The organism is Arthrobacter sp. SRS-W-1-2016, assembly GCF_002009585.1.
Taxonomy (GTDB): domain Bacteria; phylum Actinomycetota; class Actinomycetes; order Actinomycetales; family Micrococcaceae; genus Arthrobacter; species Arthrobacter bambusae_A.
In genome coordinates this window covers 55,562-112,072 of the sequence record NZ_MTPV01000028.1, presented here as the reverse complement: position 1 = coordinate 112,072, position 56,511 = coordinate 55,562, and the positions used below count along the sequence as shown (strand labels likewise).

At 64.5% G+C, this 56,511-nt stretch carries 55 protein-coding genes (1 of these 55 running past the window's edge); 37 read left to right on the top strand and 18 right to left on the bottom strand.

The window, feature by feature from the left end; all coding sequences use genetic code 11:
- The 7 genes from BMF89_RS07280 to BMF89_RS07250 all read left to right on the top strand — a co-directional run.
- Positions 1 to 335 carry the 3' end of a DeoR/GlpR family DNA-binding transcription regulator gene (locus BMF89_RS07280; protein WP_171983425.1) on the top strand. It extends 460 nt beyond the left edge of the window, so only the last 335 of its 795 coding nucleotides appear in the window; its start codon lies off the left edge, out of view; it ends in the stop codon at positions 333 to 335.
- Between the two features lie 546 nt (positions 336 to 881).
- Positions 882 to 2,417 (top strand): amino acid permease, encoded by a 1,536-nt coding sequence (locus BMF89_RS07275; RefSeq protein WP_078106404.1) that lies wholly within the window; start codon positions 882 to 884, stop codon positions 2,415 to 2,417.
- A complete protein-coding gene (locus tag BMF89_RS07270) occupies positions 2,414 to 3,829 on the top strand; it encodes an FGGY family carbohydrate kinase (protein WP_078106403.1) in 1,416 nt (471 codons plus the stop codon). The genes BMF89_RS07275 and BMF89_RS07270 overlap by 4 nt, the downstream gene beginning before the upstream one ends.
- 17 nt (positions 3,830 to 3,846) lie before the next feature.
- The gene (locus tag BMF89_RS07265) at positions 3,847 to 5,295 is read left to right on the top strand and encodes an NAD(P)/FAD-dependent oxidoreductase (protein ID WP_078106402.1); all 1,449 of its coding nucleotides are present in this window, start codon (positions 3,847 to 3,849) and stop codon (positions 5,293 to 5,295) included.
- Complete coding sequence (locus BMF89_RS07260) at positions 5,292 to 6,548, top strand: FAD-dependent oxidoreductase (protein ID WP_078106401.1); 1,257 nt, start codon at positions 5,292 to 5,294, stop codon at positions 6,546 to 6,548. The genes BMF89_RS07265 and BMF89_RS07260 overlap by 4 nt, the downstream gene beginning before the upstream one ends.
- Positions 6,549 to 6,637: 89 nt before the next feature.
- On the top strand, positions 6,638 to 7,024 hold the full coding sequence (locus BMF89_RS07255; protein ID WP_078106400.1) for a RidA family protein: 387 nt from the start codon (positions 6,638 to 6,640) through the stop codon (positions 7,022 to 7,024).
- A gap of 22 nt (positions 7,025 to 7,046) precedes the next feature.
- Complete coding sequence (locus tag BMF89_RS07250; protein ID WP_078106399.1) at positions 7,047 to 7,694, top strand: HAD family hydrolase; 648 nt, start codon at positions 7,047 to 7,049, stop codon at positions 7,692 to 7,694.
- 632 nt (positions 7,695 to 8,326) lie between these two features.
- Here the strand turns inward: BMF89_RS07250 and BMF89_RS07245 are convergent.
- From BMF89_RS07245 to BMF89_RS07235, 3 genes are all read right to left on the bottom strand, one after another.
- Positions 8,327 to 9,649, bottom strand: a complete 1,323-nt coding sequence (locus tag BMF89_RS07245) for an alpha/beta hydrolase (RefSeq protein ID WP_078106398.1) — start codon at positions 9,647 to 9,649, stop codon at positions 8,327 to 8,329.
- A gap of 326 nt (positions 9,650 to 9,975) precedes the next feature.
- Positions 9,976 to 10,296 carry a carboxymuconolactone decarboxylase family protein gene (locus tag BMF89_RS07240; RefSeq protein ID WP_078106397.1) on the bottom strand — a complete coding sequence of 107 codons (321 nt, stop codon included), beginning with the start codon at positions 10,294 to 10,296 and terminating at the stop codon, positions 9,976 to 9,978.
- Between the two features lie 54 nt (positions 10,297 to 10,350).
- On the bottom strand, positions 10,351 to 10,956 hold the full coding sequence (locus BMF89_RS07235) for a flavodoxin (RefSeq protein WP_253190740.1): 606 nt from the start codon (positions 10,954 to 10,956) through the stop codon (positions 10,351 to 10,353).
- On the opposite strand from BMF89_RS07235, the gene BMF89_RS22385 reads away from it, so the two are divergent.
- On the top strand, positions 10,955 to 11,170 hold the full coding sequence (locus tag BMF89_RS22385) for a hypothetical protein (protein WP_253190739.1): 216 nt from the start codon (positions 10,955 to 10,957) through the stop codon (positions 11,168 to 11,170). The two genes, BMF89_RS07235 and BMF89_RS22385, sit on opposite strands and share 2 nt — an antisense overlap.
- 16 nt (positions 11,171 to 11,186) lie before the next feature.
- Here the strand turns inward: BMF89_RS22385 and BMF89_RS07230 are convergent, their stop codons facing one another.
- From BMF89_RS07230 to BMF89_RS07220, 3 genes are read right to left on the bottom strand one after another with little or no spacing between them, the layout of a single operon-like run.
- Positions 11,187 to 12,044: an aldo/keto reductase gene (locus BMF89_RS07230; protein WP_078106395.1), complete on the bottom strand. Its 858-nt coding sequence runs from the start codon at positions 12,042 to 12,044 to the stop codon at positions 11,187 to 11,189.
- A 24-nt stretch (positions 12,045 to 12,068) separates the two neighbouring features.
- Complete coding sequence (locus tag BMF89_RS07225; protein WP_078106394.1) at positions 12,069 to 12,479, bottom strand: cupin domain-containing protein; 411 nt, start codon at positions 12,477 to 12,479, stop codon at positions 12,069 to 12,071.
- A 15-nt stretch (positions 12,480 to 12,494) separates the two neighbouring features.
- Positions 12,495 to 13,868 (bottom strand): MFS transporter, encoded by a 1,374-nt coding sequence (locus BMF89_RS07220; RefSeq protein WP_078106393.1) that lies wholly within the window; start codon positions 13,866 to 13,868, stop codon positions 12,495 to 12,497.
- 131 nt (positions 13,869 to 13,999) lie between these two features.
- Between BMF89_RS07220 and BMF89_RS07215 the strand changes: the two genes are divergently transcribed.
- From BMF89_RS07215 to BMF89_RS07185, 7 genes are all read left to right on the top strand, one after another.
- On the top strand, positions 14,000 to 14,920 hold the full coding sequence (locus tag BMF89_RS07215) for a helix-turn-helix transcriptional regulator (protein ID WP_078106392.1): 921 nt from the start codon (positions 14,000 to 14,002) through the stop codon (positions 14,918 to 14,920).
- A 556-nt stretch (positions 14,921 to 15,476) separates the two neighbouring features.
- Positions 15,477 to 16,361, top strand: a complete 885-nt coding sequence (locus BMF89_RS07210) for an SDR family oxidoreductase (RefSeq protein WP_078106391.1) — start codon at positions 15,477 to 15,479, stop codon at positions 16,359 to 16,361.
- A 93-nt stretch (positions 16,362 to 16,454) separates the two neighbouring features.
- A complete protein-coding gene (locus tag BMF89_RS07205; RefSeq protein ID WP_078106390.1) occupies positions 16,455 to 16,913 on the top strand; it encodes a MarR family transcriptional regulator in 459 nt (152 codons plus the stop codon).
- Positions 16,910 to 18,202: an MFS transporter gene (locus BMF89_RS07200; protein ID WP_078106389.1), complete on the top strand. Its 1,293-nt coding sequence runs from the start codon at positions 16,910 to 16,912 to the stop codon at positions 18,200 to 18,202. The genes BMF89_RS07205 and BMF89_RS07200 overlap by 4 nt, the downstream gene beginning before the upstream one ends.
- Before the next feature lie 85 nt (positions 18,203 to 18,287).
- On the top strand, positions 18,288 to 19,340 hold the full coding sequence (locus tag BMF89_RS07195; RefSeq protein WP_078106388.1) for a 3-oxoacyl-ACP synthase III: 1,053 nt from the start codon (positions 18,288 to 18,290) through the stop codon (positions 19,338 to 19,340).
- Positions 19,334 to 22,030, top strand: a complete 2,697-nt coding sequence (locus BMF89_RS07190; RefSeq protein WP_078106387.1) for an alpha/beta fold hydrolase — start codon at positions 19,334 to 19,336, stop codon at positions 22,028 to 22,030. Before BMF89_RS07195 ends, BMF89_RS07190 begins: the two co-directional genes overlap by 7 nt.
- Positions 22,027 to 23,004, top strand: coding sequence for an NAD-dependent epimerase/dehydratase family protein (locus BMF89_RS07185; RefSeq protein ID WP_078106386.1), 978 nt, complete (start codon positions 22,027 to 22,029; stop codon positions 23,002 to 23,004). Before BMF89_RS07190 ends, BMF89_RS07185 begins: the two co-directional genes overlap by 4 nt.
- On the opposite strand, the gene BMF89_RS07180 is transcribed toward BMF89_RS07185, so the two are convergent.
- Complete coding sequence (locus BMF89_RS07180) at positions 23,001 to 25,055, bottom strand: phosphocholine-specific phospholipase C (protein WP_078106385.1); 2,055 nt, start codon at positions 25,053 to 25,055, stop codon at positions 23,001 to 23,003. The two genes, BMF89_RS07185 and BMF89_RS07180, sit on opposite strands and share 4 nt — an antisense overlap.
- 161 nt (positions 25,056 to 25,216) lie before the next feature.
- Here BMF89_RS07180 and BMF89_RS07175 point away from each other — a divergent pair, with 161 nt between their 5' ends.
- Together BMF89_RS07175 and BMF89_RS07170 are read left to right on the top strand one after the other, a co-directional pair.
- Positions 25,217 to 25,393, top strand: coding sequence for a DUF1059 domain-containing protein (locus tag BMF89_RS07175; RefSeq protein ID WP_078106384.1), 177 nt, complete (start codon positions 25,217 to 25,219; stop codon positions 25,391 to 25,393).
- On the top strand, positions 25,390 to 26,565 hold the full coding sequence (locus BMF89_RS07170; protein ID WP_078106383.1) for an EAL domain-containing protein: 1,176 nt from the start codon (positions 25,390 to 25,392) through the stop codon (positions 26,563 to 26,565). Before BMF89_RS07175 ends, BMF89_RS07170 begins: the two co-directional genes overlap by 4 nt.
- Before the next feature lie 36 nt (positions 26,566 to 26,601).
- Here the strand turns inward: BMF89_RS07170 and BMF89_RS07165 are convergent, their stop codons facing one another.
- Positions 26,602 to 27,459 (bottom strand): phosphatase PAP2 family protein, encoded by an 858-nt coding sequence (locus BMF89_RS07165; protein WP_078106382.1) that lies wholly within the window; start codon positions 27,457 to 27,459, stop codon positions 26,602 to 26,604.
- A gap of 110 nt (positions 27,460 to 27,569) precedes the next feature.
- On the opposite strand from BMF89_RS07165, the gene BMF89_RS07160 reads away from it, so the two are divergent.
- Entirely contained in the window at positions 27,570 to 29,177 is a 1,608-nt protein-coding gene (locus BMF89_RS07160; protein ID WP_171983424.1) for a phospholipase D-like domain-containing protein, read from the top strand.
- A gap of 381 nt (positions 29,178 to 29,558) precedes the next feature.
- Here the strand turns inward: BMF89_RS07160 and BMF89_RS07155 are convergent, their stop codons facing one another.
- Positions 29,559 to 30,782, bottom strand: a complete 1,224-nt coding sequence (locus BMF89_RS07155; protein ID WP_078106380.1) for an amidohydrolase — start codon at positions 30,780 to 30,782, stop codon at positions 29,559 to 29,561.
- Between the two features lie 105 nt (positions 30,783 to 30,887).
- Here BMF89_RS07155 and BMF89_RS07150 point away from each other — a divergent pair, with 105 nt between their 5' ends.
- Positions 30,888 to 31,361: a GNAT family N-acetyltransferase gene (locus BMF89_RS07150; protein ID WP_078106379.1), complete on the top strand. Its 474-nt coding sequence runs from the start codon at positions 30,888 to 30,890 to the stop codon at positions 31,359 to 31,361.
- A gap of 76 nt (positions 31,362 to 31,437) precedes the next feature.
- Here the strand turns inward: BMF89_RS07150 and BMF89_RS07145 are convergent, their stop codons facing one another.
- On the bottom strand, positions 31,438 to 32,061 hold the full coding sequence (locus BMF89_RS07145; RefSeq protein WP_078106378.1) for a PadR family transcriptional regulator: 624 nt from the start codon (positions 32,059 to 32,061) through the stop codon (positions 31,438 to 31,440).
- Positions 32,062 to 32,323: 262 nt separating this feature from the next.
- Here BMF89_RS07145 and BMF89_RS07140 point away from each other — a divergent pair, with 262 nt between their 5' ends.
- From BMF89_RS07140 to BMF89_RS07130, 3 genes are read left to right on the top strand one after another with little or no spacing between them, the layout of a single operon-like run.
- Positions 32,324 to 33,949, top strand: a complete 1,626-nt coding sequence (locus BMF89_RS07140) for a bifunctional diguanylate cyclase/phosphodiesterase (protein ID WP_139359581.1) — start codon at positions 32,324 to 32,326, stop codon at positions 33,947 to 33,949.
- Positions 33,949 to 34,413, top strand: coding sequence for an SRPBCC domain-containing protein (locus tag BMF89_RS07135; protein WP_078106376.1), 465 nt, complete (start codon positions 33,949 to 33,951; stop codon positions 34,411 to 34,413). The genes BMF89_RS07140 and BMF89_RS07135 overlap by 1 nt, the downstream gene beginning before the upstream one ends.
- A gap of 8 nt (positions 34,414 to 34,421) precedes the next feature.
- The gene (locus BMF89_RS07130; RefSeq protein WP_078106375.1) at positions 34,422 to 34,709 is read left to right on the top strand and encodes a YciI family protein; all 288 of its coding nucleotides are present in this window, start codon (positions 34,422 to 34,424) and stop codon (positions 34,707 to 34,709) included.
- Between the two features lie 545 nt (positions 34,710 to 35,254).
- Here BMF89_RS07130 and BMF89_RS07120 read toward each other — a convergent pair.
- Together BMF89_RS07120 and BMF89_RS07115 are read right to left on the bottom strand one after the other, a co-directional pair.
- Positions 35,255 to 35,629: a PepSY domain-containing protein gene (locus BMF89_RS07120; RefSeq protein ID WP_078106373.1), complete on the bottom strand. Its 375-nt coding sequence runs from the start codon at positions 35,627 to 35,629 to the stop codon at positions 35,255 to 35,257.
- A gap of 153 nt (positions 35,630 to 35,782) precedes the next feature.
- On the bottom strand, positions 35,783 to 36,781 hold the full coding sequence (locus BMF89_RS07115; RefSeq protein ID WP_078106372.1) for an aldo/keto reductase: 999 nt from the start codon (positions 36,779 to 36,781) through the stop codon (positions 35,783 to 35,785).
- A gap of 255 nt (positions 36,782 to 37,036) precedes the next feature.
- On the opposite strand from BMF89_RS07115, the gene BMF89_RS07110 reads away from it, so the two are divergent.
- From BMF89_RS07110 to BMF89_RS07090, 5 genes are all read left to right on the top strand, one after another.
- On the top strand, positions 37,037 to 38,665 hold the full coding sequence (locus tag BMF89_RS07110; RefSeq protein WP_078106371.1) for a sensor histidine kinase: 1,629 nt from the start codon (positions 37,037 to 37,039) through the stop codon (positions 38,663 to 38,665).
- On the top strand, positions 38,662 to 39,333 hold the full coding sequence (locus BMF89_RS07105; RefSeq protein WP_078106370.1) for a response regulator: 672 nt from the start codon (positions 38,662 to 38,664) through the stop codon (positions 39,331 to 39,333). The genes BMF89_RS07110 and BMF89_RS07105 overlap by 4 nt, the downstream gene beginning before the upstream one ends.
- An 85-nt stretch (positions 39,334 to 39,418) precedes the next feature.
- Positions 39,419 to 40,600, top strand: a complete 1,182-nt coding sequence (locus BMF89_RS07100; protein ID WP_139359580.1) for a hypothetical protein — start codon at positions 39,419 to 39,421, stop codon at positions 40,598 to 40,600.
- Positions 40,601 to 40,666: 66 nt separating this feature from the next.
- Positions 40,667 to 41,149 (top strand): SRPBCC family protein, encoded by a 483-nt coding sequence (locus BMF89_RS07095; RefSeq protein WP_078106368.1) that lies wholly within the window; start codon positions 40,667 to 40,669, stop codon positions 41,147 to 41,149.
- Complete coding sequence (locus BMF89_RS07090; protein WP_078106367.1) at positions 41,146 to 41,463, top strand: metalloregulator ArsR/SmtB family transcription factor; 318 nt, start codon at positions 41,146 to 41,148, stop codon at positions 41,461 to 41,463. Before BMF89_RS07095 ends, BMF89_RS07090 begins: the two co-directional genes overlap by 4 nt.
- Positions 41,464 to 41,482: 19 nt before the next feature.
- Here the strand turns inward: BMF89_RS07090 and BMF89_RS07085 are convergent, their stop codons facing one another.
- Positions 41,483 to 41,797, bottom strand: a complete 315-nt coding sequence (locus BMF89_RS07085) for a hypothetical protein (RefSeq protein WP_078106366.1) — start codon at positions 41,795 to 41,797, stop codon at positions 41,483 to 41,485.
- Between the two features lie 116 nt (positions 41,798 to 41,913).
- Here BMF89_RS07085 and BMF89_RS07080 point away from each other — a divergent pair, with 116 nt between their 5' ends.
- The 10 genes from BMF89_RS07080 to BMF89_RS07040 all read left to right on the top strand — a co-directional run bounded on the left by BMF89_RS07080 (position 41,914) and on the right by BMF89_RS07040 (position 50,935).
- Complete coding sequence (locus tag BMF89_RS07080; protein WP_253190738.1) at positions 41,914 to 42,732, top strand: hypothetical protein; 819 nt, start codon at positions 41,914 to 41,916, stop codon at positions 42,730 to 42,732.
- A 164-nt stretch (positions 42,733 to 42,896) separates the two neighbouring features.
- Positions 42,897 to 44,057, top strand: coding sequence for an extracellular solute-binding protein (locus BMF89_RS07075; RefSeq protein ID WP_078106365.1), 1,161 nt, complete (start codon positions 42,897 to 42,899; stop codon positions 44,055 to 44,057).
- Positions 44,054 to 45,016 (top strand): sugar ABC transporter permease, encoded by a 963-nt coding sequence (locus BMF89_RS07070; RefSeq protein WP_253190737.1) that lies wholly within the window; start codon positions 44,054 to 44,056, stop codon positions 45,014 to 45,016. The genes BMF89_RS07075 and BMF89_RS07070 overlap by 4 nt, the downstream gene beginning before the upstream one ends.
- A complete protein-coding gene (locus BMF89_RS07065; protein WP_078106364.1) occupies positions 45,016 to 45,879 on the top strand; it encodes an ABC transporter permease subunit in 864 nt (287 codons plus the stop codon). Before BMF89_RS07070 ends, BMF89_RS07065 begins: the two co-directional genes overlap by 1 nt.
- A gap of 35 nt (positions 45,880 to 45,914) precedes the next feature.
- Positions 45,915 to 46,994 (top strand): ABC transporter ATP-binding protein, encoded by a 1,080-nt coding sequence (locus tag BMF89_RS07060; protein WP_078106363.1) that lies wholly within the window; start codon positions 45,915 to 45,917, stop codon positions 46,992 to 46,994.
- The gene (locus BMF89_RS07055; protein ID WP_078106362.1) at positions 46,991 to 48,538 is read left to right on the top strand and encodes an inositol monophosphatase family protein; all 1,548 of its coding nucleotides are present in this window, start codon (positions 46,991 to 46,993) and stop codon (positions 48,536 to 48,538) included. The genes BMF89_RS07060 and BMF89_RS07055 overlap by 4 nt, the downstream gene beginning before the upstream one ends.
- The gene (locus tag BMF89_RS07050; protein WP_078106361.1) at positions 48,519 to 49,358 is read left to right on the top strand and encodes a DUF6454 family protein; all 840 of its coding nucleotides are present in this window, start codon (positions 48,519 to 48,521) and stop codon (positions 49,356 to 49,358) included. The genes BMF89_RS07055 and BMF89_RS07050 overlap by 20 nt, the downstream gene beginning before the upstream one ends.
- 56 nt (positions 49,359 to 49,414) lie before the next feature.
- Positions 49,415 to 49,591, top strand: a complete 177-nt coding sequence (locus BMF89_RS21905) for a hypothetical protein (RefSeq protein WP_171983423.1) — start codon at positions 49,415 to 49,417, stop codon at positions 49,589 to 49,591.
- A 143-nt stretch (positions 49,592 to 49,734) separates the two neighbouring features.
- On the top strand, positions 49,735 to 50,037 hold the full coding sequence (locus BMF89_RS07045) for a DUF4193 domain-containing protein (protein ID WP_078106360.1): 303 nt from the start codon (positions 49,735 to 49,737) through the stop codon (positions 50,035 to 50,037).
- Between the two features lie 352 nt (positions 50,038 to 50,389).
- Positions 50,390 to 50,935, top strand: coding sequence for a hypothetical protein (locus BMF89_RS07040; RefSeq protein ID WP_078106359.1), 546 nt, complete (start codon positions 50,390 to 50,392; stop codon positions 50,933 to 50,935).
- Between the two features lie 64 nt (positions 50,936 to 50,999).
- On the opposite strand, the gene BMF89_RS07035 is transcribed toward BMF89_RS07040, so the two are convergent.
- The 5 genes from BMF89_RS07035 to BMF89_RS07015 form a co-directional block, all read right to left on the bottom strand.
- The gene (locus tag BMF89_RS07035; RefSeq protein ID WP_078106358.1) at positions 51,000 to 52,565 is read right to left on the bottom strand and encodes an APC family permease; all 1,566 of its coding nucleotides are present in this window, start codon (positions 52,563 to 52,565) and stop codon (positions 51,000 to 51,002) included.
- A 529-nt stretch (positions 52,566 to 53,094) separates the two neighbouring features.
- The gene (locus tag BMF89_RS07030) at positions 53,095 to 53,481 is read right to left on the bottom strand and encodes a flagellar assembly protein FliW (RefSeq protein ID WP_078106357.1); all 387 of its coding nucleotides are present in this window, start codon (positions 53,479 to 53,481) and stop codon (positions 53,095 to 53,097) included.
- Positions 53,478 to 54,365, bottom strand: a complete 888-nt coding sequence (locus tag BMF89_RS07025) for a flagellin (protein ID WP_078106356.1) — start codon at positions 54,363 to 54,365, stop codon at positions 53,478 to 53,480. Before BMF89_RS07025 ends, BMF89_RS07030 begins: the two co-directional genes overlap by 4 nt.
- A gap of 3 nt (positions 54,366 to 54,368) precedes the next feature.
- A complete protein-coding gene (gene flgK / locus BMF89_RS07020; protein WP_078106355.1) occupies positions 54,369 to 55,790 on the bottom strand; it encodes a flagellar hook-associated protein FlgK in 1,422 nt (473 codons plus the stop codon).
- Positions 55,791 to 55,865: 75 nt separating this feature from the next.
- Positions 55,866 to 56,366, bottom strand: coding sequence for a flagellar protein FlgN (locus BMF89_RS07015; RefSeq protein WP_078106354.1), 501 nt, complete (start codon positions 56,364 to 56,366; stop codon positions 55,866 to 55,868).
- Between the last annotated feature and the right edge of the window lie 145 nt (positions 56,367 to 56,511).

Here is a 56,511-nt window from a genome sequence, read left to right as displayed (position 1 = left end):
CAACATACGGTCCGGACGCCCTTGCCCAGGTCCGAAGCTTCAACGCTAACTGGGCTTTCCTTGGCGCTGGAGGAGTGGATATCCGGGCCGGTCTGACCGACTATTCATCTGAGGATGTGGCAATCAAGCAGCTGATGATTGAAAAGTCTGCAAAGACCTACGTTCTGGCGGTCGGCGACAAGCTGGGACGCATTGCTGTCCGCCACGTCTGCGACCTGGACGAGATCAAAGGAATAATCACCGACAGCACGGCCAGCAGCACCCGAATCAAGTCTCTGAAAGACGCCGGTCTTGAGGTATTCCAGGGCGGCGCCCCCAGTGAGGCGTCCCGTTAGTTTCCCGCCCGACACGGCATCGACTCTAAACCAGTCCAATCCGGCCAGGTCCGGGCCCGCTCTGATTGCACTGTGAAGATACCCCCGCGCGATAGTGCGGGGGTATCTGTCCTTAAACGACCCAACGCCCTGCGCCTTGGGGGGGATCGAAGGCGCTCGTGGGCCTTTGATGAGGTCGCCGGCAGTCGCGGCCTCCATGGTTGACCGTGGAATTATGTGGACAACGGCGTGGCTGATTTGAATGATGAGGCCAGTGGCTACAAGGAAAAACTCGCTGATTGTGACGATCACAACAATTTCCTCTTGACGCCAGACCCTCGCGGATCCATACTTTTCCTTATGAATCCTCATAAATCCACACAAAACGTGGATGCGATTCCAACGCACGTGGCTTCCAGCGCCTCGTAGGCCTCATCCGGCCGCTGTCATGTCGCCATGAACATGAGGCACCACGGAACAACCAATTCCAATGACCCAACACCCCGCGCCCGGCCTAACCCAGCAACGACGCTTTGACGGGCCCCCATCGAAGGACATTCGCTCCAAATGACACACAACCCCCCACCGGCAGGCAGTTTCGTGCCAGGCACGGACACCGACGTTGAAGAGTACGGCTACAAGCAGGAAATGAAGCGCGGCACGGGCAGATTTGCCTCTTTTGCCGTCGCTTTCGCGTTCGTTTCCATCGCCACAGGCATCTTCACCACCTATGGCGCAGTTCTCAACAGCTCCGGTCCTGCGGGCATTTGGACCTGGCCGATCGTCACGGTCGGGCAACTCATGGTCGCGCTCATTTTCGGCTCGTTGGCGGCCCGTATCCCGGTGACCGGCTACTCCTACCAGTGGATGTCGCGCCTGGCCAACCCGGTACTAGGTTGGATCATGGGCTGGATCTCCTTCACGTTCCTCGCAATTGTCGTGGTCGCGGTCGACTACACCATCGCATCAACGGTCCTGCCTGTTCTCCTCGGCTACGAGGGAACCCCTGCGAACGCATGGCTGATCACCAGCATTGTGCTGGCCTTGCAAGCACTGTTGGTTGCGTTTTCCACGCGCTGGACAGAGCGGGTGAACAACTTCGCCGTCTCCGCCGAACTCATCGGCATGATCCTGCTCGTCGTGCTGCTCATCGTCGTCGGCGCGGTCGCGAAGGAACTGAACGTGGACAATCTGTTCTCCACCGGGGCCCTCCCTGCGCAGGATTACTTCAGCGTCGGGTCCTTGCTCCACGTGGGGCCTTGGATGATGGGGACTTTGCTGGGCGCGTTCACGATCGTTGGATTCGAATCCGCCGCCAACCTCGCCGAAGAAACCAAGGAACCAGCCCGGGTGGTGCCCCGCGCCATGTGGCAAGCCGTGCTCGCTTCGGGCATCCTGGGCTTCTTCTTCCTCCTGGCCATCACCATGCTGGCTGGCGATCCCGCGACCCTGGCCGCGTCCGGAACTCCCGTTGCCGACGTCATCAACCGTGTTCTTGGCCCGGTCGTAGGCACTGCGCTGCTGGTGATGGTCGTCATCGCAATCTTTGCCTGCGGCATGGTGATTCTCATGACCGGAGTCCGGCTCGTGTGGGCAATGTCCCGCGACGACCGCTTCCCGGGCCACGCCGTGTGGCGCAAAGTGTCCCCGCGCTTCGGAACCCCCACCGCGGCAACCGGACTCATGTTCGTCCTTGGGGAACTGATCCTCGGCCTCTTCGCCTTCCAGACCGACGCGCTCTTTAGCCTCTTCGGTGCCGCTACCCTGCTGCCCGCAGTCATCTACGCGGCTACGGTCCTTCTGTATATCGTCAAGCGCAAGAGCCTTCCCCCGAGCAAGGGATTCACCTTGGGCAAGTTCGAGCTGCCAGTCATCATCCTCGCAGCCGTGTGGCTGATCTTCATGCTCTCTGTTTTCAGGGATGCATCCTTCATCAACTCTTGGTTGTACGTTGCCATCATGGTGGCAATCGGCGCTGTCTACCTGGTCTTCCTGCTGATCCGACGCGGCGGTCCGTCCGGACTCGCCATGCCCGATCTGCACTCGATCGATGCCGAGTTGGACGCCGACGCCAAACATTCCGAAAGGGCGCAGGGCAAGTGACCACCGTTCTATCCATCGACCAGGGCACGTCCGGAACCAAAGCCGTCGTCGTCGACGGCAGCGGGAAAATACTGGGGGTGGCCGAACAAACCGTCCGGCCGCATTACCTACCCGGCAGCGGCGTCGAACAGGACCCGCAGGAACTGCTCGACTCCGTCCTTCAAACCGGTAAGGCCGCCGTCGCCCAGTCCGGTGCCTTGATCGATATCGTCACCATCGCCAACCAAGGAGAAACCGTCCTGGCCTGGGACCCGGCGACCGGCAAGCCTTTATCCAACATGATCGTGTGGCAGGACCGGCGCGCCGAAAGCATCTGCGCAGGCCTCGCAGACCATCGGGTGGAATTCGCAAGCCGCACCGGGCTCGTCCTCGACCCGTATTTCTCCGCCCCCAAACAGGCGTGGATCAGGAAGAACGTCACCCGGGACGGTGTGGTGACCACCTCGGACAGCTGGCTCATCCACCATCTGACCGGGGAATTCGTCACGGACGTCAGCACAGCCAGCCGGTCGCTGACGACCAGTCTGGACAGCACGGAATGGGACCACGAACTCCTGGATTTGTTCGAACTCGGCGACGAAAAGCTCCCAAAGATTCTGCCGTCCGACGCGATCGCGGGTTCAACCAGTGCCTTCGGAGGCCTCATGGCCGTCGGCGGCCTCATTGTGGATCAGCAGGCGGCGCTCCTGGCCGAGAATTGCCTCGACGCCGGCGAAGCGAAGTGCACCTTCGGCACGGGGGCGTTCTTGCTGGCGAACACCGGAACGTCGGCAATACGCTCGACGGCCGGGCTCGCCGCGTCGGTCGCCTGGACTGTCAAAGACAAACCCACCTATTGCTTTGACGGGCAGGTGTACACGGCAGCTTCCGCCGTCAGGTGGCTCCAAGGAATGGGCTTCATCAAGTCAGCTTCAGAGCTCGACGTCGTAGCCGCCGCAGACTCGGGCGGCGTGCTCAGCGTCCCTGCTTTTGCGGGCCTGGCCGCACCCTGGTGGAGTCCGGAAGCCAAAGCCTCCCTCACAGGAATGACCCTGTCCACCGGCCCGGAACACATCGTGCTCGCCGTCCTGCAGGGTATCGCCGCGCAGGTCGCAGAGCTGGGCTTACTTGTCGCTTCGGACATCGGCCATCCACTCCAGCGGCTGCGGGCCGACGGCGGGCTGACGCAAAGCCGTGTTCTAATGCAGGCCGTCGCCGATCTCATGCAGATTGAAATCGACGTGTACCCCTCCCAGCACGCTACGCCCTTGGGCGCGGCAGCCCTGGCCAGAGTGGCCCTTGAACCATCCCTCCCACTCCGGGACGCCGTCGTTCCCTGGAGCCCCAGCACTGTCTATGAACCGAAGTGGTCGGCAGACCAAGCAGCCGAGTTCCGCGCGCGATGGGCAACCGCCGTCGAGGCAACCCGGTGACGAAGGAGAACACCCGAATGAGCAACACCCAGAACAAAACCTACGATGTCGCCGTGATCGGCGCCGGCATTGTGGGCTCAGCCATCGCACGGAAACTGGCCGGGTACCGGCTCAGCGTCGCGCTCCTCGACGCGCGCGAAGACGTAGGGGACGGGACGAGTAAAGCCAACACCGCGATCCTGCACACAGGATTCGACGCGAAGCCCGGAACCCTTGAGTCGAAGATGGTGCACGAGGGGTACCACTTGCTCTCCGAATACGCCAAGCAGACGGGAATCCCGGTCGAACACACCGGCGCCATCCTTGTGGCATGGGATGACGAGCAGCGCGACGCCCTGCCCGGCCTCAAGGTCAAGGCCGAGCAAAACGGATACGACAAGACCGAAATCATCGACGCGGCGGAAATCTACCGGCTCCTGCCGCACCTGGGGGACGGCGCCCTGGCAGGACTCTCCGTCCCGGACGAGTCCATCATCTGCACCTGGACTACCAACCTTGCCCTCGCCACTGAAGCTGTGCAGCGGGGGACGGAACTCCTGCTCCGACGCCGTGTCGCCAGCATCGAGAGGGTCGACGGCGTCACGCACCTTTACACAAGCATCGACCGGATCAGCGCCCGCTGGGTGATCAACGCCGCCGGGCTGGGCGGGGACACGATCGACCAGCTCTTCGGCTATGACCGGATCCACCTGACCCCCCGACGCGGTGAGCTGTTGGTGTACGACAAGCAGGCACGGCCCCTTGTGGACAAAATCGTTCTGCCGGTGCCAACGGCATTGGGCAAAGGCGTGCTGGTCAGCCCCACCATTTACGGCAACGTGATGCTGGGCCCCACCGCCGAAGACCTCACCGACCGCACCGACACGGGAACGTCCGAGAGCGGCTTCGCCTTCCTGAGGGGCAAGGGCGAGAAGATCATGCCCAAACTCCTGGAAGAAGAGGTAACGGCCACTTATGCCGGGCTACGCGCAGCCAGCGATTACCCCGACTACCTCATCGAGGTCGACACCGAGCAGCAATACGCGATCGCCGGCGGCATCCGCTCCACCGGCCTGACCTCCGGCATCGCCGTGGCCGAGTACGTCGACGAACTCCTCAGGGCATCGGGCGCCATCGAACTCGTGAAGCGCGACAACCTGCCCGAACCACCACACATGCCCAACATCGGCGAAGCTTTCCTCCGCCCTTACCAAGACGCAGCAAGGATCGCGGAAGATCCTGCATACGGGAAGATCGTGTGCTTCTGCGAACGTGTCACCGCCGGGGAAATCCGCGACACCTTCAGTTCCCCGATCCCGCCGTGCACTCTGGACGGGCTGCGCCGCCGGACCCGTGCCCAGAACGGCCGGTGCCAGGGATTCTTCTGCGGCGCGGAAGTAAGCCAGCTTCTCGAATCCCGCGGTCAGACCGCCAACACCCCAGTTAGTCCGAAAGCAAAAGTTGCCAGCGTGGAGGCCACCAAGTGAGCACCAACGGCACGGTCCTGACTCCGACCGTCCTGATCATCGGCGCAGGGCCGTCCGGCTTGCGCGCCGCAGCCGAATTGGCTCCCCGCGTGAGCGGCGAAGTCCTCGTCCTCGAACGCGAAAGTGTCGCTGGCGGCATCCCGCGACACAGCGACCATCCCGGCTACGGAATCCGTGACATGGGCAACTTCATCGACGGGCCTAAATACGCCCGTATTCTGCGTGAGCAGGCCACCGCTGCCGGCGCGAGGATCCTCACCAACGCCATGGTCACCGACTGGGCCGGAGAGCGTTCCGTCAACGTCACAATGCCCGAAGGGCGGGTGCGCGTCGATGCGAAGGTGATCATTCTCGCCACCGGAGCCAGGGAGCGGCCCCGTCCCGCCCGCCTGATCCCTGGCGATCGTGGCAAAGGCGTTTACACCACGGGACACCTGCAGAACATCGTTCACCTCAAGCACGGCAAGGTCGGCAAACGGGCCGTCATTGTCGGGGCCGAGCTGGTCAGCTGGTCGGCAGCGATGACCCTGAAACACGTCAAATGCAAGACGGTACTGATGACCACCGAATACCCGAAAGCGGATGCATACCGGCTATTCAGCGGACCCGGAAAACTGTTCTTCGGCACCAAAGTGGCCACACGCACAAGGGTCACCCGGATCATCGGAAAGCCGAACGTACAAGGTGTGGAGATCGAGAACATCGACACCGGTCAACGAAGGATCGTCGACTGCGACACCGTCATCCTCACCGGCGACTGGATCCCGGACAACGAACTCGCCCGGGCGGCCGACGTCGACATTGACCCGGTCAGCAAGTCACCACTGGTGGACGCCGCCCTGCGGACAAACAAGGCCGGCATTTTCGCCATCGGCAACATGCTGCATCCCGTGGATACCGCCGACGTGGCGGCCCTCGACGGCGCCGCCGTAGCCGAGCACGTTGTCAACTACCTCCGGGGCGATCGGCCGGGAGGAGCTCCGCTAAGTCTGACGGCCGACGCTCCGTTCAGGTGGGTAGCGCCAGCCTTGCTGCGCCAACACGATCCGGCGCCGCCCCGCCGTCGGCTTCTGCTCTGGAGCGATACCTACGTCCCGTTCCCCGAAGTAGTCCTGCGCCAAAACGGCGAGGTCATCGCCCGAAAGCGGCTTTGGTGGCCCGCAGCACCGGGCCGCGTCTTCCGTGTCCCGTCCAGCATGCTCAGCCAGATCAACTGGAACGCCGGCGCCGTCACCATCGGCCTCGCCAACTAGCCACCGGCTCCCGCCGGCCGCGACCCTGTTGGGGCGCGGCCGGACCATGCCCTGCACCAGCCGGGCAAAACCTACAATCAGGAGAACCCATGAACCAGCGCCAGAACATCACATCCGGGTCCGCCCGCGAACCGATCCTCGGCTACTCCCGCGCGGTCCGCGTCGGAAACCAGATCGTCGTAGCAGGAACCACCGCCGGCTCCAGCAGCGGCGCAGTCGGCGGAAACGACGCCGCCGCCCAGGCCCGCGAAATCTTCAACCGAATCGAGACCGCCCTCATCCAGGCAGGCGGATCATTCTCGGACGTCATACGCACCAGGGTCTACCTCACCAACATTGCAGACTTCGACGCCGTCGGCGCCGTCCACGGTCAAATCTTCGGCGACATCCGTCCCGTCACAGCAGTCGTCGAGGTCGGCGCCCTGGCAGCCGACGACCTTCTGGTCGAAATCGAAGCCGACGCCATCCTGCAATAGACGAATCAGTGACGGAAGAGTGATGGCTGAAATCACCCTCTTCGACCTTGACGGCGTGCTGACCAGGGGAGACACCATGGTTTCCCTCGTCAGCCGCCGTCTGGCACGGCACCCGGTGCGCCTCTTCAGTGCTGCACCGTTGTTCCTTCTTTCCCTCGCCGCCCACCCGCAAAGCCGTCTGAGGGCAACTACGAACCGCAGGCTCGTCGCTCTGGCTCTGAACGGGCTCACGGATGGTGAATACACGGAACTGGCCATCCGGACGGGGCGGCAGCTCGCCGCCAGACGAGGATTCGCCGTGGGCCAAACGATCACGTTGTGCAGACACGCCGCTTCCCGGCATCGGACGATCATCGTGACCGCCTCGGAGCGACGGTTGGCTCGAGCTTTCCTGGACTCGGTCGGCCTGCCGGACATCGAGCTTCTGGCTTCCGAGATCGCGTTCCATGACCGCGCGGTCACATGGGCGACTCACAATGTGGGGCCCGCCAAATTGCGCGGCCTGAAATCAGTGGGTGTCCCATTTAGCTGCGCGACCTTCTATACGGACTCGGCGAGCGACCTATCCCTGGCGGCTGCCGCCCGGACAACCTTCCTCGTGAACCCGGATGCACGCTCCCGGCGAAAGATGATAGCCGTGATTCCAAACCTGCAGGTCGTCCGCTGGTGAATATACGCCCTCAAAGCGCGAGCAGACGCAGACACACATGATTTTAATGCCAAGAGGAGCAAGCCCATGCAGCCGCAACGTGTAAGCCCAGAAAAGCAACTGCACCCAGCCGCGGACTGGCATCGGATGGTGGGGCTGAAGGTGGAACTGCGTCGTCCAGAAGGAGACGTCCGTAGCGGAATAGTTGATGCAGTCATGCCAGACGGCTCGGGGCTCTGGCTCGCCGCGGACGGCGCCAATCTCCGCACTTACATACACAATGACGGGGATCTCGGAGTATGGGGGAACGTGCCATCGAACGTGGGGATCAAGGCTCCTTCACCACGCGGATAGGTCGCAGCGTTTGATCCAATTTCCACGTTCCGGCAACGCGACATCTGATGAATTGCCCCGGAGGTTGGAGCGTTATCTCCAGCCTAGGCTCTGTTGCTTCAGAACCTACCGAATGGGACGGTCCGTTCACCTGCGGTCTCGGCTTCTCATGTAGCGTGCTTGAAAGGCGCCCGTGCCTGGGAAACCTTGGTCGCAATCATCTTGAACTTCGGGCCGCCCTTGCGTCCGCGTGCGAGGACACCGGAGGCATGATCAACGGCAACTCTACTTCAGAGAGCGTGTGCGCCGGCGAGACCTGGCTAGACCAGCGTTGCGGAGCGTAGGAGTTTCTCAGTGCGAGTTGAGGCAAGTTTGCCACCGTATTTCCCGAAGAGATCGATGACCGTTTGAGCCGACGCGCCAAGATCTCGGGCAGGGCGGGGACTGGCGTTGAACACGTGATCGAGCCACTGGAAGATCACGACGTGGGCGTAGGTCAGGCCACCCATCTGGCAATGGCTGGATGCGCCCTGGGTTCGCGGGAAGACGTGGACGTATTTCTCGCACGGCAGCGACGCGATGAATTCGGGGATGCCGGCGACGATCGCGGCCGACGAGGCAGCGGCGTCTTTGATGTCGTCCTCTCCGAACAGGAACAGCATGGGGTTTTTGAAGTTCCGCTCGAGGCCCCGGAGGGTGAAGGGCTGGTAGAAGTCGATCCAGTCATGCGGCTCGGCGATGCCAAGGGACCATTGCGCGTGCTGGAATGCCCACCGTGCTGGCGGGCTGACTCGCTGGAGCAGTCCGAACAGGGCGTCGATCACTTTCGGGTTGTTGAGTCCTTTGAGACCCGCTCGGGCGGATTCGCCGCAGTCAACGACCAAGGTGTTGGCGATGCAAGCCTTGATCCTTGGCTCGCCGGCGGAAGCTCTGGGTGCGAAGTAGCCGCCTGCGGAGTAGCCGATCAGTGCAATCCTGTCGCGGTCGATGTCGTCGCGGGAGTACAGGTAATCGACCACAGCGGCCACCGGCTTCTCGTAGTCGGGTCGGAACACGAGCCCCGGGTTCGCCATCAGGGCGCCCCATTGGCCCGGCCCCTCGAACACCAGACAGTTATATCCGTGCTCAGCCGCCACGGCCCCGATCCAGCAGTAGACCTCCTCCATCGTCGAGTCGAACCCGCCAAGCGCGATCAGAGTGGGGCCGTGTTCCTGTGGTGCAGGGACGTAGTAGGCGGGAAGTTTGCTGCCTTCGAAGTCGATCTCGACGTAGTCAATGGCCTTGGTACCCAGTTTCGTCATCTGACGGAAGTGGTCTCGGCTGCTCTGCCACAGCTTAAGGTGTCTGGGATCGGTATGGGCGAGGTAGAACGCCGCCATGCGGTAGTAGTTGCTGGCCCGCAGATGGGCGCGGGCGGCAGCCTGTCGTTCCCCGGCCGTGGCTATGCTGTCGGCGTATCCTGCGACGGCGTCGGCCGTTGCCGTCCACTCGACCGTCCAGCTCTCGAAGTCGCCGTTCTTGATGCGATGCAAGGTCTCGGTGCACTCTCCGAACTCAGCAGCCCCGACATTTTGAGTGGAGATTCCACGGGCGAACTCGTAGTTGAACCCCCCGATGGTCTTATCTGCGAAGTCGACCTTCATCGAGACCTACCTTCCGATAGATCGTTGTCCGCTGACAGCAGCGGGACCCAGTGTTCGCGACCGGCGGTATCGGGGGAAGACGAGCAGGCGACGTGAAACCTCGAGCACCACGTCGATTAGGCCTGCCTGGCGTCCATCACAGCTCCATCTACCCGTTTTGCTGCCCCAATGCTCCACCCAGGAGCCTCGGAGGGCAAGGGCGAATCGGCGTGTGTCCGGTAAGCGATCGGTTTCCGGACATTCGGAGGCGCCGTTTAGCGCTGCGAATCACACGCAGATTCCTTCGATCCACCAAGGCGACCTGATTGGCGCAGCATTGTGCGACTTCAGGAAGCGAAGATTTCCTTGGCTACCGTGATTGCGGACATCGCCTTGGGCCAGCCGGCGTAGAAGGCCAGATGGATGATGGCTTCTTTGAGTTCGTTCTCCGTGAGGCCGTTGGTCCTGGCGCGTGCGAGGTGTCCGCGGAGTTGTTCGGTGCTGCCGCTGGTGACCAGGCTGGCGACCGTGACTAGGCTACGGTCCCGCGGGGAGAGCTCATTCCGTTCCCAGATGTCGTCGAAGAGCACGTTGTCGGTGAGTTCCACGAGTTTGGGTGCGAAGTCGCCGATGAGTTGCTGGGCGCGGGTTTGGTTTGAGTCGCTCATGATGGGTTCCTTTCGGGGTGTTCGTGAAGCAGGTTGTGATTGGACGCGGAGTGATCATCCGGTCTGGCGTGACTGGGTCTGCAGGAGCCGGGTGCGGCGCAGCCAGGCCTCGATAGCCGGTCCGGCGTCCTTGACTTCCTCGCCGAGCACCGCGAGCCCTTCGCCGAGGGCCGCCCCGTGGCAGGAGCGGGCGTAGTCCCGTTCGGTGGTGCCGAGTCCGCTCATGGCGTGGGTGGTGACGGGGTGGATGGTTTTGCCGGTGAAGTCGTAGCTTTCGCAGAACGTGCTCATGATCAATGGGGCCCGGACGTTCCAGATGCCGCTGGCCAGCAGCACGGTGTCGTACTCGTCGACGTAGGGCAGCGGGTTGGCGATGCGCGGGCGGGCGTCAGCGTTCTGTTCGCGGACATTGCGGGCGACAGTCGCGTCGTAGTCGTCGGGGTAGGGGTCGGCGGCCTCAATGCGGTGTACATCGCACGCTATGAGGCTGCTGATCATGCCGGCCAGCACCTCGGTGTTTCCGACGTCGAGGTTGGTGCGGCCCCCGTAGTAGTAGTTTTCCCCGGCACGGGAGAAGTAGGCAAGAAGGACCCGTCGGCCGTCCGCGGGCGCCGGCGTGTCCTGGGTGGAGGGGGACGTGGCTGTTTCTTGTGGGCGCATGGGTGCGTTCCGTTCTCCCGGGGTGCAACCCGAGGTTCCGGCGGCGATCAAGGCAACGCCCAAACTGCTGACGGCCGAACGTAAGACGGAGCGCCGGCTGGTTTCCACGCTCGTGATCATCACGGGTCTTTTCGGTTTGATTGCTTTGGGCGGCGATAGCGATCGGGGTGACGAAGAGACCTGTCCGTTAGGGTTACCGGGTTCGTCACCCTAACGGACGGTTGACCGGATCAGTTGTATCGGCGTCCGCCCAACCAGCTGACCATGGCGGGGTCGCGGTGATCGAAGAAGAGGCTGGCGCCGGTGTCCAGGGTGGCGATCTTGCCCATCTGCTCGTCGGTGAGTTCGAAATTGAAGACGTCGAGGTTCTGGGCCATGCGTTCCGGCCTGACGGACTTGGGGATGACGACGACCTCGCGCTGGATGAGCCAGCGGAGCACGACCTGGGCGACCGATTTGCCGTGGGCCTCGGCGATGGCGCTGAGGACCGGGTCGGTGAACAGGTCGTTCTTTCCTTCGGCGAAGGGGCCCCAGGACTCGATCTGGACACCGCGTTCGCGCATCAGCGCCTGATCGGCGGCGCGCTGGTGGAAGGGGTGGGTCTCGATCTGGTTGACGGCCGGGACGATCTCGTTGTGGTCGATGAGGTCCACCAGCCGGTCGGGGTGGAAGTTCGACACCCCGATCGCACGGGCCAGGCCTTCCTTGTTGATGTCCTGCATGGCCCGCCACTCGCTGTAGTAGTCCCCGAGCGGCTGGTGGATCAGGTACAAGTCGGCGTAGTCCAGCCCGAGGCGCTGGAGGGAGTTTTCGAACGCGCGCCTGGTGTCGTCCTGGACGTTGCCGGTAGGGGCGTGCTGGATCCAGAGCTTGGTGGTGATGAACAGTTCCTCGCGGGCGATGCCGCTGGCCTTGATCGCGGCGCCGACGGCTTGCTCGTTGCCGTAGGAGGCTGCGGTGTCCAGATGGCGGTACCCCGCTGTGAGGGCGGCTTCGACGGCGGCCTGGGTTTCGTCGTCGGGGATCTGGAAGACGCCGAAGCCGAGGATCGGCATCTGGACGCCATTATTGAGGGTCACGTTATTCATGGAATTTCCTTTTGGTTCGTGTGGTTATCGGCGGGTTTGGGTGTGGGCGGTTTCATAGTCCTGGTCCGTGACGGGTTCGAGCCAGGTGGCGCTCTCCCCGTTGTCGTGTTCGACCAGGGCAAGGTGGCACATCATGCTGTCCCGGGTGCCGCCGTGCCAGTGCTCCTCGCCGGGAGGGGTGTGGACCGTGTCCCCAGGGCGCATGACGATGACTGTGCCGTCCCGGGTGGCGACGATCCCGGTCCCGTCGGTGCAGTGCAGGGTCTGGCCCAGCGGGTGGGAGTGCCAGTTCGTGCGGGCGCCGGGGGTGAAGCGGACCATTGCTGCCACGAGTCTGGAGGGAGCCTGGCCGTTGTGGAGCGTGTTGAGGTAGACGTCGCCGGTGAACCGCTCCCTCGGGGCTTTAGCCGTGGGGGTGGTGGGTATGAGTTTCATGGTGTCTTTCTTTGACTATTGCCGTGACTGTTTTGCGAGCCGCAGTGGCAGGGTCGCTGCGATAAGGATGAGGAGGACGACGGCGGTGGTGCCGAAGCCGAGGCGGAGTCCGGTCGTGAAGTCGTGTCCGGCGAGCAGGGCGCCATAAATTGCGACGCCGAGGGAGCCGCCGAGCTGCCTGGCAGTGTTGATGACGCCGCTGGCGGTCCCTGCTTTCTCTCCCGGCACGTTGTCCATAACGAGCGCAATGATCGGGGGCACAGTGAAGGATCCGCCCACCCCGACCGGGACCATGGTGAGCGCCACGAGCAGGACCGGCGCGCCGGTGGGGAGCAGCCACAGTCCGGCCAGGCCCAGGGCCATGAGCAGCTGGCCGGCCGCGATCATGGCCACGTTCCCGAACCGGACCATCAACCGGGCCGCGAGCGGGTTGAGGAGGGCGACGAGCCCCGTCATGGGCAGGAACAGCAGTCCGGTCTCCATCGCGGTGGCACCGCGTTGCTGCTGGAAGTACAGGCTTTGGAGGAAGACGACGCCGTAGAAGGCGGCCATCGTGACGACGGCTATGGCCAGGGCAGTGGAGACCGAGTGAGAACGGAAGAGGTCCAGCGGGACCATGGGATGCCTTCCCCGGGCCTGCGCCAGCACGAATGCGGCCGCCGACGCCGCGCACACAGCGAACAGGGTGAGGATTCCGGGGCTTCCGTAGCCGGCTACCGCGCCTTCGATGATGCCATAGGTCAGGGCGGCCAGGGCCAGTACGGCGGTGATCTGCCCAAACCAGTCAAAAGGCGTTGGCCGCCGTGGCGACGGCGCGACGCGGGAGAGCACCATGAGTGCTGCCAGACCGACCGGTAGGTTGACGAAGAAGATCAGCCGCCAGTCGATTTGGGTGAGGATCCCGCCGAGTACCGGGCCTGCCGCCGCGGCGACGGAGCCGCCCAGGCCCCAGTACACGATGGCGCGCCCGCGCCCGGCCGGGTCATGGTAGGCCTCCCGGATGAGCGCCAGGGAGCTGGGGGTGATCATCGCCGCGCCGATGCCCTGCAGGATGCGGCCGGCGATGAGGACCAGCAGGCTCGGACTGAACCCGCACGCCAGGGACGCGGCGGTGAACAGGATCATGCCCAGGCCGTAGGCACGGCGGGCACCTGCTCGGTCGGAAAAGGTCCCCGAGAAGAGCTGCAGGGCAGAAAACATCAGTGTGTAGCCGGTGACGATCCACTGCAGGCCCGACAGGCCCCCTCCGAGGTCGTTCCTGATCCCGGGCAGCGCAACGTTGACGATCTGGGCGTCCAGGGCAACTACGAAGAACCCGAGCATGGCGGTCGCCAGCGACGCGCGCGGCCGGGCCCCTGTTCTCGAAGGGCTGAGAGTGGATACAGGCATGGTGTCCTTGCAGGAGGGGGGAACTGGACTCATTCAAGGAAACCAGCCCATTCCTGCGCGCGGGAGTACCTGCCGTGCGGTGTACTGGCAGTTCCTGTTAGACAGGACCGGTCCGCCGTAGCCTAGACGCCATGGACAACAGTAAAGACGTCCGCGAGTTCCTCATGAGCCGGCGGTCGCGCATCACTCCCGCCCAGGCAGGACTGCCCGCCTACGGCGGGACGAGGCGGGTGGCCGGCCTCAAACGCGAGGAAGTGGCCATGCTCACCGGCGTCAGCACCGAATATTACGCCCGGCTTGAGCGGGGGAACCTGCGGGGAGCCTCCGAAAGTGTTCTCGAATCCCTCGCCGCGGCCCTCCAGCTTGATGAGGCCGAGCGGGCCCACCTGCTTGATCTGGCTAAGGCGACCGCGCCGTCGCGGGAACCAGGAAGGCGCCGGATCCGGGCAGAAGTCCGGCCGAGCATTGAGCGGATACTGGCCGGCATGACCGGCACGCCCGCCTATGTCCGGAACACCCGCATGGACATTGTGGCCGCCAACAGTCTTTGCCTCGCCCTCTACGGGGACATCCTCAACCCCGAGACCCTGCCGCTGAATCTCGCACGGTTCATGTTCCTGGACCCGCGTTCCCGGGACTTCTTCCTCGAATGGGAGAGCATCGCCGATGACCTTGCCGCCGGGCTGCGCACCGAAGCCGGCCGCAACCCGCATGACAGGGCCTTAAACAGCCTCATTGGTGACCTTGCCACCGGAAGCACTGAATTCTCGACACGCTGGGCACGGCACAACGTCCGCTTTCACCGCTCGGCCCGCAAGACACTGCACAACCCGCTCATCGGAGACATCGAACTCACCGGTGATTCACTCGAACTCCCCGGAGAGGGCCTGACACTCATTGTCTACACCGCCGAACCGGGAAGCCACGCCCAACAACAACTCGACTTCCTCACGAGCTGGAGTCCAACCGGAAAACGTCCGGCCGAACCGGCTCCAGCCAACGCGAACACCCCAACCAGACCACCCGAAAGCAAGTCGCAGGACCGGCCATGAACGATACGGACCTGTATTGAGCTTCGTGCAGGCTTGGTAATCTGAGCCTAGCCGGCACCACCAGCCGCGCTACCAGGAGACACGAAATGCCCACCCTCAAGCCCAGGACCGCGGGGCGCCACCACAGCGAACCGCGGGTCCTCATCCAGGACGTGATCCCCCGAGCTACACACCTGGCTTTGACTGCCTAGGCCGGGGGAGGGTTCGCGTTGGCTGGCTCCGGTGCCATCCGCGAACACGGCATCATTGACCGCCCACACAGGACATTGACCTGTTCACATCCGTCACCAGCGGCGAAGCGTTTGCAGCTTCCACAACGAGACTCGCGGCCGCGATGAGCGAAGCCGGCCTCGAGATCGTGGTGCGTCGCAGCGCCGCGCAGTTCGCAACTTCTCCGTCACGTCACCGACCGGCCAAACCGTCGAAGTGGAACTCGGCGTCGACTGGCGCGCAGCCGAGCCGGTCACACTGTCCATCGGACCGGTCCTGAGTCTGGAGGACGCAGTAGGAAGCAAAAAGTGATGGGATACAAGTCGCATCAGGAAGGAGTTCACCCATGCGGGTTTTCGTCACCGGAGCGTCCGGGGGAATCGGATCGGCGGTCGTCCAGGAGCTCGTCGCCCACGGTCACGAAGTCGTCGGGCTGGCCCGCTCGGAATCGTCCGAGCGGAAGGTGGTCGACGCGGGCGGCACGCCGCTCCGCGGGAGCCTCGGCGATCTTGAAGTGCTCACGGCCGCCGCAACCCACGCTGATGGCGTGATCCATCTGGCCTTCAGCAATGACTTCGCCGATCTCGAGCGGAGCATCGCCGAGGAAGGCCTGGCTATGGACACCATCGGTACCGCTCTCGTTGGAACCGACAAGCCCTTCGTGATCGTCTCCGGTACGACGGCGGTGGAAGGCCGATCTTCAACCGAGCAGGATCCGCTGATCACGGCCGGGCCGGTCGGTGGCCGTGGGATCAACGCACAACGGATCCTCGATCTCGCCTCCCAGGGGGTGCGCACGTCGACCGTGCGCCTGCCCCGGTCGGTGCACGAGCGTTACGTCGCGTATGGCTTCGCCGGCATCCTGATTGCCGCGGCGCAGCGTTCCGGCGTGTCCGCCTATGTCGGCGATGGCAGCCAGCGCTGGCCGGCCGTGCACCGTCGCGACGCCGCGGCATTGTTCCGCATCATGCTCGAGAGGGGTGAGCCCGGCACGGCAGTGAACGCTGTTGCGGACGAGGGGGACACGATGTTATCGCTGGCGTCCGCGATCGGCGAGCAGCTCGGCCTTCCGGTCCGGCAAGTGCCGGCCGAGACCTTCGGACCGCTCGGGGCCATCTTCAGCGTCGACCAGCCCGCGTCAAGCGTCTGGACACGCGAGACCTTCGGGTGGGAACCGACGCACCCCAGCTTGCTCGCGGACATCGCGGCCGGAGACTACCCAGGCGCCTAGGGAAAAGCCCCGAGTGGCGAAAGGGGCTAGAATATAGTTAGCACTGCTAATTAGCGTCGCTAACCGTGGCTGGCGGCCACCCCTGGAGGCACCATGACTGACACCAATAAAGTTTCCCTGCACCCGACGGATGACATCCAACCGGACGTGCTCGCGATCGATCTGCGGACTGCCGTGATGCGCACGTCCCGGCGGCTGCGGATCGAGGCGAGCGGCGATGTCCTCACGCCGGGCCAGTACACCGTCCTGGCGCACCTTCGGAGCGGCTCCCAGACCCTTCGGCAACTGGCCGAGCGGGAACATGTTCAGGCGCCGTCGATGACCCGGATCGTGAATTCGCTGACCGAAAAGGGATTTGCGTCGCGGTCAGCGGATCCGGTGGACGGCCGCCAGGTCCAGGTGGGAATCACTCCGGCCGGTGAGGAAGTCCTGGACGAGGCCCGGAGCCAGCGGACGGCATGGCTGGCTCAGCGGGTTGCCGGACTCAGTGAGGAAGAGCGCCTGACGCTCAGCCGCGCGGCGCACATCCTGCAGGAGTTGAGCGCACGATGAGCGCCATGTTCCGGGCATTGGAAAACCGCAACTACCGGTTATGGGCCTCAGGAGCCATGGTGTCCAACATCGGCACGTGGATGCAGCGAATCGCGCAGGATTGGCTCGTGCTGACGGTCCTGACCAATCATTCCGGTACGGCCGTGGGTATTACCACGGGGCTGCAGTTCCTGCCCATGCTGTTGCTTGGTCCCTACGGGGGCGTGATTGCAGACCGATACCGCAAACTGAGGACCTTGCGGTGGACACAGTCGGCCATGGGCCTTTGTGGATTGCTTGTCGGGCTTCTGGTCCTGACCGGCTCGGCGCAGTTGTGGCAACTGTATGTGGCCGCCCTTTGCCTTGGAGTGGCCAGCGCCATTGACGGGCCGGCTCGCCAGGCCTTCGTTTCCGAACTCGTGGGGCAAGAGCATGTTGCAAATGCCGTGGCACTGAACTCTGCTTCCTTCAACACCGCACGGCTCACTGGACCGGCCATCGCCGGGGTCCTGATCGCCTGGATCGGCACGGGACCCGTTTTCCTGCTCAACGCGGCCAGCTTCGCCGCCGTCCTCGTCTCATTGTGGCGCATTCAGCCTTCCGCGCTGTTCCCCTCGGCACCGGCAGGCAACGGGAAGCATCCGGTGGTGGAGGGCCTTGGCTACGTGAGCCGACGCCCGGACCTGGTGCTCATTCTTGTCATGGTCGGGATCCTGGGCGCATTCGGCATGAATTTTCCCGTTACCAATGCGCTCATGTCCACGACGGCGTTCGGCATGGGGCCCGGGGAATTCGGCCTTCTGGGTTCCATCATGGCGGTGGGGACGCTGGCCGGGGCGCTCATGGCGGCCAGGAGGTCCGGCCCGCGGATGCGTTTTTTGCTGCTCGGGGCCATCACCATGGGCATCTTCACCCTCATCGGGAGTATCTCCCCGTCATTCTGGCTCTACGCAGCGTCGCTGATTCCGGTCGGCATCGGTTCCATGACCTTCCTGAACAGCTGCAATACGAGTATCCAGCTCTCGGCGGAACCACAATTCCGGGGGCGCGTGCTGGCGCTGTACATGGCCGTCATGCAGGGCGGGACCGCCTTGGGCGCCCCACTCATGGGGTGGATCGGCACTGAATTCGGTCCGCGCTGGGCGGTGGCAGTCGCCGGCACTGTTGTGCTGTTGACCGCCTTCTGCGCAGTGATCGTGGTCAGCCGGAAAAACGACCTGACCTTCCGCAGCCAAGTCCGGACCGTCTTCGTGCGAATGGCTCACCGGGATCGAAATATTCACGACGCCGAAACCAAGGAAGCTGCGTAATTCCACACAAAATGCGCGGGATCCGCGGTTGGACGGGCATAGTTAAGCTCTTGGGCTTGCACTTATGGGTACAGTCACCGCATGAATGCAGCACGGAAACGAACAGGGGCTTGACTTGGCAGGGAATGCAACCTTCAGGCACAGTAACACCGCGCTCCTCTCGGTGAGCTGTATCGAGGCTCCCAGGATCGTGAGTTCCACGGATTTCGACCGCAGGTTGGCTTCAACGCTGCAGCGGCTGAAGTTCCCGCCGCGGCTGCTTGAGCGCGTGGCCGGCGTCACGCACCGCCGCTGGTGGGCCGCCGGGACATCATTCGATGACGCCGCGGTCGAAGCCGGCGCGAAGGCCTTGGCAGAGGCCGGCGTCGAAGCGTCCGAAATCGGCCTGCTGATCAATACTTCGGTCACGCGGCGCAATCTCGAACCATCCGTGGCGGTGAAGATCCACCACGAACTCGGCCTGCCGTCGTCGGCCATGAACTTCGACCTGGCCAACGCCTGCCTTGGATTCGTGAACGCCTTGATCCTGGCGGCCAACATGATCGACTCCGGACAGATCAAGTACGCGGTCATCGTCAACGGCGAGGACGCCCAGGTGACCCAGGAAGCCACACTGGCCCGGTTGCAGCGGCCTGAGACCACCCGTGAAGACTTCGGCCGCGAGTTCGCCACCCTCACGCTCGGTTCCGGAGCTGCCGCAGCAGTCTTGGGCCCCGCGGACGAGCACCCCGGGGCGCACCGGCTTATTGGCGGCGTGATGCGTGCCGGCACGGAACACCACGAATTGTGCGTGGGAGGCATCGACGGGATGACCACCGACACGAAAGGGCTGCTCGACGGCGGCCTCCAGCTGGTCGTCGACGCCTGGCAGGAAGCCCAGCCGGAGTGGGACTGGGCCGCCATGGACCGCTACGTCACGCATCAAGTCAGCAATGCCTACACCCAAGCGATCATCAATGCCATTGACCTGGACGCGGACAAGGTTCCGATCACGTTCCCGCACTGGGGCAACGTGGGACCGGCCTCGCTCCCGATGACCCTGGCAGCCGAGGCGCAGTCGCTGAGCTCGGGAGACCGTGTGTTGTGCATGGGTGTTGGTTCAGGGCTGAACGCGGGAATGGTGGAAATCGTTTGGTAGCCACCCTCTGGCCCGGGGTCGATCCGGAGTGGTCCCGGACAATCGGCGTCCCGTCCACTTCCGCCGTCGATGCGCCAGGCACTGTGCGCCGCTGGCACGTGTTGGACAACGGCGCCCAGCTCTCCCGCCGCGGCCTGGCTCCCGCCGGCACCCTGCTGTGCGTGCACGGCAACCCCACATGGTCTTACCTGTGGCGGACCCTGCTGGCCGCCGGATCGGACGCGGCCCATCCGTGGCGCGTTGTGGCGGTAGACCAACTGGACATGGGCTACTCCGAGCGCAGCGGCACCTTCCGGCGCCTGGCGGACCGGATCAACGACCTGGGCGACCTCACGGACGCACTGGACCTGGACGGCCCGGTGGTGACGGTGGGTCACGACTGGGGCGGCGTCATCAGCCTGGGCTGGGCACTGGCGCACCCGCGGCAGGTCAAGGGCGTGGTGCTGACCAACACCGCCGTGCATCGCCCCTCCGATTCGGCAATCCCGCCAGCCCTCCGGCTTGCCTTGCACCCGCTCGTTCACCGGTGGGGCACGACGACGTCGGACGCCTTTCTGCGGGTGACACACTCGCTGGCGAACCCGCCGCTGCCCGCCGACATTCGAGACGCCTACATGGCCCCCTACCGCGGAGCCTCCCGCCGGGCCGGGGTAGGGAACTTTGTGGCGGATATTCCCGCGGATGCTTCCCATCCGAGCTTCCCTGCGCTCACACGCGTCGCGGAAGGGTTGCGCGGGCTGAAGGTCCCTGCCCTGATGCTCTGGGGCCCCCGGGATCCCATCTTTTCCGACCGGTACCTCAAAGACCTCATCACGCGGCTTCCGCACGCCGACGTGCACCGCTTCGAAGGCGCGGGACACCTCGTGGCGGAAGACCGGGACATTGCCACACCTGTCTTCCAGTGGCTTGCCGAGCACGGGAGTGTGATTGCAAGCGAGCCTGACAGAGTCGAAGAGCCAACGAGCGGCGGTCACGGGGGGAACGGTGCGGCCGGGCGCTCGCACGCGGATTTCCGGGCGCTTTGGGAATCGCTCGGCGAGCTCGCGACGGGACCGGCGAAGGAAGATATCGCCGTTGCGGAAATGGCTCCGGACGGCAGCGTCGGCCGTTCCCTCAGCTGGCAGCAGCTGGACCGGAACATCCTTGACCTTTCGTCGGGGTTGCGGGAAGCCGGGGTGGGGAACGGCAGCAGGGTGAGCCTGATGGTTCCGCCCGGAGTGGACCTGACCGTAGCCCTCTACGCATGCTTGCGGATCGGCGCGGTAGTGGTCGTGGCCGACGCCGGATTGGGAACCAGAGGCCTGAGCCGGGCGCTGAAGGGCGCCACCGCCGATTTCCTCATCGGAATCGACAAAGCGCTGGCGGCCGCCTCGGTGCTCGGCTGGCCGGGACGGCGGATCAGCGTCCGGGACCTACCGGCTGCCCGCCGCCGGATCCTGGGTGTCGAAACCTCTCTCACCGCCCTGGCCGGGCTCGGTGCCAAGCATGGTTCAGGCTTGCCCGTGCACGTTGTGGACCCGGATGCGCCGGCCGCCGTGCTCTTCACCTCAGGCTCCACCGGTCCGGCGAAAGGCGTGCTCTATACGCACCGGCAGCTGGCCGCGATGCGCGATACGCTGGCCGAAACTTTCGGGATCCGCCCCGGTGCCCGGCTCGTGGCGGGTTTCGCCCCGTTCGCCCTGCTGGGGCCCGCGCTCGGAGCTGTTTCGGTGACGCCAGACATGGACGTTACTGCGCCCCGCACCTTGACGGCCCGCGCGCTCGCGGACGCAGCCGCGGCCATCGACGCTACCGTCGTCTTCGCTTCTCCGGCTGCGCTGCGCAACGTCCTTGCCACCCGGGATGACGTGAGCGGGGCAGGGCATCCAGCCCTGGAAGGTGTCGGGTTGCTTCTCTCTGCCGGCGCGCCCGTCCCGGAACGGCTCTTGGCGCAGGGGCAGCAGCTGCTGCCCCGGGCTTCGCTGCATACCCCGTACGGGATGACCGAGGCGCTGCCTGTCACCGATATCAGCCTCGAACAAATCCAGGCCGCCGACGCCGAAGCCGCCGCCGGTACGGTTGCGGGAGCAGGCAACGGCGTGTGCGTCGGGAAGCCCGTGCATGGCGCCAGCGTGGCCGTCGTCCCACTGGCTGCGGATGGGACCGCACCTGGATCCCATGCAGTGACGGAAGCTGGCGTGACCGGGGAAATCCTCGTCAGCGCCGCACACGTCAAGGAAGCCTACGACAGGCTGTGGTTGACCCAGCGGGGGAGCATCAGCCCGCCCGGATGGCACCGCACTGGCGACGTGGGCCACTTCGACGACGCCGGACGGCTCTGGGTGGAAGGACGTCTCGCCCATGTCGTGACGGCGCCCGGGGCGGTGGTGACGCCCGTGGGTGCCGAACGGGCGATCGAAAGCCTCGACTGCGTCCGGCTGGCCGCCATCACCGGCGTCGGACCGGCAGGGACCCAGGCCGTCGTCGCCGTCGTCGAGACCGTCCCTCCCTCCCGCAAAGCCGGCCTTGCTGCGCCGGCGCTCGCCGCACGTGTCCGCGAGGCAGCCCTTGAGGCTGGCGTCAAGGTCTCCGCTGTGCTCGCGGTCCCCGCGCAGCCCACCGATATCCGACACAACGCCAAGATCGACAGGACCCGGCTGTCCCGCTGGGCTTCACGGGTGTTGGCCGGCGGCCGGCCGGGAGAGCCGTGAGGGTCCTCGTCACCGGTGCGAGCGGGCTGCTCGGACGGGAAGTTGCCCGGCTACTGGTCCGCCAAGGCCACGTCGTGGCCACGTTTCAGCGCCGTCCCTCAGGAGTCGACGGCGCGACGGACTTCCGCGGTTCCCTGACCGACGGTGCGGCACTCCGGAGAGCAGTCGAAGGCTCGGAGGGAATCATCCACCTGGCCGCGAAAGTATCCTTCACGGGCCGTGCAGCGGAGTTCGACGAGGTGAATGTCGAGGGGACCCGCAATGTGCTCCATTCCGCCCGCGCGGCCGGGGTACGGGACGTAGTCTTCGTCTCCTCCCCGTCGGTGGCCAACTCCGGCACCTCGATCGTCGGGCTGGGGGCGGAGCCAGCCGACCCGCAGCATGCGCGCGGCAACTACTCCCGCACCAAGGCCGAAGCTGAGTTGCTGGCGCTAGCAGCGGACGCTCCGGACTTCCGGGTCGCCGCGGTGCGCCCCCATATCGTTTGGGGCCCTGGCGACACCCAGCTCGTGGAACGGGTCCTGGCCCGCGCCAGCCGCAACCGCCTCCCGCTGCTCGACGCCGGTGCGGCCCTCATCGACACCACCTACGTGGACAACGCCGCCTCGGCCATCGTCGCCGCGCTGCACCGCATGGAACATGTCCATGGCCGATCCGTCGTCGTGAGCAACGGCGAGCCACGCCCGGTCGGCGAACTGCTCGCAGGCATATGCGCAGCAGGGGGCGTCGCCGTGCCGTCGTGGACCGTGCCGGGTGCTGTGGCGCGGGCGGCGGGAGCTGTGGTGGAAAAACTCTGGACCTGGACAGGGCGCCGAGAAGAGCCGCCGATGACCAGATTCCTCGCCGAGCAGCTCTCCACCGCCCACTGGTTCGACCAGCGCGAAACCCGTGAACTCCTCGACTGGACGCCCGCGGTCTCCCTTGATGAGGGACTGGCTCGGCTGGCCGAGCACTATCGAGGCGCCGTGGGCTAAAGCTGGGGGTCGGAGGTGAGCGCCCTGCCATTGTCGAGCCGCCCCGCAAGGATCCGAACGAGCTTCGGATCCGCCGCAGCGGTGAGCTTGAGGTCGTACCAGCCCCCCTGCGTCGGGATCACCACGGTCTTGGCCTGGCCCGCGTTGAGCGCGAGCTCCTGCGACCCGGCGCCGTACGCGTCAGTGAGCGTGAGCGCGGCCGCAGCCGAGCCCGCGTTCTCGATCCGGAACCGCGCGTGGCCAGCCATCCCGTCGCGGGTCACTGCGACGCGGACGTCCGCAGCCGCCGTCGTGCCCGCGTAGCGGCGGTACCAGCCGGCCGGGCCGTGCATCTGCACGTCGTACTCGGCGCCAAGCGACCAGGACGCGTCGAGGGCCGCACCTGCGCCGATCGTGTACGAGTAAGGGCCTGACGGAAGGAGGTTCGAGCGGACCTGCACGTGCGCGCCGAGGGAACCAGTGTTGGACCAGTGCGCGGAGAGCCTGCCGCCCGCCACCGTGGCCGCGACGTCGAGCGCGTAGCCGAGCGGGCGCGACGGGCGGCTGCCCTTCTCCTGGACGGGCATCGAGTTGACCGCGGGAGGCGTCGGAACGTAGTTGGGGTGCCGGTTCTGGTCCGCGGGCTTGAACGCGGACGTGTCGGGGAGTGCGGGGGCCGCGCCGCCGCTCGAGGCGAAGTCGAACGCGCTCGTGAGGTCACCGCACACGGCGCGGCGCCAGGCCGAGATGTTCGGCGACTTCACTCCGAAGCGGGTCTCAAGGAACTGCACGATCGACGTGTGGTCGAACGTCTCCGAGCAGACCCACCCGCCCATGCTCCACGGCGAGACGACGAGCATCGGAACGCGCACGCCGAGGCCGTAGTGGCCCGGGACGTCGGACTTGCCGGAGAACGTCATGCGGCCGTCGTACCACTCGCCCTCGGTCGAGACCGTGGACGCGCCGGGGATCTGCGAAGTGTTGGGGTGCGGCGGGACCACGTGGTCGTAGAAGCCGTCGTTCTCGTCGTACATGAAGAACACAGCTGTCTTGCTCCAGACGTCCGGGTTGGACGTGAGGATGTCGAGGATGTTCGCCGTGTACCAGGCGCCGAAGTTCGGCGGCCAGTTCGAGTGCTCGGTGTAGGCCTCCGGGCCCACGATGTACGAGACCTGCGGCAGCTTCCCGCTCGCAACGTCCTCGCGGAAGATCCGGAACAGGTCGTCGCCGGCCTTCGCGTTCGTGCCGGTCAGCGCCTTCTCGTAGAGCGGGCTGCCGGGCTTCGAGTTCTGGTACTGCGTGAGGTAGAGCAGCGAGTTGTCCCCGTAGTTGCCGATGAACGCGTTGCTGGTCCAGCCCCAGTAGCCCGCCGCGTCGAGGCCGTCGCCGACGTCCTGGTACACCTTCCAGCTCACGCCGGCCTTCTCGAGCTCCTCGGGGTACGAGCTCCACGAGTATCCGACCTCGGCGTTCCACAGGTCGGGACCTCCGGCCTTGTAATCGTTGCCGTCCCAGCCGGTGAACATGTAATAGCGGTTCGGGTCGGTGGGGCCGAGGATCGAGCAGTGGTACTGGTCGCAGATGGTGAACGCGTCCGCGAGGGCGAAGTGGAACGGGACGTCGCCGCGCTCGTAGAACGCCATCGTGGCCTCGGACTTGGCGGGGAGCCACTTGTCGTACTTGCCCATGTTGAAGGCCTCGTGGGTGAGCTTCCACGAGTGGTCGAGGTCCTCCATGAACTGCATCCCGAGGTTCGGCGCGGTCGGGTGGTAGGGGAGGATATCCCGAGTTCCGTTGTTCTGCGCGAAAGCGTCCTTCCCGCTCGGGAGGATCGCCGGGTGCGGGTCCCCAAAGCCGCGCACGCCCCTGAGCGTGCCGAAGTAATGGTCGAACGCGCGGTTCTCCTGCATGAACACGACCACGTGTTCGACGTCTTTGATCGACCCGGTGGCACGGTTGGCGGGGATGGTGGCAGCGCGCGCGATGCTCTCGCCCAGCATCTCCGCGATTGCGGCACTCGCCGCGCTGGCCCCTGATAGTTGAAGAAAACGTCGACGGTTGAGACCCGACATGAGCTGCTCCCAGTGCTTGGCTTTGTTGACGAATTACCCCCGACCGACTCTTCCATCACCAGGCAAAGGCTGGGTGCAGGGAAGGCAAATTTTGGGCAACATGCCACGTCCGGGTGTCACGTAAGGTTGTCAGGTTCGCTGTTGATGAAAAAGGAGCTCTAGTGAAGTCGTTTGCCTGTGGTGATGTGGTTCCCGGTTGCGAGGCCCGCTGGGTGTGCAGCACAGACGATGAAATCCTGGTCAACGTGGCTGCCCACGCCGCATCCGCGCACGGAATGGACGCACTGCCGGCCGACGTCGTGCAGGCAATCCACAGAGCCATCGTCCCCGTTAGTTGAGTCACGAGCCAGGAGGCCACGTACCCGGCACCGGGTCCGCTGCCGGCCCGGACTGGCCGGAGAACCTGTCCGCTGCTTGCCGCGGCGAGGGCCTTTCGGCGGCGTACCAGCCCATCACTGACACTGCCCGCGGCACGGTGGTGGGTTACGAAGCGCTCGCCCGGTTTCCGGGCTTCCCTGAAAAGAACCCCGAAGCGTGGTTTGCCGCCGCACGCGCACACGGCCGGTCGGCCGATCTCGAGGCTGCAGCCCTGCGGGTGGCGCTCAAAGCACGCCCGGTCCTGCCGGCAAACTGCTTCATGAGCCTCAATGTCTCGCCGGAGCTCTTGCGGACCGAGAAAATCCGGGAGATTTGGCGCGGCCAGGGAAACCTTGGCGGACTCGTGATCGAGCTGACCGAGCAAACCCCGATTGACTCCTATCTGGAGCTCGAACCCGACCTCAACCAGCTGCGCGCCGCAGGCGCCCTGATCGCCGTCGACGACGCCGGTGCCGGCTATGCGGGGCTCCGTCACCTCCTTGCGTTGCGGCCCTCGCTGATCAAGATTGACCGGGAGCTCATCCAGGACGTCGACCGCGACGAAGCCAAGCGCGCACTGATCTCCATGCTCGGAACGTTCGCGAGCCGCGTGGATGCCTGGATCCTGGCAGAGGGCGTGGAGCGGGTGGAGGAACTGGACGCTCTTGTTGCCCTCGGAGTTCCGCTGGTGCAGGGGTATTGCCTTGCCCGGCCGGGGCCGGCGTGGGAACAGATCGACCTTGACGTCGCCCACCGCCTCGCGTCGAAACCGCCGGTAACCCACCGAAGCACTGTGCGTGACATCGTGGAACCAGCGACGACGGCCACGAGCACCGCAGCCGCGGCTGCCGCGTTCGACGGCGCCCGGGACCTGCTGATGGTGGTGCTGCTCGGGGAGCACCGGCGGCCGGTCGCGGTACTGGACCCCACGACGGCAGCGCTGGGGATGATGACTCCGGGGATGAAGGTCAATCTCGACACACCGCTCAGCGAGGCGCTGGCGCGTTCCATGACCCGGACCCAGGACACCCGGTTCAGTCCGCTGCTTGTCACGGACAACGCCGGCCGCTTTGCCGGCGTGGCCCGCATGGAACGGATGATCACGGCCCTCGCCGAGGCGGACCCTGCCACGAAGGACCAACAGCAGCCATGATGTGTTCCTGTCGCCCGGCCGCGGCGGGTCCGGCTTTCAACCGCCTGCGGTCCCGCCCAGGGAATGGCTCTTCTTCTCAGTCTTTCGGGCGGTGAGGTAAAGGCGATGCGCGGTGATGACCAGGACCAGCCACGCGGCGCCGAGGGTCCACGCCGCCAGGACATCCGTGAGCCAGTGGTGACCCAGGAACACGCGGCTTAGGCCGATGGTCAGGGCGAAGAGGGCAGCGCCGGTCACCGTCCAGGCGCGGGCCCGGCGGGAGCGGCAGCGCAGGATGATCAGATAGGCGACAATTCCGGCGATCACGAACGAGTTGAGCGAATGCCCGCTGGGAAACGACGGCGAATACTCGTAGGGCGGTACAGCATCACTGAGCGGCGGCCGGGCCCGGCCGATGAGCTGCTTGCCTGCGACTGTCATGAGCAGGGAGCCGGCCGCGGCTGTCACGATGAGGATCGCCGGGGTCCAGGAACGGCGCCGCAGAACCAGAACGGCCGTCGCGATCACCGCAAGGATCGGCATCCCGATTCCTCCACCCAGATCGGTGTATGCAGTGGCTGCCGCGTCCAGCGCGGGGCTGCGCAGGGTCATCGCTGCTTCAAGGACCGGGTGGTCCAGGGCGGCGACGCCATCTGCTTCTGTTACCGCCTCATATACAAGGCCTGTCGTGAAGGCCAGCAGTGATGCGACCACGGCTCCGGCAGCCAGGATCAGGATCAGCACGCCATAGGGGCCGAGCCGGGCGCTGACGCGTTGCGCGCGGGAGGCAAGCCACCTGCCGGCAGGTGTCTTCCACCGGGCAAGGTCGGCGTCACCGACGAACCGGTCGTCAGTGAGTTCGCCCGCGCCTCCGGCTGACTCGTTGTCCGACGTGCCTTCGGGGTGAACACCCATCGTCTTCCGCCTTCCATTGCGCATGGACTTGATCAGTAAGGTTACCTTCTATGCTGTTTGCAGACGGGACATTAGAGGATCGGCCCCCGGGCCCCCGGAAGGAGCACCGAGTGGACAACGACGCTGGTAGCTGGTTCCTGAGCCGCGCTGAGCGGGGGAATCTGGCCACGGAGGTGCACTCAGGCGGTGCGGGTTCTCCATCGTGGTCCGACGGCAACCTCGTGCGGCCCTTGATTCACGGATCGAGCTACTTTGCCCGATTGCATGAGGAACTGACTGCCCTGCGGGCGGGAGACCGCGTGTGGTTCACCGACTGGCGCGGCGACGCGGACGAGCGGCTCCTGGAAGACGGACCGACGATTGGTGACTTGCTCGCCGGACTGGCCCGCTCGGGGGTGGAAGTGAGGGGCCTTGTCTGGAGATCCCACGGAGAACGGGTATCGGCCCCGATGAGCGGGCGATCCAACGAACTCCTGAGTCGCAAGATCAACGACGCCGGCGGAGAGGTGCTGTTGGATCAGCGTGTGCGCCTGTTCGGCTCCCACCACCAGAAGATGTTCGTCATCCGGCGTCGTGACGATCCGTCGCGGGACGTCGCGTTCATTGGCGGTCTCGACCTTTCGCACAGCCGCCGGGACGACGCCGGCCATGCGGGGGACCCGCAGGCGGTGTCCATGGATCCGCGGTACGGGAAACGTCCCCCGTGGCATGATGCCGCGCTCGAACTGCGTGGACCCGTGGTGGCGGATGTGCTGGCAGTGTTCGCTGAACGGTGGAACGACCCCCATCCATTGGACCGGCGCACCCCGTACCGGATGCTGCTGCAGCGCCTGGCCCGTATGCCCCGGCACCCCGAGCCGCTCCCTGCGGCTGCACCGCCGCCACCGGCGGCCGGCCCCCATTCCGTCCAGCTCCTGCGCACCTACGGGGTGAAACGTCCGCCGTTTCCGTTCGCGCCCGAGGGGGAACGCAGCATTGCCCGCGGCTACGCGAAAGCCTTCGCCCGCGCCCGCTCGCTGATCTACATCGAGGACCAGTACCTGTGGTCTACCGAGGTCGCGGCCGGAATCGCAGCGGCCCTCGAACGGAACCCCGAGCTGAAGGTGATCACCGTCGTGCCCCGTTACCCCGACTCCGACGGCCCACTCGCGGGGCCGGCAAGCCGGCTCGGGCAACTTCGCGCCCTCAGGATGTTGCGCCGGGCTGCCCCCGACAGGGTCGGCGTGTTTGACCTGGAGAACAGCTCCGGAACTCCGATCTACGTCCACGCCAAGATCTGCATCATCGACGACATCTGGTTCACCTGCGGTTCAGACAATTTCAACCGCCGATCCTGGACCACTGACAGCGAGCTCACCTGTGCCGTAGTCGACACCACTACCGGGGAACCGCCCGGCTCAGATAACGGCCACGACGCTTCCCGCCCGTTGGCACGCGGGCTCCGGCGCCAGCTCTGGGCCGAACACCTGGGCTTGGACCAGGACGATCCCGTGCTCCACGACCCGGCCGCCGGGCTCAAGCTGTGGAACACCGCAGCCGACGTTCTCGACCACTGGCATGAATCCGGGCGCCGCTCGCCCCGCCCCACCGGAAACGTGCGGCACCACACCCCGGAACCCGTGCCGTCCCTCCAACGTCTGTGGGCAGATCCGCTCAGCCGCTTCGTCGTCGACCCGGACGGCCGTCCCCGGCGGCTGCGCGGCACTACCCGGTTCTAGCAAGGAAGAACCACAGCGCCACACCATAACTGATTGCGAACCATCTCTTTCGACGTGCCCATGGCCCTTCGGCGAATCCTGGCATAAGGTTTGACCCACTACCCGCTGGCTGAAGTGAGAACCAATGCCGCTTGCCCGTGCTGGACATCGAACGGCCGCTCATCGTGCCTGTGTCCCCGCCGCGCCCCCCAGGGTGCCGGCATGCGGGCGGTGCGGCCCGGGGTTTCCCCTGACATTCCATGAGTATGTTCCGGCGGTCTACGCCGTCGATGGCAGCGGATTACGGCCGCCGTCGGCAAGCTACAGCTGCGCACGGTGCGGTACGAAGGACAGCCATCAGGTTCCGGCGGGCTGGGCCCCTCCCGAGTGGCAGTGGTACTCCTAAGCCAGATACGACAGCGCTGCAGCCACGTGGGTTTGGACGCCTAGGGACAGGGTCGGGTCGATCACCGGCGCGAAGAGCGGCGAGTGGTTGGCCGGTATGTCCCGGGCCACTGTCCCGCGTTCGACGGCGGCCCGGTAGCTTCCGGGGTCCACGCCGCCCAGGAGCCAGAACGTGTATGGCACGCCGAAGGCGTCCGGAATGCGGCTGAAGTCCTCCGACGCTGTCTGCGGCACGGCCTGGCGCACGGAGTCCGCCCCGAAGCGGTCCAGGAATGCGGCCCGGACCTTCTCTGTCACCGCAGGGTCATTGCTTGTGAGCGGGAACTGGTCGTAGTACTCGAAATCGGGGTCGTGCGGCGATCCGGCGGCGGAGCATTCGCCCTTGACTATCCGCTCGATGGCCGCGAGCACGGACGCGCGGACCTGGGTATCGTACGTGCGGATGTTGAGCAGGAGGGTGGCGCGGTCGGGGATGATGTTCGCCGTCGCTCCGGCGTTGAGCGCCCCCACCGTGACAACCGCGAAATCGCCCGGCTTGGTCTCCCGCGAGACGATGGACTGCAGCCGTAGCACGATGGAGGAAGCCAGCACCACGGGGTCAACCGACATATGCGGCATCGAGCCGTGCGCGCCTTTCCCGTACACGGTGATCCTGAGCGAATCGGCGGCGGAGAGGACAGGGCCGGCCTTGGTGGCGACCATCCCCGCCGGGATCGGCATCACATGCTGGGCGAAGGCGACGTCGGGCCGCGGCACTTTGGCGACGAGTCCGTCGTCGAGCATTGCTTGGGATCCGGCTCCGATCTCCTCCCCGGGTTGGAACAGCGCGATGTACGTCCCGGACCAGGCTGTGCGGGCGTCCGCCATGAGCTTGGCTGCGCCGAGCAGTGCGGCGACGTGAAGGTCGTGCCCGCACGCGTGCATGACCCCGTCCACGGCCGAGGCATAAGGCAGCCCGGTCGCCTCGGCGACGGGCAACGCGTCCGTGTCCGCGCGGGCAAGCACTGTTGGGCCGTCTCCGTTTGCAAGGATTCCGACGACGCCGGTGCCCCCGACGCGGGTTACGGCATAGCCGAATGCCGCGAGTTTGCCCTCGACGAGCTTCGAAGTCCTCTGCTCCTCAAGGCTCAGTTCGGGGTGCCTGTGAAGATCGATGTACGTGTCCCGGATCCAGCCGAATTCTGCTTCAAGGCCTGCCAGGACTGTTTCACAACTGTTCATGGACCATCGCTCCCGGTAGAAGTTCGGAGCGCCTGGGCGAGGCGGCGCAACCAGGAAACCCAGCATAGACCCGCAAACCGAAGCAGGGGAGTGTAATTTGAGTCGATGATTCACGTCGAGCCCGATGATCCGGCACGTGCGGATGTCCATCAACTCCTGAGCGAACACCTCGCGGACATGTTCGCCACATCGCCCGCGGAAAGTGTCCACGCACTGGATCACGCGGCGCTATCCGCACCCTCGATCACCTTTTGGACGGCCCGCGAAGACGGGACGCTCCTCGGGTGTGGTGCGCTCAAATTCATCGATTCCGCACCTGGCTCGGGGAAGCAAGGCGAAATCAAATCCATGCACACCACTGCCAGTGCGCGGGGGCGCGGCGTGGCGACCCTCGTGCTCAACCACATCCTGGATGAAGCGCGCCGCCGAAACTACGAGCGCATCTTCCTGGAAACGGGTGCCGAGGACTATTTCGCACCCGCACGGCGCTTGTATGTCCGCCACGGATTCACCGATTGCCCGCCTTTCGCCGACTACACCTTGGATCCAAACAGCGTTTTCATGGAACTCCGCCTCTGAACGAACGGAACTCAGGCAGACGTTCCCTAAGCCGCGGGCAGGGCTACTCCGCGTCGCGGCTTCGGAAGGTGTGGTGCTAGTCGGCGAGGATGTGGTAGAGCGCTCGCCGGGCTTCGTCGATCTTTTCCATGGCCGCCGTGCGCTGCTCGTCTGTTGCGGCGAAGCGGAATTGGTGGATGACCCCCATGAGCTTTGCGACGCTCTGGTGAAACGCGGGTCCTGACCCCTCCGGATCGATGTTCCACGCATTTTCCAGCTCCTCGGAGTGCTCCGCTACATAGGCCTTACCGGCATCGGTGAGTGTGAACTCCGTGCGCCGGCCTTCGCCGACGGGTGCAATGAGCTCCTCGTCAACGAGCTGCTGCAGTGTCGGATAGACCGAACCCGGGCTTGGGCGCCACGAGCCGGATGTCTTCTCGGCAATTGTCTTGATGAGGCCATATCCATTGGATGGCGCTTCGGCCAGCAGGGAGAGGATCGCGAAACGAACGTCGCCCTTATTGGCCCGGCGCGGGCCGCCGGGACCAAAGCCTGGTCCAAACCCCGGCCCGAAGCCCGGTCCGAAACCGCGCCCCGGCCCAAACCCGCGGCCGGGTCCGAATCCTCCGTGACCGTGGGGTCCGCGACGGCTCCGACCGCGTCCGAAGCGTTCCATGTCCGGACCGCAAGCTGTGTGCTTGTTGTCGTGAATGCCTTTCATAACGGCATCGTCCTTTCAGTGTTGTGCAGGTGCCCCGGGGGGCCGCAGTTTGTTCTGCGATACTTAACGATATATCGCTGACTGTCGTTAAACAAGAGTCCGTCAAGCCGGTTCATGTCCGGGTGGTAAGAAGAAGATCGTGTGTTCGAAAGGCGGTAGCCCCGTACCTTCCCTCTTGCGTCCGCTCCCGTCCTGTTTAGGGGACCTGGGGGTGGCGGCCTTCGTTGTGCCAGCTACCGTGTCGGCCACGGAGATTGACGCCATGTTCCGGAATGACCGCGGATTGAGGGCAGTCGTGGTGGAACAGGGCGAATCGTTCGGTCTGCTCACCCGGGACCACCTGGAGTTCAAGCTGACCGGCCGGCTCGGTTACGGGCGGGCACTGAATACGAGACGGACGGCTTCGGAACTCTTGCCTGCAGCGGGCTCGCCCATGGCTGCCGAGCTTGACCTGCAGTCCGCCGCGCAAACCGTCCTGGAGCGGCCGGAGTACGAGCGGTACCAGGATCTGTTGGTTCTGAGCGCCACGGGCCCCCGGATTGTCACGGTATCGGACATCTTTGCCGCCGTTTCCGCGCAGTTCCGCCACGCCTCGCTTCACGACCCGCTGACAGGGTTGCCCAACCGGAGGATGCTCGAAGAGCATTGCCCTGACATCGGTGCTAGCGCGGGACTGCCCGGCGTCGGCATGCTCTTCATCGACCTTGACGATTTCAAGTCCGTCAACGACACCTACGGCCACCGCACCGGTGACGCCGCGCTCACCGAGTTCGCCCGGCGTCTGGCACGCAGCGTCGGAAGCTGCGGATCCCTGATGCGCCTGGGCGGCGACGAGTTCGCTGTCCTCCTCACCGACGTCGACGAGGACGCCGCTTTTGCGGTCGCGACCCGCATCCTGGACAGCCTCGAAGGGTCTTTCCTGCTCGATGGGTGCGAACTGCATATCAGTGCGACCATCGGCCTGGCGCTCGGAGTCGACATCATCGCGGAGGACATGCTCGCCGGTCCCGAAGTCCTGCTCCGGCACGCCGACGGCGCGATGCTCCGGGCCAAGCAGGAGGGCAAGCGACGCATCGGCCGCATCGGCCCGTGCCAGGAACCGGCTCCATTCGCGCGCCAGGCGCACATCCGGCGTCGGCTTTCCTCAGCCGTTGAGGATTCGGCCCTGACTCTCCACTACCAGCCAGTCCTGGATCTTGCGACCGGGGAGGACGCCGGCGTCGAAGCGCTCTTGCGTTGGAACGATCCGGAGATCGGTCCGATCGCTCCGGATGAGTTCATCCCGCTCGCAGAACACACCGGGGATATCCATAGGATCGGGGCTTGGGTACTGGACGAGGCCTGCGCCCAGTCCCGCTCCTGGATTGACGCGGGCACACCACGGAACATCGCCGTGAACGTCTCCCCGGTCCAGTTCGCGGGCGGGACGCTTCCGTCCGAGATCCAGGCAGCCGTGAACCGGCACGGAATTCCTGCCCGAATGCTGGAAATCGAGATCACCGAGGGGACAGCGATAGTGGACGTCCCCTCGGTGGCATCGCAGCTGCGTGAACTGATGGATATGGGCCTTGGCGTCGCCTTGGACGATTACGGGAGCGCCTATTCGTCCTTGGCCATGCTTCGGGTCCTTCCGCTGACTACGCTGAAAATCGACAAAGCGTTCATCAGGGACGTAGATAGCGATCCGCACACTGCGATCATTGTCCGAGGGCTGATTCAAACGGTCAACGCCATGGGGGTCCGGGTCACCGCCGAAGGAGTGGAACGCCAGGAGCAATTGAATATTCTGCGGGACCTGGGCTGCGACACTGCGCAGGGTTATTTGATCGCCCGGCCGATGGCTCCCGCGGAATTTAGCATGGTCACGAACGAGATAGAGGACAACTGATGAGTGAACAACTGACAACCATCGAGGTCGAAGAATTCCTGCCGCACGCGCCTGCCACGATTTGGCGGGCCCTCACGGAACCGGAACTGATCGCCCGCTGGTTGATGGAAAACGACTTCCAGGCGATCGTGGGGCACAAGTTCCAGATGCGCGGGATTCCCGTTCCGGCAGTGGGTTTCAGCGGCTTGGTGGCCAGCGAAGTCCTTGACATGGAAACGGAGAAGGTACTGCGGATTTCATGGCGGGACGCACACTCCGGAAACAACCTCGACAGCACAGTGACGTGGTCAATTGCCGCTGAGGACACGGGCTCTCGCCTGTCCCTCGTCCACGACGGCTTCGATCCCAGCGAACCGACGCACGTGGCATCGCACCGCATCATGAGCGGCGGGTGGCGGAACCACGTGCTCCCGCGGCTCGGCCAGACCCTCGCCGAACTCGACAGCACCGAATCCAACAGCTAAGGCAAACAATGCAATTCGTCGTTTTCTACAGCTCGGATCCTTCGGCGCTTCCGGGGCTCCAAGCCGTCTACCCCCGTCATGCCGCATACTTTCAGGCCTTCGCCGCGGAGGGCGGCCTGATCGGTATCGGAACCTTCGACAATCCCGCCGTGAACGGTTCGATGGGCATCTTCACCAGCAGGGAAAGGGCGGAGGAGTTCATCGCAGGCGATCCGTTCGTTCTTGAAGGACTTGCGGTTCCCAGCGAGATCCGGGAGTGGAACGCGCTAACGTTCGGACCGCAGGACTCTGCCTGACATTCGGACACCCTTCCGCGCACCTCACCGGCACGTCTCCAAGACAGGCTGCACCCGGGGCTCGATGCTCCATGCGGCACGGTGCAAAAGCGGTCGCCATCCAACCCCGCAGCCGGGTCAGCCGCAGGCGTCCCGCCGGGCGTGCCGGCACAACAGGCGCCCCCGGCAAAGCACTGCGGCTGTCATTGTTCACGATGCTGATGACTGCGCAAGCCATCATCAACGAAAATTCCATTGTCATCTTCTTCTCGTCTAAGCGCGGAGCCCCGAACTGGTGAACCAGTTAGCGGCTGGAAGAAACCCGGATACTCAAAGGCGGAACCGCCGTCGTTCAAGGTTCTGTTAAAGACGCTAAGCGCTCCGGAAGACGATGTCAGCAGCTGAGCCGCTCCCTGCTTTTCCTAGGACTGGGGGTCCTACCCTCACCGCGCTCAGTCGGAGATCGACGCCGGGCCGACCCGGGTTGCGCGGCCGGAGCGAGAACGAACAAGTGGGCGGATGCGGCAGGGTGCCGTATCCGCCCACAGTCCTCGGTCGGTTTGGGGTTAGTGGCCGGGGCCGCCGGTTTCGGTTGCGGTGACCTTGAAGCTGGTGTCGAGTTTGACGGTGGCGTGCGTGCCGTCGGACTTGGTGATGTGGGCTTCGTAGGCGGCGCTGCCGTCGTCTTCGGTGGTCATGTTCTCCACCGTGGCGCCGGAGTTGGCGGCCAGGACAGCGGCCTTCACCTTGGTGGCGGTGTCACCCGTCAGGTCCGTTTCGTTTCCGTGGTTGCCGCCGTTCGTGGCGGGCGCGGACGGGCTGGCGGTCGACGTGTCGGTGGTTGCTGCGTTCGCGGGCAGGGCCATGGCGGTGAGGGCTCCGCCGCCTGCGACGGCGCCAATCAGGGCCGCGCCCACTGCGATTTTCCGGACTTTGTTCACGATGTTGCTCCTTAGAGGTTCAACTCCGAGGGGTTCGAAGCTGTATCCCATCCTCGAACCCCACACTTTGGCGCCTCTTTACCTGTGCTGTGCCTGAACTGTGACAATTCCGCCTGGCTCACAGGATCCGGTAGCGTGGCACCGCGCGAACACCTAAAGGTTGGTCATCCGTTCTGCCGCGTCGCTGTAGCGGCCGCCCTGCACCTGGATCTTGGAGGCAGCGTCCTCGATCTCGCCCAGCTCCGCAGCGGACAGTTCGACGGCGGCGGCACCGATGTTTTCCTCCAGGCGGTGCAGTTTTCGGGTGCCGGGAATCGGGACGATCCAGGGCTTCTGGGCCAGGAGCCAGGCCAAGGCGATCTGGCCGGGCGTGGCCCCCTTGCGTTCCGCGATGTTCGCAAGCAGTTCGACGACGGCGGCATTGTGCTGCAGCGCTTCCGGCGCGAACCGGGGGATGGTGCTTCGGATGTCGTTGCCCGCATCGAAGCTGGTGTCCGCCGTAATGGTTCCGGTCAGGAAGCCCTTGCCGAGAGGGCTATAGGGGACAAAACCAATGCCCAGTTCCTCGCACGCGGCCAGCACTTCCTCCTCGGGGCGGCGCCACCAGAGGGAGTATTCGCTTTGGACGGCGCTCAGGGGCTGGACGGCGTGCGCCCGGCGGATTGTTCCCGCGGACGCTTCGGACATACCGAAGTGCTTCACTTTGCCGGCCTCGATCAGTTCCTTGACCGCACCTGCGACGTCTTCGATGGGAACGTCGGGATCCACCCGGTGCTGGTAGTAAAGGTCGATGGCGTCGACGCCGAGACGGCGCAATGAACCGTCCACGACGTCCTTGATGACCTCGGGGCGGCTGCTCACGCGCCCGCTCGGCTTGCGTTCGGCGGCATCGATGTCCCAACCGAACTTGGTAGCGATAACTACTTGGCCCTTGTACGGGGCGAGGGCTTCGCCCACGAGCTCTTCGTTGGCGTACGGGCCATAAATTTCGGCGGTGTCGAAGAAGGTCACGCCCCGATCCACTGCGGCGCGGATCAGCGAGATCATTTCCTGTCGGTCCGGCTTGTCGCTGTACCCACCGGTCATGCTCATGCAGCCCAGCCCGACGGCGGAGACCTCCAAGCCATGGGTGCCCAAGGTGCGCTTTTCCATCGTTCGTCCCTCCGAGTTGTGAATCCCAGCGTCGTGAAACAAGATCGAGCTTTGCCGTCAACACTAGGGATAGCTCGGCACGGCAGGGAGTCCCTGCCAGTACCTCTCTCGGAGGTGAGTTCCCGACGACGGCGGGCCGCCGCCGTCGGGCGCTCGGGTGCCGGTCCGGCACTGATCCGTAGTAGCCGTGAACTTTGTCACATAAGCTACTAGGAGAGTAGGAAGAGGTTGGCGGTGCACCCAGAGTTGCGTGGCTTGCGATTTTTCGGCGCGCGCTGGAAGGCGCGGCCCCTTGCCTCCCAGATCCTCGTGTGGTTGCTCTGCATCCTCTTTGTGACAGTCACGTTGGGCGCGCTTCTCTACACCCAGATCAGCAACCAGACCCTCGAGGACCAATACCGGCTCCGGGCGCTGGGGATCGCCACGACGGTGGCGCAGATGCCGGAAATCGTGACGTCCCTGGGGAACGGAGATCCCACGCACTCGATTCAGGCGATCGCGAGCAAGGTCCAGTCCCAGGCACAGCCGGACTACGTCGTGGTCACCGACCGGAAAGGTGTCCGGTACTCCCACCCGAATCCAAACCTCATCGGGCAGACCTTGGAAGAACCCGTCGCAGTCCTCGACGGGCAGACCCATGTCGGCATCGACAAAGGCAGCCTCGGCGACTCAGTCAACGCCAAGGCGCCGGTGCGCGCGGCAGACGGGACCGTCGTCGGGCAGGTTTCAGTGGGAATCCTGGTGACCACCGAAAGCAGCGAGCTCACCAAACAGGTGTTGCTGATTGCCGGCTATTCAGCCGTTGTGCTCGTGATCAGCGCCATGGGTTCTGCCCTGCTGGCGCGCAGGATCAAGAGGGTCACCTTCGATCTCGAACCGGTGGAGATCGCGTCCCTGTTGCAGGAGCGCGAGGCCTTGCTGCACGGCATCCGCGAAGCGATGATCGGGTTCGACGACGACGGCCGGGTCACCGTCATCAACTCCGAAGCGCGCTCCCTGCTCCACTTGGAAGAAAACGTGCTGGGGGAGAAGATCGAGGATCTGCTGCCGGCCGGGAGGCTGCGTTCCCTGTTGACCGGACAGATCAGCGGAACCGACCAGATCGTCATCACCGAGGACGCCCTGCTGGTGGTGAACCGGATGTCCGTTGCCTTGGCCGGAAGGAGCATAGGCTCGGTGGTCACACTGCGCGACCGCACCGAGGTTGAGGGGCTGGTGCGAGACCTTCGCTCTGTCGAAGGCCTTATGGAGGCCCTGCGCGCCCAGGAGCACGAGTACGCGAACCGTCTCCACGTGGTGGACGGACTCCTGGAACTCGGAGATGTGGACCAGGCGCGGAATTTCGTCTCGCGGATTTCGGACACCTCGCGCTCGCTGGGCGAAGGCCTGCGCTCGCGGATCGAGCCGCCGGAGCTCGCGGCTTTGCTGCTCGCGAAAATCACCGTGGCTGCTGAGCAGGACGTCACGATATCGGTCACTGACGACTCGCAGCTGCGCCAACCGTTCCTCGAAACGCAAGCGCTGCTGACGATCGTGGGGAACCTCCTCGACAACGCCGTCGAGATCCTCGCCGAGCAGCCCACGCCCCGCGAGGTGAGCATCCAGTTGGACGATTCCTCGGGCATTTTCATTTGCGTGACCGACAATGGGCCCGGTGTCCCCGCAGAATTGGTGGGCACGATCACCGCCGACGGGTTCACCACCAAGGAACCGCGGCCGGGAATGCGACGCGGGATAGGCCTTGCGCTGGTGAGCAGGATCGTTCACCGTGCAGGAGGCACCATGGATGTTTTCCCGGGCCCCGGGGGACGCTTTGAAATCTGGTTGCCGGAACCCCACATGGAATCCGAAACCCCGGTCATGACAGGACAATCAATCGAATGATCCGCACCTTGGTGGTCGACGACGACTTCCGCGTAGCCCGCATCCACGCAAGCCGCGTGGCCAAAATCGAGGGATACGAATGCGTCGGCGAGGCCCACACCGCGGCAGAGGCCAGGGAAGCCGTGCAGCGGCTCAAACCGGACCTTCTTCTCCTGGATGTCTACCTCCCCGATGAAGACGGAATCAGCCTGTTGCGGTCCCTTCAGGGGGCCGGGGAAAAACTCGACGCCGTCATGATCACCGCCGCGCGCGACCTTGAGACCGTACGGGCCGCCATGCGCGGGGGAGCGGTGTACTACCTCGTCAAGCCGTTTGGCTTCGAGCAGCTGCAGACCCAGCTCGAGGCATATCGGCGGTGGCGGCAGGAGGCGGAATCCCGGACGGTGGCCGACCAGGCGACCGTTGACCAGCTGTTCAGCCTGCGCCGGACGGCTCCACCCTCCAAAGCGCCCCGGCGACTGCCGCCCACGATGCAAAAAGTCCTCGACATGGTTGTTCATTCCACGGAACCCTTGGGTGCCTCGGAGATCGCGGGCAGCGTCGGAATCAGCCGACCTACGGCGCAGCGCTATCTCAGTGAACTCGAACGCAAAGGACTCGTTGACCTGCATTTGGCCTACGGATCGACCGGGCGGCCGGTGAACACGTACTTGCCGCGCAAGGGTTGAGGGCCGGCGGCGGGATATGCTGCAGACGCGGAGCTCGCTCCGCTGGGTCGGCGTCGAGCGCCGTCGGGGATTCTTGGGGGAGAAAGTGAAAATTTGGAGCCTGGCCGTCGTGGCCGCGACCGCGTTCGCCTATCTGGGCGCTGTGCCTGCGATGGCGGCACCTTCGGACGTTCTTGACGTGAGCGGGGTGCCCGTTGGCGTGGTGGTCGGTCCTGACGGCACTGCGTATGTCGGCAACTACGGAGCGGCCGGCGGCATCAGCGTCATACCTCCCGGAGCGGTCCGGCCATCCCGGACCATCAGCACGGGAGGGTTCACGTCAGGCCTGGCAATGGCCCCGGACAGCACCCTGTATGTCGCTGAACGGGACAGCGCCAGCAATCAGTACGACGTGGGCGTCATTCCTGCCGGCGCGACCGGTGTCGCGCGACGAATTCCGGTTTCCAGCGGGAGCCATCTGATCGCCGCTGGACCTGACGGGACGATCTATGTTCCGAACTCGTTGGAGCACACCGTGTCGGTCATCGCGCCGAACGGATCGACCGTGGACCGGACGGTACCTGTCGGAGAAGGGCCGGTGGAGGTCGCGGTCACGAAGGACGGCACCGCGTTCGTAGCAAACCAAATCGCGGGGACTGTCTCGGTCATTCCTTCCGGAGCGAGCGCCGTCTCCCGGACCATTCAGGTCAGCGCGACGTCAGGAAGCACAGAGAATCCCCACGGGATCGCCGCAGGCCCCGACGGAACAATTTATGTCACCAACATCAGTTCCAATCAGCTCGCAGTCATCAAACCGGGCGCTGACACGGTCGCATACCGTATCTTCGTCCCGGGAGGACCCCAAGAGGCAGTCGTCGGCCAGGACGGTACCGTCTTTGTGACCACGGTCCAAGACCGCGTGTTGTCAGTCATCCCGCCGGGCGCAACAGCGGTGGGATCCTCCATCCCAACTGAGAAGAACTCCGGGCATCTGGCGGTGGCTCCGGACGGGACGCTCATCGTGACAAGCCCGGGCAGCGGTATCGGTGACGGCTCAGTGTCCCGTTACGCCGCGGTTGCCCCGGGCGCAACAACCTCCACAACCTCGAAACCCGCCGTCCCCGGCACGCCATCGGGCGTCGGGACTCTCAGCCCCTGGAGCATCATCACCGCAATCGGCGGCGGCGCCGCGATAGTGGCAATCGCCGTCGCGGTCTTCATCGTGGCCGCGGGACGCCGCAGGAGATCCGCCCTTGGCGACCCCAGTAAGCCTCGATCTGCAACCTAAGGGTTGCTCTTTCTTTCAGTTAATGCAACCCTTTAGTTGCAGTAACTGACTGAAAGGACCAGAATCATGACTATGACTGCAAACCAGGCCTCCGTCGTCGACGCCGGCGAATTCACCGTGAGGCGCACCATCACCATTGCGGCACCCATCGAGAAGGTGTGGGCCGCGATCACCGAAGCCGAGCACATTGCGCGCTGGTTCGGACAAACCGCCGTCCTTGACGAGGTGGCCGTTGGAGGCCGCGGTGTCTTCTCTTTCGAGGGATACGGCGCCTTCCCGGTGCTGATCGAGGAACTCGACCCGCCGCGAATGATCGCCTACCGCTGGAGCAACGACGACGCGCGCGGCACCCAGCCGGCCGAGGTCGACCCTGACCACTCGACCGTGTTCCGCTTCACGCTTGAAGTGCTCGACGGCGGAACGCAACTCACCGTCGTCGAGACCGGCTTCGACACGACGAGCGATCCGGCCTTCAACATGGAGAGCCACCGCCAAGGCTGGGACTCGGAGTTGGACGAACTGGCCGCTTATGTCGAGGGTGGGTCGTGACCACGAGCACCCTGGTTCCAGTATTCGCCGCGCTCGGAGACGAGACGAGGTGGGGCATTCTGGCGGCCCTCGGCGAAGGCGACGCATCGGCGTCGGCCCTCGCCGGGCGGCTCCCAGTCACGCGACAAGCCATCGCCAAGCACCTCGCCGTGCTGCAGGAGGCCGGGCTCGTTGAATCGCTGCGCGTGGGCCGCGAACTGCGCTACAGGGTGCTCGGCTCGCAACTGAGCGAAACGGCACGCAACCTCGACCGCATCGGCGCCGAATGGGACCGCCGCCTGTCCACTATCAAGCAGATCGCGGAAGGACTGTAGTTCTTCGGAACAGAGTGCTCTACGTCGAACGCCGGTTGCGCGCCTGGTGCGCCAACTGGATGAAGCCATAGATGAAGACGGCCTCGATAAGCACCATCAACGCCAGCCAGAGCACCTCGCCCGTGCCGATGAAGTCGATGATCCCGACGAGGACAAGCACGGTGCCAAGGACCAGTGCGTAGACGGCGAAACCCAGGGCCACTCGTGCGCTCCGCACGCCCGTACGGAAGCCAAAACCCAAGGGTTCTCCTCCGGGATGGCCTTGGACGCGATCGTGTCCTGCGGGCTTGAGCCTGTCGAACTCATCCCAAGGATCCTGATCCTGATCGGCCATGGCTCCATTATCCCGCGAATGGGGCCGGGTGGCTTGGGGCTTCGTCACCGTGTCAGGGCGTGGCCACATGCGGCACGTTCGGGAAACGCTCGGGAAAGCCGTGAACAATGGGGGCCATGATGCCCGAAGAACTCACCGCTAACCCGCGGGCCAAGGACACCGTAGCCATTGGCGATCAACTGCAAAACGCCGCCTCACGAGCCTCCGCCTCGAAAGTACCCGAGGTCACCGTCTTGTTCTGGGTCGTGAAGATCCTCACTACCGGGATGGGCGAAACGACGTCCGATTTCCTGGTGCACCGATTCGAACCCGAGATCGCCCTGGGCCTCGGGTTCGCGGCATTGGTGATTTCGCTGGTCCTGCAGTTCCGCGTCCGCCGGTACATCCCCTGGGTGTATTGGACCGCCGTCGCGATGGTCAGCGTGTTCGGGACCATGGCTGCCGACGCAGTCCACGTCGGACTTGGCGTCCCCTATCTGGCGTCGACCCTCTTCTTCACCGTGGCGCTCGCCGTCGTCTTCCTGCTTTGGCACCGGAGCGAGAAGACCCTCTCCATCCACAGCATCACCACGCGGCGTCGGGAGCTGTTCTACTGGGCTGCGGTGCTGACCACGTTCGCGCTCGGCACGGCGACCGGAGACCTGACCGCCTACTCGCTGGGCCTGGGCTACCTTGCCTCGGGCATCATGTTCACGGTTGTCATCGCCATCCCGGCGCTGGCCCACTGGCGTCGCCTGCTGGCGGCGATCCCCGCCTTCTGGTTCGCGTACATCCTGACCCGTCCCTTGGGGGCGTCCTTCTCTGACTGGACCGCTGTTTCCCCTGGCCGAGGGGGACTCGACTGGGGCACCGGCCCCGTCAGCCTGGCCCTCGCTGCGGCGATAGCCGTCCTGGTCACGTTCCTGACGATCAAATGGAAGCGTGTCCAAAAGTAGGGATTTCCGGCTTCTTATGGTTGTTCGTATGTCCTGACATATTTGCGTTAATTCTGTCTGCGGTTCACCGCGGATTCATGGGGGAAGACCCGCTCCTTCACCTTGCCCTTGGAAGGTAGTTCCTGCACTTGGGGGACTTTTCGAGACAAGATGAAGGAACACCCATGACCAACCGCTTTCTAGCAGCGGCCGCCGTCGCCGTCGTTGCAGCCACCGCTGTGACCGGCTGCGCGCAAAGCAGTACCGCTTCGGCGCAGAACAATGGCGCCAGCGCATCTCCGGACAAGACGATCACCGTGTTCATCAGCGGGGACACGAACGTCCAGAACCTGTGGGAAAAGAGCCTCGTTCCCGCCTTCGAGAAGGCCAACCCCGGCTACAACGTGAAGGTCACCCTCGATCTGCACGGCGAGCACGATGCCCAGACCCTGGCGAAACTGACCAGCGCGACGGAGCAGAACAAGGAACCTGATTTCGACCTCGTGGACGGCGGCTTTGTCTCCAAGGCCTCTGCGGCCAATCTGCTGACCTCCGTGAACTCGCAGACGATTCCGGCACTGAACGATGTACCGCAGGATGTCATCAAGGCCGGCGGCACCGGCGGCATCCCGTACCGCGGCTCCGCGGTGCTCCTCGCATATGACACCAAGACAGTTGCCACTCCGCCGAAGACCCTCGACGATCTGCTCGACTGGATCAAGGCAAACCCGGGCAAGTTCACCTACAACTCGCCCAAGTCGGGAGGGTCCGGTGGCGCATTCGTTGCCACGGTCCTGGACAAGTTCGTTCCCGCCGACGCCCGCGCCAAGATGACGGTGGGCTACGAGAAGGACCTCGAGAAGTACTGGGACCAGGGCTTCGCGACGTTGAAGGACCTCAACTCATCCGTCTTCCAGAGCGGTGTCTACCCCAACGGCAACCAGCAGACCCTTGACCTGCTCGCCAAGGGACAGATCTCCATGGCCCCGGTGTGGTCTGACCAGTTCATCACCGGCCTGACCAATGGCCAGATCCCGTCCACCGTGAAGGCCACGCAGATCAGCAACCCGTCCTTCACCGGCGGTGCCGCCTACCTCGGCATTCCCAAGTCCTCGCCCCGCCAGGAAGCGGCACTGAAGCTTGCCAACTTCATCCTCTCTCCGGACGCGCAGACCATGATCATCAAGGACATGTCCGGTTTCCCGGCCATCAGCCTGGACAAACTGCCGGCTGACGTGAAGGACAAGTTCAAGGACGCAGACACCAACAACCTGCGCAAGGGCTACTTCGACCAGATGGGCAAAGACCTGAACAACCTCTGGGACCAGAAGGTTCCCGGCCAGTGACAACCACGCTTCACAAGCCGGCGGAACTGGAACAAACAGTTCCGCCGGCCCGTACCACGCGCCCTAAGCGCCTGGGCCAGCGCGCCGTCGGATTCTTCATGGCCCTGCCGCCGATCCTGCTGATCGCGATCTTCGTCGGCTTCCCGATCGTGCTTGCCTTCGGCTTCAGCATCGGCCTCACCGGTGGGTTGAACCACACCATTGCCACCATTGGCCAGAACGTGCACGAGGCGGACTCATGGTGGGGAACGCTGGCGGCATACCAGGAGATGTTCACCAACAAGCGTTTCCTCGGGGACCTTCTGGTTACGGTCATCGTGACGCTGGCCAGCACGGCAACCGTCATCTTCCTGGCCTTGGGCATTGGTCTCTACCTCAAGCTCAAGGGCGGTCGAATGGCCCGGCTCCTCTCCGGACTGGCGATCGTGCCGCTGTTCATCCCGGTGGTCATCGCCTCGTGGGCGATCCTGACCTTCTACTCCGGCACGGGTTTCCTGCGGAGCGTTTTTGCCCTGTTCGGGCTTGACTTCCCGGTATGGGCTTTCACCATGGTCACGGTCATCATCGGCTCGGTCTGGACGTCGCTTCCGTTCGCCGTGCTCATGGTCTCCTCCGGACTGCAGTCCGTGCCGAACGCCATGATCGAAGCCACCCGCGACGCCGGTGCCGGCTCCTTGCGCACGATCGTCTCGGTGATCGTTCCCATGGCGGCAGTTCCCATCATCATCGCGACGACGTTTACGGCCATTGGAATTGTTGGCTCGTTCACGGTCCCGTACTTCACCGGGCCCAATTCACCGAACATGCTCGGAGTGGACATGTCCAACTACTTCTCTGCCTTCAACCAGCCCCAGCAGTCCGCGGTCATGGCCTTCACTGTCTTCCTGATCGCTTCCGGAATCGCCGCGCTCTACGTGTGGGCAAACTTCCGCTCGGCCAACGAACAGGGGAAAGTCTGATGGCTGTCACTACTGGTTCCTCGGTTGCCTCACGGACCCGCCGGCCGCTCACGCTGGACTCTATTGTGCGCGGTGCCGTCGTGGGCCTGTTCGTGGTCCTTATGGTCGTGTTCATCCTCGGCCCCCTGCTCTGGCTGGGCGTCCGCGCCTTCGCGGGCAACTGGACCTTCCCCAACCTCCTTCCCGATGACTGGACGCTGCGCTGGTGGCAGGTGGTGGTCAACGACGGCGCGCTTGGCATCGCGGTGCAGAACTCCTTGTTCTTCGCCCCGCTGACGGTGCTCGTGTCCGCGATCATCTGCTTGCCCGCCGCCTATGCCTTCGCCCGCTTCGATTTTCCCGGCCGACGCTTCTTCCTGATCAGCCTTTTCGCGACCAACGCCTTTCCCAAGATGGGCTTGTTCGTTACCCTTGCGGCGCTCTTCTACGCTTTGAACCTGATGAACACGGTGCTGGGAATCCTCGTGGTGCACGTGCTGGGCACAGTGGTCTTCATGACGTGGATCCCGGCGGCAGCGTTCGCTGCCGTGCCGCGGAACCTTGAGGAAGCAGCCCGCGACGCCGGAGCCTCCACATTGCGCGTGTTCGCCTCAGTGACGCTCCCCATGGCACTGCCCGGGATTATCGTCGCGGCCGTGATGTCCTTCCTGGCGTCCTTCGACGAAGCGCAAGGAACGTACTTGGTGGGTGCCCCGGCGTTCATGACCATGCCGACCCAGATGTACAGCCTGGTGCTGAACTACCCCACCCAAGTGGCCGCCGTCTTCTCGATCCTGCTGGCCATCCCTTCCGTGGCCCTCATGCTCGCGGCGCACAAGCACATCCTCGGCGGCCAGCTCGCCGAAGGCTTCCAGATCAAATAGCGCCCCGCGCTCAATGTCAGACAGAGAACCTACCCATGACAATCCATGAACCATTGACCGAACTGCCCGCCAGCCCCACAAAGCCGGGCACACCGGCGTCGGGCGGTGGCCTGGCCATCCGCGGCCTCCACAAGGTCCTCGGCGGCCGCACCATCATCGACAACCTCGATCTCTCGGTCAAGGAGGGCGAACTGGTGTCCTTGCTGGGGCCCTCCGGCTGCGGCAAGACAACCACGCTGCGCATGATCGCCGGCTTCCTGGAACCGGACTCCGGCTCCATCGAGGTGGAAGGCCAAGAGGTATCGCACCTCGGCGCGGAGAGCCGCCCCAGCGCGATGGTGTTCCAAAACTACGCGCTGTGGCCCCACATGACCGTGGCCAAAAACGTCGGCTTCCCGCTGAAGCTCCGCAAAATGTCCAAGGCGGAGATCAAGGACAGGGTGGAAGCCGTCCTGGAGCTGGTCAGCCTTTTGCATCACAAGGATTCCAAGCCCGCCCGCATTTCCGGCGGCGAGCAGCAACGCGTGGCTTTGGCCCGGGCACTCGTCCAGGAGCCGAAGCTCTTGCTTCTGGACGAACCCTTGAGCAACCTGGACGCGAAACTGCGGGTCAAAGTGCGTGAAGACATCCGCAAGATCCAGCAGGAACTGGGCATCACCACGGTCATCGTCACCCATGACCAGGAAGAAGCGATGTCCATGTCCGACCGCATCGCCGTCATGAATGCTGGCCGGATCGAGCAATACAGCACACCGGAAGCCCTCTATGCCCGCCCGGAAACCGAGTTTGTGGCCACTTTCATCGGCAGCATGAACCGCATCGAAGGCTCGCTCAACAACGGACTTATTGCCACCGGCCCGGACATTCTCGGGATCCGACCCGAGGACGTCATCCTGGCGGACGCGCCCTTCGCGGGTGCGGTCCCGGCAACGGTCGAGAGGGTTGTCCCGCGCGGACACTTCCAGGAAGTGTACGTGCGCAGGGCCGACGCCCAGCTCCGCAGCTTTGTCAGCGGCGAGCTCATGCGGCCAGGCCAACAGCTCTATGCCGGCATCCGCAAGGCCATGACCTTCCGGGACGGACGCCTGGTAGCAGAAGCAGGTGCCGCACTTTGAGCAACACCATTGACACCAAAAGGACCAGCGCCACGGCCCATCGCGGCGACTCCAGCAAACATCTGGAGAACACGCTGCCCGCCATTGCCTCTGCCGTCGACGCGGGTGCGGACCTGGTGGAGGTGGACGTCCGGGTCACGAAGGACGGGCAGGTGATCCTGCTCCACGATGCCTCACTGCTCAGGATTTGGGGCCTCGACGCCGACGCCGCAGACGTCGACTATGACCACGTCAGGCAACTGGGCGCCGGCGAGGAGCGGATTCCCCTGCTTTCCGAAGCCATAGAGCTTTTCCGCGGCCGCCGGTCAACTTTGCTCATCGACATGGACGAGCCCGGCCCCGCAGGGGCGGCTGCCGCCGTCGTGCGCGAAAGCGGCATCGAAGTGGCCTGGTGCGGAAACCTGGACGGAATGCGGATCATCCGCGCCCTTGACCAGGACGCACGGATTTGGCTGCCCTGGAGCAAGAGGACCGCCCCGCCGGAAGAGCTGCTCGCCGAGCTGAATCCCGAGTTCGTCAATTCCGAGCACGTGGTCCTCAGCAAGGACGTGGTGGAACAGATCCACGCCGCGGGGGCCAAAGTTGCGTGCTGGACCATTGATGATCTCGAAACAATGCGCTGGGCCTTGGGACTCGGCGTGGATTCGATCACGAGCAACCAGCTGGACCTGTTGCAAAGCGCCATCGCCGAAGACCCGCAGGTGTGGGATTCGGCCCAGGCTCCCGGGGGACTCGCCGGAGATGAAGTTCTTGAGTCCCGGAAAGTCGCGCTGGAACTGGCCGAATGGGTCGTCGGTTACATGCGGGACGCCGATCGCGGCCAGGTCTCGACCAAGGCGCACCCTGCCGACCTGGTCACGGAAGTCGATGTCGCCGTCGAGCGCCACGTCCGCGAAGTGATTGCCGCCCGCCTTCCCGGCCACACAGTGGTTGGCGAGGAAATGGGTGGAGTCGCGGTGCCCGGCGCACCATGTTGGTACCTTGACCCGGTCGACGGGACGACCAATTACGTGAACCGGATTCCGTGGACGGCCTTCTCGCTTGCCTTGGCTGTGGACCGCAAGCCAGCTGTCGCCGTCGTCGTTGATCCCTGGCGAGGCGAGATTTTCGAGGGGTGGGCGGGTCACGGCGCCTGGCTCAACGGAATACCGCTAGCACTGGCTCCCGGGGGGAGTTCGACGGCGGCCCTGGCCGGAACCGTAGTGGCGACCGAACTAGCGGGACATTTGCCGTGGCCCGGGATGCTGGAACTGCTCGCGGAGCTGGGCGAGCGGCACTGCATCATGCGGATCATGGGTTCGGCGACCATGACGGTGGTGGGCGTAGCCGCCGGACGTGGTGCGGGGGCGATCATCGGGAGTTTCAGCCCGATCGATCACCTGGCGGCGACGCTTATTGTTCAGGAGGCTGGAGGCGTCGTGCTCAACTCCGAAGGCGAGATGGACACGTTCCCGGAACAGGGCGGGGTCCTTGCCGCCCGTCCGGAATTCGCAGCCGAGCTTTACGAATTGTGGAGGCAGACGCATGCCGATGCGGGAGACTGAGCTCCTCTCCGCGCTCGACCGGCGGAGCCGCTTCGAACCGCTCGGGGAGATCCGCCTCGACTTTCCGACCCACCACCCGCAGGGCATGGCGTTCGCCAGGGGACTGACGTTCTTGTCCTCCGTTGAGATCCTCGATCCGCCGCGCCCCGCGGCGGATCCCGCGCTGCGCACTCCCGGACGGGGGAGCGGGCACGTGTTCGTCCTCGGACCGGACGGCGGGCTGCTGCGCGATATTCCCGTGGGCGAGGACGCCGCGTATCACCCCGGTGGTATCGATTTCGACGGCGACCACGTGTGGGTTTCCGTCGCCGAGTACCGGGCCGCGAGCAGAAGCATCGTCTATACGATCGATCCGGACACCTTCGAGGTCAGCGAGCGGTTCCGTGTGGACGACCACATCGGTTGGATCCTCCGCGATCCCGGACTGGACCAGGTGTTCGGCGGAAGCTGGGGTTCCCGGCAGCTCTACACCTGGGACACGGACGGGCGGCTGCTGGATCAGTGGGAGAACCCCGGGCACTTCGTCGACTACCAGGATGCCCAACTCCTGGGCCCGGGCCTCCTGTTGTGCAGCGGTATTTCCCTCTTGCCGGAGGCCGATGGCGGTGTCCTTGAACTCGGAGGACTGGCGCTGGTGGAACCGGTTCGGAGAAGAGTCATTCGGGACGTGCCCATCAGCGTGTTCAGCGGCGCGGGTCACGTCATTACCCGCAACCCTGTCACCGTCACCTCGGATGAATCCGGACTGCTGATTCACGCCGCTCCGGATGACGGCCACGACGACGGCGGCACGCGGATACTGAGCTACAGGATCATTTAACACGGCTGTGACAGGGCGGAAACGGGTCCTGAATGCGGCCTCGGTAGTTTGGCCGCATGATCGTCTCCATCATGTCCAAGGTGAGCGCCTGGATCGAAGCTGCCTACTTCTACGACGCCGCCGAGCTGGGGGCCTCCGGCGCTACTGAAACCACCCGCTACGGCTGGCTCCCGGCCCTCAGCGGTGTGGCCATTGCGGATGCTCAGGCCAGGAAAATGCGGGCTGGGGAGTAGCGAAAACCCCGGGATTCCGGGGTTTTTACGTGGCCAAATGTCTTGTTGGACACACTATTCGTTGATGGCGTGTACTATGCCCTAAACTGCTTCACTGAGGTGCCTGAAATGGCACTATGCAGCAACGAAAGTGAACCACAACAATGGCTACCGATTACGACGCCCCACGCAAGACCGAAGAAGAGTCTCCCGCCGAATCGCTCGAGGCCCTTCAGGCATCGCGCGGCTCCGGTGCCCAGACTGCTGTGATCGACATCGACGAGAACGACACAGCCGAAGGGATAGACCTTCCGGGCGCCGATCTGTCCGGTGAAGAACTGACCGTCATCGTTGTCCCGGAGCAGTCCGATGAATTCACGTGTTCATCGTGCTTCCTGGTCCGTCACCGGTCGCAGATCGCGCTGGAAAAGAACGGCCTCAAGTACTGCCGCGAGTGCGAAGGCTAAACCCCGCACGCAAAGCAGCCCCGCACGACTGGAATCCAGCAACACCACACCAGCCGGGTGGGGCTTTTGCATGTCCCGCCCAGCAGACTTTTGGCAGATCGTGCCCGCACCTCGCGACCCCTCAGCAGTAACCCATCCGGCGTCGTTATCCGGGATAACGAACGGGGCGCGAAACAGCGCCAAAGCCCGGGAAAGACGCGGAATCCAGGCTGCATCATCACGTCGCCGTGACCCTTCGGGAGCTCCACTAACGGTTGGGGGCCGAAGCGGAAACGAAGCCTCCGAAAGGTCCCGGACACTCCTACGATTTGAGGTATCGGATCTCTCAAGTATCTAAGGGGAGTGGGTCCCGGTGAGAAGGTTTCACGCGTGCTTGGGAACAGTCTTAGTGGCCGTCGGGCTCGGCCTCGTGGCTCCGGGACCAGCGTCCGCCGCTCCGTATTGCGGGATTGTGTGGGGATCGCTGGCGAAGTCCAACCCGGCGCTGGCCCAGGCACAAGTGGTCAATGTCAGGACGGGCCCGCAACCATGCTTTGACCGCCTGGTGATCGACCTGAACGGCGCCGTTGCCGGCTACTCGATCCGTTACGTTCCACAGGTACTGCAGGACGGCTCGGGACTTCCCGTTGACCTGAGAGGCAATGCGTTCCTGCAAATCACAGTCAACGCACCGGCGTACTCCGCCGGCGGCAACGCCACGTACAACCCGGCAGACAAGAACGAGCTGACGAACGTCTCGGACTACAAGACCTTCCGGCAGGTGGCTTACGCGGGCAGCTTCGAAGGATACACGAGCCTTGGCCTGGGTCTTCGCGCCCGGCTTCCCTTCAGGGTCTTCACGCTGGCTGGTCCGGGAACGGGATCGCGGCTGGTGATCGACGTCGCCCACATGTGGTGAAGCAACAAACACAGAAGCCCCGTCCCGGGTGATTCCGGAACAGGGCTTCTGGCGCGCTGGAGGGTTACTCCGGAACCACGAGGGCCGGAGTGTCCTTGCGGAGGGTTTCGCCGCGGAAGAAGCCGGGCCGGACGCGGGCCATGATCACCATGACCACCGCTCCGAGGACCAGAATGCCCACGCCGATGATGAAAACGAGGCCGACGCCGAAGATCTCGGAACCGCTGCCGAACGACGGGGACCAGCTGTCCACTGCAGTCTGGATGAAGACGAGGGTCAGCACGACGCCGCCGACCACCGGGAAGAGCAGGCGCATGAAGAAGTTGCGGACGCTGCTGAACACGCTGTGCCGGAAGTACCAAGCGCAGGCAAAGGCGGTCATTCCGTAGTAGAAGCAGATCATCAAGCCCAGGGCCAGGATGGTGTCGTTGAGGACGTTCTCGCTGACCACCTTCATGATGGCGTAGAACCCGCCGGAGATAGCCCCGGCGATGATGGTTGCGAATCCGGGGGAACCGAAGCGCTTGCTCACGGTGGAGAACTTGTGCGGGAGGGCGCCGTAGTGACCCATGGCGAGAAGGCTTCGGGCCGGTGAGGCCATGGTGGACTGCAGGGACGACGCTGTGCCTGCGAGTACGGCCAAGGACATCAGGATGGCCAGGGGGCCCATCACGGGTGAAGCGAGTGCGGCGAAGATGTTGGACTGGTTGTCCGGGTTGTTAAGCCCGATGCCGTCTCCACCGACGCCTGCCACCATCATGGTCGCGACGATCACGGCGACGTAGAGTCCCAGCACGGCGATCGCCGTCGTGGTGCCCGCTTTGCCGGCAGTGCCTTTGCCGCCCTTGGTCTCTTCATTGACCGTCAAGCAGACGTCCCAGCCCCAGTAGACGAAGACTGCCAAGGACATGCCGGCAGCGAATTGCTCAAAGCTGCTGATCTTCGTGGGGTCGAACCAGTCCCAGCTGAAAGAAATGGCCGTAGGGGTGTCACCGGAGGAAGCGTGGGTGAGGGCCATGACGATGAACACGCCCAAGACCACTACCTGGAATCCCACCATGGCGTACTGCACCAGTTTGGTGGCATGCAGGCCCCGGTAGCTGACCCAGACAGCCAGTGCCACGAAGGCAAGGCAGGTGGCGATGTTCAAGGCCTTGTTGGTGGTGAGGTCGGCAAGATCGGGATTGCCGAAGACCTGGGCGAGGAAGAGGTAGAAGAAGTCCACCGCGACGCCTGCCAAGTTGGACAGGACGATGATGTTCGCCGCGAGCAGCCCCCAACCGCCCATCCAGCCGATGAACGGGCCGAATGCCTTGGTGGCCCACGTGAAGGTGGTGCCGCTGTCCGGGGAGTCCGCGTTGAGCTCCCGGTAGGCGAACGCCACGAGGATCATCGGGATGAAGGCGACGATGAAGATCGCAGGCAGCTGAAGGCCCACCGCGTTGACCGCCGGGCCGAGTGAGCTGGTGAGGCTGTAGGCGGGTGCCACGGAGGAAATACCCAGGACGACGACGGCGAGGAGCCCCAGCTGCCCCGTCTTGAGTCCTTTGCCGCTGATGCCGTGTTCGGTGCCGGCGGGATCGTGGGCCTCCACGGTTTTCCTGGCGCTTGGGCGGGTTATTTGAGTCATGTGCTTGGCTCTTTCTAGATGGGCCGAAGATTGTTGCTGGGCGATGCAGTGAAAACCGTCTGTGGGGTCATCGAAGCTGATGGCGGGCGGGAGAGGTTGGGGCGCCCGGGTTAGTGGTGTGGATCATGATGGCTGTTCTCCGGTGAGACGGGAGTCACTAAATGAATGACGTTCATTTAGTATGAACGCGCAGAAGCCTGGGCGCAAGTGGTTTGCCGAAACAATTTTGGTTTGGGAGTGGATCACCTGAGCGGGCGTTCGCCGGAAATGGCCCGAAGGTGAGCGGGCGTTCGCCGGAAATGGCCCAAAGGTGAGCGGGCGTTCGCGGGAAGCAGCCCAAAGGTGAGCGGGCGTTGTGGAGGGCCGATGGGTCGGCGACGATCCCGCAGCGCAAGACAGGACGCCCGCTCACATATGCAGTCAAAAGCCCGGACGCTCGCTCACATATGCGGTCAAAAGCGCAGACGCCCGCTCAGATCATCTGAGCGAGCGTCTGCCGGGAGGGGCCTAAAAGTGAGCGGGCGTTTGCTTAGGCGCTCAGCTCGGCCCGGAGAGGGTATTCCTTGCTGTCGAGGAGCAGTTGCGTGCAGCGTCCGGTTTCCGGGTTGAGTACGATGGGGGCCGCGAGATTGACTGTTGTCTTTTCCGGAGTCGGGTTGACCACTACCAGGGTGGTTGCCAGCTCGGCCCGGTCCAGGCCGAGGTCTTCCAGCATCGTGCGGGGGATGGCGGGCGCGTAGTCCGGAAGATAGACGGCGGCCTCGGCCAGGAACATCCGGATGCGCGGACTGGCCGACTCCATCGCGTAGAGCCCGGGCGCGCCGTCGATTCCCCGCAAGGCGAAGCCGGCAGAGGCTTCGAGCCCCGGCATGGGCGCCGTGAAGCTCAACTCGCGGGAAGCCTGTGCCGTGCTCATTTCAGGAAATCCATGAGCGTGGGCTGCAACGTCTTGGCAGTGACAGCGAGGGCAACCTGGTAGTTGGTTTCCTGCAGCTTCAAGTCCATGACCGCCTTGCCTATGTCTGCGTCTTCAATGCCGGAGCGTTGGACCTCAAGCGAGGCCTTCAGTCCGTCCACGGAGTTCTGCGCGCTCATCAGCTTCGTCTGCCTCACTCCGACGTCTGACCGTCCGCTGATGACTGTTTTGATGCTGTCGCCGAGCGCCGTCAAGCGGCTGCTGACGTCGGCACCGGAGCGGATGTCGGCGACGACGTTGCTCACCAAGGCGAAAACCGAAGTGGCGCCGCTCCCGAAGATCGCACCGCCGTCGGCGTCTACGCGCACCGTCTGGTTCGCATCGACGCGCCGCTGCACCGTACTGCCCGGCGTTCCATTGAAGACGGGTGGCGTGGCATTGCTGAAGGCGCCGGCCGAATCGGAACTTCCCGCAAAAACGTTGCGGCCGAGGTACTGCGTGTTCGCGCCGCTGAGGAGGTCCTTGTTGAGTCCTTCGATTTCGACGGCGATCGCCTCCTTGGCGGTGCTGTTGAGCGAGCCGCTGGAGGCTTGCACGGTGAGGTCGCGGACCTGGTTGAGGATGTTGGTCGCCTGCCCCAGGGCCGCGTCCGCCGTGGTCAGCCAACCATTGCCGTCGTTGATGTTGTTCGAATACTGTCCGGCGGCGCTGATCTGTCCTCGCACTGCCAAGGCATTCGCCAGCCCCGTTGGGTCGTCGGAGGGCCGGGTGATGTTCGTGAGGTTGCTGGCCTTGTCCTGAAGGGCTGCCAGCTTGGCCGACCCCGCCTGGAGGTTCAGCTGCGCGGCGGCGGCCATCGTCTGGGTGGTGACTCTGTTGAGCATGGCTTACCTTCCCACCAATCCGGTGTGGTTGATCAGGACGTCGAGGGTCTCGTCCACCGCGGTCAATGCCCGGGCGGCCGCCTGGTAGGCGTGTTGGTTGGTGAGGAGGCTGATGTTCTCCTCGTCGAGGCTTACGGAGGCTCCTGAGGAACGCTGCCCGACGGCGGCAGCGCTCGCCGCTTCGGCGAGCTGCTGGTGCTGCTGTGCCGAACGCGACGTTGTGCCGATTCCTGTGACAATTCCGGACCATAGAACGTCGGGGGAGCCCTGCCCGGTGCCGATTTGGGCCACGGCGTCCGCGATGCTGCCGTCGAGGGCGCCGGAGCCGGGGCTGCCGGTGGCGATTCCTGCGGCGCTCGTCGGGACGACGCTGAGGGACAGCGCAGCCGGAGCGCCGGGGTTGGTCGCGAAGAAGTCGAGGTTGGTGGCACCAGTGGTGGACTGTCCGGTACGGTGCACGGCATTGACGTCGTTCGTCAGTTTGGTGGCGAAGGCGTTGTAGGACGCGGCGGCTTCGGCGATGGCCCCGCCGGCACCTCCCGGAGCGGCCGGGGCGAGGAGGGAGACCGCGCCGGCGAGCTTTCCGCCGTCGAGCGGTACCGCGACACCGGGACGGTCCGCCCACTCCAACTGGACTGGCGCGCCGGGCGCGCCCATGCTTGTTTGGCCTGCCAGCGCGAGGTCGCGGTGCGAGGTGCCGGAGACGATGGCGTTGCCTCCGACGAAAACGTCCACCGTGCCGTCGGCGTTGTCCCGGACAGTGCCTCCGGCCAAGGACGAGATGGTCTCGGTCACCTGGTTGCGGGCATCAATAAGTTCGTTGGCGGAGCCTCCCGAGGCCGTCACGGAGCGGATGGTCGCGTTGAAGTTGGCCACGCGGGAGGCGGCGTCGTTCAGGGTCGAGACGGTGCCTTGGGCTTCTCCGTGGACGCGGGTCCACTGCGCGTCCACGGCCTTGTAACCATTCGAAACAGCATTGGCGAGGGTTGTACCTGCCTGAAGCAGCATGCCGGCAGGCGCGGCCTGTCCCGGGTTGTTGGAGATGCCTTGCCAGGAGGACCAGAAAGTCTGCAGCGCCGTGGATATCCCGGAAGGCCCTGGCTCGTTCAGCGAGCCTTCGAGCTGCTGGAGCTCGGTGGAACGGTATCCGGCGTAGCCGGCCTCGGCAGCCGTGGAACGGACCCCGGCGTCGAGGAAGCTATTGCCCAGACGGGCGATTCCATCGACGGATACGCCCTGGCCCGGCTGGACCCCGGCTGCGACAAGGCCCGTCCGGACCGGCGCGCTGAGGGCCGATTGTTCGATGCGTTGCCTTGTGTAGCCGTCCGTGCCGGCGTTGGCGATGTTCTGCCCCGCCACGTTGATCGCCTGCTGCGCTGCGGTGAGGCCCAAGTAGGCCGTATTGAGTCCGCCGAATGTGCTCACTGCTTTGTCCTTTGGGTGATCCGGACCTCTACTGGTCCGGCCTTTGCTTAGCCGTCTGCGTTTGATGAGTTCCGGTCAGAATTGCTGGTCGAAGAGGCGGGACGGGGTTGAGTCCGGAGTCCTGCCTTGGACCCCTGTCCGGCCATGGGAGTCGTAGGTCCCGGCGGCCGGCTTCAGATCCGCCATGGTTTCCTGGGTGGAACGGACGGCAGCGCGGAGGAACTGCTCGTTTGAATCACGCAAATGTTTGATGGTGGCGGTCTGCTGCTGCATCGCATTCAGGTGCGAGGACAAGACGTCGGCCCAGGCCGCTTCCGGCGCGGACGAGGCAAGCGTGCCCAGCGAGGACTCCGAGGGCAGGCCCCATTGGTCCGCCACAGCGGCAACTTCCACGGCCCTGGCAAGGCCTGCCTTGGACAAATGTTCCAGTACTTGCTCGACTTCCCGCGTGCCATGCGGCAACCATCGGGATTTGCCCGCTGTGAGGAGCAGCTGCTCTTCCTCCAGCTTGAACGTCAGCAGGTCCAGTAGCTCACGTTCCCGCCACAGCAGGGCCGACAGTTCATGGATGGCCATGTCGGGTCAACTCCAGTTCCGGGTTGGTTTTTCGGGTGCATTGCCGCGAGAAGCACTTTCCCCTGTGCCTTCGCCGCGTTGAAGACAACTATCGGCTGCAGTGGCCCGCGCGTTAGGCGTTGTTCATACATGATTTGTCTGCTTT

Bases quoted from the DNA above. Each gene is read 5' to 3' on its own strand.
- BMF89_RS07275 (WP_078106404.1), top strand. From the start codon at position 882: ATGACACACAACCCCCCACCGGCAGGCAGTTTCGTGCCAGGCACGGAC.
- BMF89_RS07265 (WP_078106402.1), top strand. From the start codon at position 3,847: ATGAGCAACACCCAGAACAAAACCTACGATGTCGCCGTGATCGGCGCC.
- BMF89_RS07255 (WP_078106400.1), top strand. From the start codon at position 6,638: ATGAACCAGCGCCAGAACATCACATCCGGGTCCGCCCGCGAACCGATC.
- BMF89_RS07250 (WP_078106399.1), top strand. From the start codon at position 7,047: ATGGCTGAAATCACCCTCTTCGACCTTGACGGCGTGCTGACCAGGGGA.
- BMF89_RS07245 (WP_078106398.1), bottom strand. From the start codon at position 9,649: ATGAAGGTCGACTTCGCAGATAAGACCATCGGGGGGTTCAACTACGAG.
- BMF89_RS07240 (WP_078106397.1), bottom strand. From the start codon at position 10,296: ATGAGCGACTCAAACCAAACCCGCGCCCAGCAACTCATCGGCGACTTC.
- BMF89_RS22385 (WP_253190739.1), top strand. From the start codon at position 10,955: ATGGGTGCGTTCCGTTCTCCCGGGGTGCAACCCGAGGTTCCGGCGGCG.
- BMF89_RS07235 (WP_253190740.1), bottom strand. From the start codon at position 10,956: ATGCGCCCACAAGAAACAGCCACGTCCCCCTCCACCCAGGACACGCCG.
- BMF89_RS07230 (WP_078106395.1), bottom strand. From the start codon at position 12,044: ATGAATAACGTGACCCTCAATAATGGCGTCCAGATGCCGATCCTCGGC.
- BMF89_RS07225 (WP_078106394.1), bottom strand. From the start codon at position 12,479: ATGAAACTCATACCCACCACCCCCACGGCTAAAGCCCCGAGGGAGCGG.
- BMF89_RS07220 (WP_078106393.1), bottom strand. From the start codon at position 13,868: ATGCCTGTATCCACTCTCAGCCCTTCGAGAACAGGGGCCCGGCCGCGC.
- BMF89_RS07215 (WP_078106392.1), top strand. From the start codon at position 14,000: ATGGACAACAGTAAAGACGTCCGCGAGTTCCTCATGAGCCGGCGGTCG.
- BMF89_RS07210 (WP_078106391.1), top strand. From the start codon at position 15,477: ATGCGGGTTTTCGTCACCGGAGCGTCCGGGGGAATCGGATCGGCGGTC.
- BMF89_RS07205 (WP_078106390.1), top strand. From the start codon at position 16,455: ATGACTGACACCAATAAAGTTTCCCTGCACCCGACGGATGACATCCAA.
- BMF89_RS07200 (WP_078106389.1), top strand. From the start codon at position 16,910: ATGAGCGCCATGTTCCGGGCATTGGAAAACCGCAACTACCGGTTATGG.
- BMF89_RS07195 (WP_078106388.1), top strand. From the start codon at position 18,288: ATGCAGCACGGAAACGAACAGGGGCTTGACTTGGCAGGGAATGCAACC.
- BMF89_RS07180 (WP_078106385.1), bottom strand. From the start codon at position 25,055: ATGTCGGGTCTCAACCGTCGACGTTTTCTTCAACTATCAGGGGCCAGC.
- BMF89_RS07165 (WP_078106382.1), bottom strand. From the start codon at position 27,459: ATGGGTGTTCACCCCGAAGGCACGTCGGACAACGAGTCAGCCGGAGGC.
- BMF89_RS07155 (WP_078106380.1), bottom strand. From the start codon at position 30,782: ATGAACAGTTGTGAAACAGTCCTGGCAGGCCTTGAAGCAGAATTCGGC.
- BMF89_RS07150 (WP_078106379.1), top strand. From the start codon at position 30,888: ATGATTCACGTCGAGCCCGATGATCCGGCACGTGCGGATGTCCATCAA.
- BMF89_RS07145 (WP_078106378.1), bottom strand. From the start codon at position 32,061: ATGAAAGGCATTCACGACAACAAGCACACAGCTTGCGGTCCGGACATG.
- BMF89_RS07140 (WP_139359581.1), top strand. From the start codon at position 32,324: ATGTTCCGGAATGACCGCGGATTGAGGGCAGTCGTGGTGGAACAGGGC.
- BMF89_RS07135 (WP_078106376.1), top strand. From the start codon at position 33,949: ATGAGTGAACAACTGACAACCATCGAGGTCGAAGAATTCCTGCCGCAC.
- BMF89_RS07130 (WP_078106375.1), top strand. From the start codon at position 34,422: ATGCAATTCGTCGTTTTCTACAGCTCGGATCCTTCGGCGCTTCCGGGG.
- BMF89_RS07115 (WP_078106372.1), bottom strand. From the start codon at position 36,781: ATGGAAAAGCGCACCTTGGGCACCCATGGCTTGGAGGTCTCCGCCGTC.
- BMF89_RS07105 (WP_078106370.1), top strand. From the start codon at position 38,662: ATGATCCGCACCTTGGTGGTCGACGACGACTTCCGCGTAGCCCGCATC.
- BMF89_RS07095 (WP_078106368.1), top strand. From the start codon at position 40,667: ATGACTATGACTGCAAACCAGGCCTCCGTCGTCGACGCCGGCGAATTC.
- BMF89_RS07085 (WP_078106366.1), bottom strand. From the start codon at position 41,797: ATGGCCGATCAGGATCAGGATCCTTGGGATGAGTTCGACAGGCTCAAG.
- BMF89_RS07080 (WP_253190738.1), top strand. From the start codon at position 41,914: ATGATGCCCGAAGAACTCACCGCTAACCCGCGGGCCAAGGACACCGTA.
- BMF89_RS07075 (WP_078106365.1), top strand. From the start codon at position 42,897: ATGACCAACCGCTTTCTAGCAGCGGCCGCCGTCGCCGTCGTTGCAGCC.
- BMF89_RS07065 (WP_078106364.1), top strand. From the start codon at position 45,016: ATGGCTGTCACTACTGGTTCCTCGGTTGCCTCACGGACCCGCCGGCCG.
- BMF89_RS07060 (WP_078106363.1), top strand. From the start codon at position 45,915: ATGACAATCCATGAACCATTGACCGAACTGCCCGCCAGCCCCACAAAG.
- BMF89_RS07050 (WP_078106361.1), top strand. From the start codon at position 48,519: ATGCCGATGCGGGAGACTGAGCTCCTCTCCGCGCTCGACCGGCGGAGC.
- BMF89_RS21905 (WP_171983423.1), top strand. From the start codon at position 49,415: ATGATCGTCTCCATCATGTCCAAGGTGAGCGCCTGGATCGAAGCTGCC.
- BMF89_RS07045 (WP_078106360.1), top strand. From the start codon at position 49,735: ATGGCTACCGATTACGACGCCCCACGCAAGACCGAAGAAGAGTCTCCC.
- BMF89_RS07035 (WP_078106358.1), bottom strand. From the start codon at position 52,565: ATGACTCAAATAACCCGCCCAAGCGCCAGGAAAACCGTGGAGGCCCAC.
- BMF89_RS07030 (WP_078106357.1), bottom strand. From the start codon at position 53,481: ATGAGCACGGCACAGGCTTCCCGCGAGTTGAGCTTCACGGCGCCCATG.
- BMF89_RS07025 (WP_078106356.1), bottom strand. From the start codon at position 54,365: ATGCTCAACAGAGTCACCACCCAGACGATGGCCGCCGCCGCGCAGCTG.
- BMF89_RS07015 (WP_078106354.1), bottom strand. From the start codon at position 56,366: ATGGCCATCCATGAACTGTCGGCCCTGCTGTGGCGGGAACGTGAGCTA.